Annotated in this window: 55 protein-coding genes and 4 pseudogenes (1 of these 59 running past the window's edge); 40 read left to right on the top strand and 19 right to left on the bottom strand. The window is 70.0% G+C overall.

Annotated elements, in window-relative coordinates; all coding sequences use genetic code 11:
* Positions 1 to 524 (top strand): annotated as a pseudogene (locus tag IH68_RS0137940) (adenosine deaminase) (its annotated part extends 633 nt beyond the left edge of the window); the annotation flags it as partial.
* 34 nt (positions 525 to 558) lie between these two features.
* The gene (locus tag IH68_RS0137935) at positions 559 to 1,245 is read left to right on the top strand and encodes a glycerophosphodiester phosphodiesterase (protein ID WP_030944828.1); all 687 of its coding nucleotides are present in this window, start codon (positions 559 to 561) and stop codon (positions 1,243 to 1,245) included.
* Positions 1,246 to 1,249: 4 nt separating this feature from the next.
* Here IH68_RS0137935 and IH68_RS0137930 read toward each other — a convergent pair whose 3' ends face one another.
* On the bottom strand, positions 1,250 to 2,944 hold the full coding sequence (locus tag IH68_RS0137930; protein WP_030944823.1) for an RNA polymerase sigma factor: 1,695 nt from the start codon (positions 2,942 to 2,944) through the stop codon (positions 1,250 to 1,252).
* 354 nt (positions 2,945 to 3,298) lie between these two features.
* On the opposite strand from IH68_RS0137930, the gene IH68_RS0137920 reads away from it, so the two are divergent.
* Positions 3,299 to 4,435: a serine hydrolase domain-containing protein gene (locus IH68_RS0137920; protein WP_030944817.1), complete on the top strand. Its 1,137-nt coding sequence runs from the start codon at positions 3,299 to 3,301 to the stop codon at positions 4,433 to 4,435.
* Here IH68_RS0137920 and IH68_RS0137915 read toward each other — a convergent pair.
* The 5 genes from IH68_RS0137915 to IH68_RS0137895 form a co-directional block, all read right to left on the bottom strand.
* Entirely contained in the window at positions 4,414 to 4,938 is a 525-nt protein-coding gene (locus tag IH68_RS0137915; protein WP_037885916.1) for a hypothetical protein, read from the bottom strand. The two genes, IH68_RS0137920 and IH68_RS0137915, sit on opposite strands and share 22 nt — an antisense overlap.
* A gap of 47 nt (positions 4,939 to 4,985) precedes the next feature.
* Positions 4,986 to 5,423, bottom strand: a complete 438-nt coding sequence (locus IH68_RS0137910; protein ID WP_030944811.1) for a hypothetical protein — start codon at positions 5,421 to 5,423, stop codon at positions 4,986 to 4,988.
* Positions 5,407 to 5,898, bottom strand: a complete 492-nt coding sequence (locus IH68_RS0137905; RefSeq protein WP_030944810.1) for an RNA polymerase sigma factor — start codon at positions 5,896 to 5,898, stop codon at positions 5,407 to 5,409. The genes IH68_RS0137910 and IH68_RS0137905 overlap by 17 nt, the downstream gene beginning before the upstream one ends.
* Before the next feature lie 99 nt (positions 5,899 to 5,997).
* The gene (locus IH68_RS0137900) at positions 5,998 to 6,612 is read right to left on the bottom strand and encodes a class F sortase (protein WP_030944807.1); all 615 of its coding nucleotides are present in this window, start codon (positions 6,610 to 6,612) and stop codon (positions 5,998 to 6,000) included.
* A complete protein-coding gene (locus IH68_RS0137895; RefSeq protein ID WP_030944804.1) occupies positions 6,609 to 6,986 on the bottom strand; it encodes an LPXTG cell wall anchor domain-containing protein in 378 nt (125 codons plus the stop codon). The genes IH68_RS0137900 and IH68_RS0137895 overlap by 4 nt, the downstream gene beginning before the upstream one ends.
* A gap of 220 nt (positions 6,987 to 7,206) precedes the next feature.
* Here IH68_RS0137895 and IH68_RS0137890 point away from each other — a divergent pair, with 220 nt between their 5' ends.
* The 3 genes from IH68_RS0137890 to IH68_RS0137880 all read left to right on the top strand — a co-directional run bounded on the left by IH68_RS0137890 (position 7,207) and on the right by IH68_RS0137880 (position 9,172).
* Positions 7,207 to 7,866: a YceI family protein gene (locus tag IH68_RS0137890; RefSeq protein WP_030944801.1), complete on the top strand. Its 660-nt coding sequence runs from the start codon at positions 7,207 to 7,209 to the stop codon at positions 7,864 to 7,866.
* Positions 7,867 to 8,177: 311 nt separating this feature from the next.
* The gene (locus tag IH68_RS0137885) at positions 8,178 to 8,762 is read left to right on the top strand and encodes a dihydrofolate reductase family protein (protein WP_030944797.1); all 585 of its coding nucleotides are present in this window, start codon (positions 8,178 to 8,180) and stop codon (positions 8,760 to 8,762) included.
* Positions 8,759 to 9,172, top strand: coding sequence for a VOC family protein (locus IH68_RS0137880; protein ID WP_030944794.1), 414 nt, complete (start codon positions 8,759 to 8,761; stop codon positions 9,170 to 9,172). Before IH68_RS0137885 ends, IH68_RS0137880 begins: the two co-directional genes overlap by 4 nt.
* 138 nt (positions 9,173 to 9,310) lie before the next feature.
* Here IH68_RS0137880 and IH68_RS54110 read toward each other — a convergent pair whose 3' ends face one another.
* Together IH68_RS54110 and IH68_RS0137875 are read right to left on the bottom strand one after the other, a co-directional pair.
* On the bottom strand, positions 9,311 to 9,403 hold the full coding sequence (locus IH68_RS54110; protein WP_234341738.1) for a twin-arginine translocation signal domain-containing protein: 93 nt from the start codon (positions 9,401 to 9,403) through the stop codon (positions 9,311 to 9,313).
* Between the two features lie 490 nt (positions 9,404 to 9,893).
* On the bottom strand, positions 9,894 to 10,580 hold the full coding sequence (locus IH68_RS0137875; protein ID WP_037885915.1) for a TetR/AcrR family transcriptional regulator: 687 nt from the start codon (positions 10,578 to 10,580) through the stop codon (positions 9,894 to 9,896).
* A gap of 169 nt (positions 10,581 to 10,749) precedes the next feature.
* Here IH68_RS0137875 and IH68_RS0137870 point away from each other — a divergent pair, with 169 nt between their 5' ends.
* The 8 genes from IH68_RS0137870 to IH68_RS56670 all read left to right on the top strand — a co-directional run bounded on the left by IH68_RS0137870 (position 10,750) and on the right by IH68_RS56670 (position 16,557).
* On the top strand, positions 10,750 to 11,955 hold the full coding sequence (locus IH68_RS0137870) for a cytochrome P450 (RefSeq protein ID WP_030944788.1): 1,206 nt from the start codon (positions 10,750 to 10,752) through the stop codon (positions 11,953 to 11,955).
* 47 nt (positions 11,956 to 12,002) lie between these two features.
* Positions 12,003 to 12,200 (top strand): ferredoxin, encoded by a 198-nt coding sequence (locus IH68_RS0137865; RefSeq protein WP_030944786.1) that lies wholly within the window; start codon positions 12,003 to 12,005, stop codon positions 12,198 to 12,200.
* A complete protein-coding gene (locus tag IH68_RS0137860; protein WP_051833943.1) occupies positions 12,197 to 13,420 on the top strand; it encodes an NAD(P)/FAD-dependent oxidoreductase in 1,224 nt (407 codons plus the stop codon). Before IH68_RS0137865 ends, IH68_RS0137860 begins: the two co-directional genes overlap by 4 nt.
* A complete protein-coding gene (locus IH68_RS0137855; protein ID WP_324607697.1) occupies positions 13,417 to 14,322 on the top strand; it encodes an SDR family NAD(P)-dependent oxidoreductase in 906 nt (301 codons plus the stop codon). The genes IH68_RS0137860 and IH68_RS0137855 overlap by 4 nt, the downstream gene beginning before the upstream one ends.
* A gap of 70 nt (positions 14,323 to 14,392) precedes the next feature.
* Complete coding sequence (locus IH68_RS0137850) at positions 14,393 to 15,370, top strand: quinone oxidoreductase family protein (protein WP_030944778.1); 978 nt, start codon at positions 14,393 to 14,395, stop codon at positions 15,368 to 15,370.
* 87 nt (positions 15,371 to 15,457) lie between these two features.
* Positions 15,458 to 15,904: an SRPBCC family protein gene (locus IH68_RS52050; RefSeq protein ID WP_051833942.1), complete on the top strand. Its 447-nt coding sequence runs from the start codon at positions 15,458 to 15,460 to the stop codon at positions 15,902 to 15,904.
* Entirely contained in the window at positions 15,901 to 16,104 is a 204-nt protein-coding gene (locus tag IH68_RS52045; protein ID WP_051833941.1) for a hypothetical protein, read from the top strand. Before IH68_RS52050 ends, IH68_RS52045 begins: the two co-directional genes overlap by 4 nt.
* Before the next feature lie 78 nt (positions 16,105 to 16,182).
* Positions 16,183 to 16,557: a hypothetical protein gene (locus IH68_RS56670; protein ID WP_143687659.1), complete on the top strand. Its 375-nt coding sequence runs from the start codon at positions 16,183 to 16,185 to the stop codon at positions 16,555 to 16,557.
* On the opposite strand, the gene IH68_RS59960 is transcribed toward IH68_RS56670, so the two are convergent.
* The 4 genes and pseudogenes from IH68_RS59960 to IH68_RS50615 all read right to left on the bottom strand — a co-directional run bounded on the left by IH68_RS59960 (position 16,497) and on the right by IH68_RS50615 (position 20,871).
* The gene (locus IH68_RS59960; RefSeq protein ID WP_159403791.1) at positions 16,497 to 16,904 is read right to left on the bottom strand and encodes an integrase core domain-containing protein; all 408 of its coding nucleotides are present in this window, start codon (positions 16,902 to 16,904) and stop codon (positions 16,497 to 16,499) included. The genes IH68_RS56670 and IH68_RS59960 overlap by 61 nt on opposite strands.
* A 410-nt stretch (positions 16,905 to 17,314) precedes the next feature.
* Positions 17,315 to 17,458 carry a hypothetical protein gene (locus tag IH68_RS56665; protein ID WP_159403790.1) on the bottom strand — a complete coding sequence of 48 codons (144 nt, stop codon included), beginning with the start codon at positions 17,456 to 17,458 and terminating at the stop codon, positions 17,315 to 17,317.
* Between the two features lie 5 nt (positions 17,459 to 17,463).
* Positions 17,464 to 17,559: pseudogene (locus IH68_RS58585) on the bottom strand (hypothetical protein); the annotation flags it as partial.
* A 144-nt stretch (positions 17,560 to 17,703) separates the two neighbouring features.
* Positions 17,704 to 20,871 (bottom strand): DUF1349 domain-containing protein, encoded by a 3,168-nt coding sequence (locus tag IH68_RS50615; protein WP_051833939.1) that lies wholly within the window; start codon positions 20,869 to 20,871, stop codon positions 17,704 to 17,706.
* A 169-nt stretch (positions 20,872 to 21,040) separates the two neighbouring features.
* Here IH68_RS50615 and IH68_RS0137820 point away from each other — a divergent pair, with 169 nt between their 5' ends.
* Positions 21,041 to 21,814, top strand: a complete 774-nt coding sequence (locus tag IH68_RS0137820) for a FadR/GntR family transcriptional regulator (protein ID WP_159403789.1) — start codon at positions 21,041 to 21,043, stop codon at positions 21,812 to 21,814.
* A 490-nt stretch (positions 21,815 to 22,304) separates the two neighbouring features.
* Here the strand turns inward: IH68_RS0137820 and IH68_RS0137815 are convergent, their stop codons facing one another.
* Positions 22,305 to 23,063, bottom strand: a complete 759-nt coding sequence (locus IH68_RS0137815; RefSeq protein ID WP_030944761.1) for a FadR/GntR family transcriptional regulator — start codon at positions 23,061 to 23,063, stop codon at positions 22,305 to 22,307.
* Positions 23,064 to 23,371: 308 nt separating this feature from the next.
* Here IH68_RS0137815 and IH68_RS50610 point away from each other — a divergent pair.
* From IH68_RS50610 to IH68_RS50605, 12 genes and pseudogenes are all read left to right on the top strand, one after another.
* A pseudogene (locus IH68_RS50610) lies at positions 23,372 to 24,456 on the top strand (ABC transporter substrate-binding protein).
* Positions 24,453 to 25,367 (top strand): carbohydrate ABC transporter permease, encoded by a 915-nt coding sequence (locus IH68_RS0137805; protein ID WP_030944758.1) that lies wholly within the window; start codon positions 24,453 to 24,455, stop codon positions 25,365 to 25,367. Before IH68_RS50610 ends, IH68_RS0137805 begins: the two are co-directional and overlap by 4 nt.
* 55 nt (positions 25,368 to 25,422) lie before the next feature.
* A complete protein-coding gene (locus IH68_RS0137800) occupies positions 25,423 to 26,331 on the top strand; it encodes a carbohydrate ABC transporter permease (protein WP_231976292.1) in 909 nt (302 codons plus the stop codon).
* Positions 26,332 to 26,412: 81 nt separating this feature from the next.
* Complete coding sequence (locus IH68_RS0137795; protein ID WP_078912789.1) at positions 26,413 to 28,179, top strand: hypothetical protein; 1,767 nt, start codon at positions 26,413 to 26,415, stop codon at positions 28,177 to 28,179.
* Positions 28,176 to 28,523 carry an L-rhamnose mutarotase gene (locus IH68_RS0137790; protein ID WP_030944749.1) on the top strand — a complete coding sequence of 116 codons (348 nt, stop codon included), beginning with the start codon at positions 28,176 to 28,178 and terminating at the stop codon, positions 28,521 to 28,523. Before IH68_RS0137795 ends, IH68_RS0137790 begins: the two co-directional genes overlap by 4 nt.
* A 58-nt stretch (positions 28,524 to 28,581) precedes the next feature.
* Positions 28,582 to 29,487: an amidohydrolase family protein gene (locus IH68_RS0137785; RefSeq protein ID WP_030944746.1), complete on the top strand. Its 906-nt coding sequence runs from the start codon at positions 28,582 to 28,584 to the stop codon at positions 29,485 to 29,487.
* 159 nt (positions 29,488 to 29,646) lie between these two features.
* On the top strand, positions 29,647 to 30,690 hold the full coding sequence (locus tag IH68_RS0137780; protein ID WP_030944743.1) for a (R,R)-butanediol dehydrogenase: 1,044 nt from the start codon (positions 29,647 to 29,649) through the stop codon (positions 30,688 to 30,690).
* Entirely contained in the window at positions 30,687 to 31,448 is a 762-nt protein-coding gene (locus tag IH68_RS0137775; protein ID WP_030944741.1) for an SDR family NAD(P)-dependent oxidoreductase, read from the top strand. Before IH68_RS0137780 ends, IH68_RS0137775 begins: the two co-directional genes overlap by 4 nt.
* On the top strand, positions 31,445 to 32,077 hold the full coding sequence (gene eda / locus IH68_RS0137770) for a bifunctional 4-hydroxy-2-oxoglutarate aldolase/2-dehydro-3-deoxy-phosphogluconate aldolase (RefSeq protein WP_030944738.1): 633 nt from the start codon (positions 31,445 to 31,447) through the stop codon (positions 32,075 to 32,077). The genes IH68_RS0137775 and eda overlap by 4 nt, the downstream gene beginning before the upstream one ends.
* Entirely contained in the window at positions 32,074 to 33,168 is a 1,095-nt protein-coding gene (locus IH68_RS0137765) for a sugar kinase (protein ID WP_030944734.1), read from the top strand. The genes eda and IH68_RS0137765 overlap by 4 nt, the downstream gene beginning before the upstream one ends.
* A 61-nt stretch (positions 33,169 to 33,229) precedes the next feature.
* Positions 33,230 to 34,243 carry an aldo/keto reductase gene (locus IH68_RS0137760; RefSeq protein ID WP_037885911.1) on the top strand — a complete coding sequence of 338 codons (1,014 nt, stop codon included), beginning with the start codon at positions 33,230 to 33,232 and terminating at the stop codon, positions 34,241 to 34,243.
* Positions 34,234 to 34,932, top strand: a pseudogene (locus tag IH68_RS50605) (FadR/GntR family transcriptional regulator). The gene IH68_RS0137760 and the pseudogene IH68_RS50605 overlap by 10 nt, the downstream one beginning before the upstream one ends.
* 302 nt (positions 34,933 to 35,234) lie before the next feature.
* On the opposite strand, the gene IH68_RS52035 reads toward IH68_RS50605, so the two are convergent.
* The gene (locus IH68_RS52035; RefSeq protein ID WP_234341743.1) at positions 35,235 to 35,567 is read right to left on the bottom strand and encodes a hypothetical protein; all 333 of its coding nucleotides are present in this window, start codon (positions 35,565 to 35,567) and stop codon (positions 35,235 to 35,237) included.
* 669 nt (positions 35,568 to 36,236) lie between these two features.
* Here IH68_RS52035 and IH68_RS52030 point away from each other — a divergent pair.
* Together IH68_RS52030 and IH68_RS0137735 are read left to right on the top strand one after the other, a co-directional pair.
* Positions 36,237 to 36,866, top strand: a complete 630-nt coding sequence (locus tag IH68_RS52030) for a TetR/AcrR family transcriptional regulator (protein ID WP_051833938.1) — start codon at positions 36,237 to 36,239, stop codon at positions 36,864 to 36,866.
* A 278-nt stretch (positions 36,867 to 37,144) separates the two neighbouring features.
* On the top strand, positions 37,145 to 38,305 hold the full coding sequence (locus IH68_RS0137735) for an EstA family serine hydrolase (protein ID WP_030944725.1): 1,161 nt from the start codon (positions 37,145 to 37,147) through the stop codon (positions 38,303 to 38,305).
* A 481-nt stretch (positions 38,306 to 38,786) separates the two neighbouring features.
* On the opposite strand, the gene IH68_RS0137730 is transcribed toward IH68_RS0137735, so the two are convergent.
* Positions 38,787 to 40,007: a PucR family transcriptional regulator gene (locus IH68_RS0137730; protein ID WP_030944722.1), complete on the bottom strand. Its 1,221-nt coding sequence runs from the start codon at positions 40,005 to 40,007 to the stop codon at positions 38,787 to 38,789.
* Positions 40,008 to 40,248: 241 nt separating this feature from the next.
* On the opposite strand from IH68_RS0137730, the gene IH68_RS0137725 reads away from it, so the two are divergent.
* The 3 genes from IH68_RS0137725 to IH68_RS0137715 are packed head-to-tail and all read left to right on the top strand — an operon-like array spanning position 40,249 to position 42,985.
* Positions 40,249 to 40,506, top strand: a complete 258-nt coding sequence (locus IH68_RS0137725) for a hypothetical protein (RefSeq protein WP_030944718.1) — start codon at positions 40,249 to 40,251, stop codon at positions 40,504 to 40,506.
* Positions 40,503 to 41,975 (top strand): aldehyde dehydrogenase family protein, encoded by a 1,473-nt coding sequence (locus IH68_RS0137720; RefSeq protein ID WP_234341736.1) that lies wholly within the window; start codon positions 40,503 to 40,505, stop codon positions 41,973 to 41,975. Before IH68_RS0137725 ends, IH68_RS0137720 begins: the two co-directional genes overlap by 4 nt.
* Positions 41,976 to 42,022: 47 nt before the next feature.
* Positions 42,023 to 42,985 (top strand): oxygenase MpaB family protein, encoded by a 963-nt coding sequence (locus tag IH68_RS0137715; protein WP_030944712.1) that lies wholly within the window; start codon positions 42,023 to 42,025, stop codon positions 42,983 to 42,985.
* A gap of 239 nt (positions 42,986 to 43,224) precedes the next feature.
* On the opposite strand, the gene IH68_RS0137710 is transcribed toward IH68_RS0137715, so the two are convergent.
* Positions 43,225 to 43,794 (bottom strand): MarR family winged helix-turn-helix transcriptional regulator, encoded by a 570-nt coding sequence (locus IH68_RS0137710; protein WP_007379938.1) that lies wholly within the window; start codon positions 43,792 to 43,794, stop codon positions 43,225 to 43,227.
* Between the two features lie 80 nt (positions 43,795 to 43,874).
* The gene (locus IH68_RS0137705) at positions 43,875 to 44,630 is read right to left on the bottom strand and encodes an SDR family oxidoreductase (protein WP_007379939.1); all 756 of its coding nucleotides are present in this window, start codon (positions 44,628 to 44,630) and stop codon (positions 43,875 to 43,877) included.
* A 108-nt stretch (positions 44,631 to 44,738) separates the two neighbouring features.
* Between IH68_RS0137705 and IH68_RS0137700 the strand changes: the two genes are divergently transcribed.
* From IH68_RS0137700 to IH68_RS0137665, 8 genes are all read left to right on the top strand, one after another.
* Positions 44,739 to 45,362: a hypothetical protein gene (locus tag IH68_RS0137700; protein ID WP_030944704.1), complete on the top strand. Its 624-nt coding sequence runs from the start codon at positions 44,739 to 44,741 to the stop codon at positions 45,360 to 45,362.
* Between the two features lie 81 nt (positions 45,363 to 45,443).
* Complete coding sequence (locus IH68_RS0137695; RefSeq protein ID WP_051833937.1) at positions 45,444 to 47,054, top strand: FAD-binding oxidoreductase; 1,611 nt, start codon at positions 45,444 to 45,446, stop codon at positions 47,052 to 47,054.
* 73 nt (positions 47,055 to 47,127) lie between these two features.
* Entirely contained in the window at positions 47,128 to 48,459 is a 1,332-nt protein-coding gene (locus IH68_RS52025) for an ABC transporter substrate-binding protein (protein WP_030944699.1), read from the top strand.
* Between the two features lie 33 nt (positions 48,460 to 48,492).
* The gene (locus IH68_RS0137685) at positions 48,493 to 49,362 is read left to right on the top strand and encodes a branched-chain amino acid ABC transporter permease (RefSeq protein ID WP_030944695.1); all 870 of its coding nucleotides are present in this window, start codon (positions 48,493 to 48,495) and stop codon (positions 49,360 to 49,362) included.
* A 3-nt stretch (positions 49,363 to 49,365) separates the two neighbouring features.
* A complete protein-coding gene (locus IH68_RS0137680) occupies positions 49,366 to 50,436 on the top strand; it encodes a branched-chain amino acid ABC transporter permease (RefSeq protein WP_051833936.1) in 1,071 nt (356 codons plus the stop codon).
* A complete protein-coding gene (locus IH68_RS0137675) occupies positions 50,433 to 51,149 on the top strand; it encodes an ABC transporter ATP-binding protein (RefSeq protein WP_030944689.1) in 717 nt (238 codons plus the stop codon). Before IH68_RS0137680 ends, IH68_RS0137675 begins: the two co-directional genes overlap by 4 nt.
* Positions 51,146 to 51,895: an ABC transporter ATP-binding protein gene (locus tag IH68_RS0137670; protein WP_030944686.1), complete on the top strand. Its 750-nt coding sequence runs from the start codon at positions 51,146 to 51,148 to the stop codon at positions 51,893 to 51,895. Before IH68_RS0137675 ends, IH68_RS0137670 begins: the two co-directional genes overlap by 4 nt.
* Positions 51,892 to 53,502 carry an FAD-binding oxidoreductase gene (locus IH68_RS0137665; RefSeq protein WP_030944683.1) on the top strand — a complete coding sequence of 537 codons (1,611 nt, stop codon included), beginning with the start codon at positions 51,892 to 51,894 and terminating at the stop codon, positions 53,500 to 53,502. Before IH68_RS0137670 ends, IH68_RS0137665 begins: the two co-directional genes overlap by 4 nt.
* Positions 53,503 to 53,994: 492 nt before the next feature.
* On the opposite strand, the gene IH68_RS59555 is transcribed toward IH68_RS0137665, so the two are convergent.
* Complete coding sequence (locus IH68_RS59555) at positions 53,995 to 54,597, bottom strand: transposase (RefSeq protein ID WP_324607696.1); 603 nt, start codon at positions 54,595 to 54,597, stop codon at positions 53,995 to 53,997.
* 250 nt (positions 54,598 to 54,847) lie between these two features.
* Positions 54,848 to 55,696: an SDR family NAD(P)-dependent oxidoreductase gene (locus IH68_RS0137655; RefSeq protein ID WP_030944676.1), complete on the bottom strand. Its 849-nt coding sequence runs from the start codon at positions 55,694 to 55,696 to the stop codon at positions 54,848 to 54,850.
* Between the last annotated feature and the right edge of the window lie 262 nt (positions 55,697 to 55,958).

Below are 55,958 nucleotides of genomic sequence, written 5' to 3'. Positions count from 1 at the left end.
GGCTCGGCGGGCCCGAGATCGGGGTGCCGCGGCCGCAGTTCAAGCCGTATTTCGACCGGGCGATCGCGGCGGGGCTGCGCTCCGTGCCGCACGCGGGCGAGACCACCGGCCCGGAGACGGTGTGGGACGCGCTCACCCATCTGCGGGCCGAGCGCATCGGCCACGGCACCCACTCCTTCCAGGACCCGAAGCTCCTTGCGCACCTCGCCGAGCACCGGATCCCGCTGGAGGTCTGCCCGACCTCCAACATCGCCACGCGCGCGGTCCGCAGCCTCGACGAGCACCCGATCAGGGAGTTCGTGAAGGCCGGGATCGTCGTCACGATCAACTCCGACGATCCGCCGATGTTCGGTACCGATCTCAACAACGAGTACGCCGTCGCCGCGCGCCTGTTGAACCTCGACGCGCAGGGGCTCGCCGCGCTCGCCAAGAGCGCCGTCGACGCCTCCTTCCTCGACGAGCCCGGCAAGGCCGGGATCCGGGACGAGATCGACTCCTACACCTCGGCGTGGCTCGCCCCCTGACGCCACGCAGCAGGACGCCCTTCACAATGGGGCCATGCAGAACGTGACCGCCGTGGCCCATCGCGGCGACCCCTACCGCGTCCGCGAGAACACGATCGACTCGCTGCGTTCCGCGCTCCGACGGGGCGCGGACGCGGTCGAGATCGACGTACGGCTCACCAAGGACGGCGTCCCCGTGCTGCTGCACGACGAGACGCTGAAACGGATGTGGGAGCACGAGCGGCCGATCCGCTCGCTGTCCGCGGCCGAGGTGCGCGGTCTCACGGACGGCGGGGTGCCGACGCTCGCTCAGGCGCTGGCCGCCACCGACGGCACCCGGCTGATGCTGGACCTGCCGGGGATGCGGGACGTGCGGGCGGCGCGCCGCGTCGTGGACACGGTACGGGAGGCGGGGGCGGCCGACCGTGTCTACTACACCGCCGACGCCACCGCCATGCTCGCCGTCCGCGCCGCCGACACGTCCGCCGAGATCGCCCTGACCTGCACCAGCCTCGCGCCGCCGCGCCCCGCGCTGCTCGCGGCGGTGAAGCCGCGCTGGCTCAACTACCGCTTCTCGCTGGTGGACCGCGACCTGGCCGCCCGCGTCCACCACGACGGGTACCTGTTGTCCGTCTGGACCCCGGACACCCGGCGTTCCATGCGCCGCCTCATCGGACTCGGCGTCGACTCGATCACGACCAACCGCGTCGACGTCCTCTGCGCCCTCCGGGGCGGCGGCTGACCGGCTACACCCGTGAGCGCTGGGCCACCGTCGCCGGATCGGACAGGGTCGCGCGGGTGACGTACTGCGGGACCGGGGTGTCGTCCCTGCCGGTGTCGCGGACCAGGCCGTAGCGGGTCACGCCCTGGGCGGGGCCGGTCGTGATGTCCTGCTCCGCCGCGTCCCAGGTGGTCGGGGAGACGTACAGGTTGTAGTCGGCGCCGCTCTCGTTCACGGTGAGGGTGACGCTGCCGTCCACGTAGAAGTACTCGTTCTGCCACATCTGCTGGGTGCCGGGCGGCAGGACGTCGAAGCCGGTCGCCTTGCTGCCCATGCCGGTGGCCGTGGGGTCGGTGCTGCTGACGCGGTCGTCCATGCGGCGGCCGCCGCCCGAGGCCACGTGGAAGAGCTTGCCCTTGAGGCCGGTCCAGCTCGGCGGGACCAGGCCGCCGGGCCGGTACTGCGGCGCGATCTGCCAGCGGACCTGGACATAGCCCTGGCCGGTGAGTGTCACGTTGTCGCCGCGGTGGTTCAGCTGGGCGTGCGCGCCGCCGGTGCTGGTGATGCCGGACGCGGGCCGGTGCGGAAGGGCGGCGGGCCGGGTGTCCGGGGCGGGCGCCTTGTCGACGGCGTCGACGACATTGCCGTAGAGCTCGGTCTTCTGCTTTTTCGGCTTCTGCTGCTTCTTCGTCGCCGAGGGGGACGGGGAGGGTGTGGGCGGGGCGGACGGGGGCGGCGGGCGGTGGGTGCTCGACGCCGTGGGGGTGCTGGAGGCGCGCGGCGGCGGGCTGGGCGGGGTCTGTGTGACGACGTAGGCGCCGCCCGCGACGATGGTCGCGCTCGCCGTGACGGCGACGGCGGGCTTGGTCAGGACGCCGAGCACCTTGGCGGACCAGCCGACGGAGGTGGCGGCCGCGGCCGTCTTGCCGCCGAGGGCCAGGGAGAGCGTGAAGCCGACTGGGAGCGGGACCAGCGCGATGCCGACCAGGAGTCTTTCCGCCGGTACGACCGACTCGCGCGCGTCACCGCAGTAGCCGCAGCCCCTGATGTGCCGGGCCAGCCGCTTGCGCCAGACCGAGTCGGGGCGCCCGTCCCAGCGGCCGGTCACTTCACGCAGTTCGGGGCAGGCCCCGTCCAGTGCGCGCACGATCCCACGCGAGGTCTCCAGGCGCTCCTTCATCCGCTGGACGCGTACGGCGGCGTGCTGCCGGCTGATGCCGACGGCGGCGGCCAGTTCGCGCCGGGTCAGCTCGCCCGCGACCTCCAGCCACCACAGCGACAGCAGCTGCCGGTCCTCGTCGTCCAGCCAGCGCACCGCCTCCGCGACCTCGCGCCGCTGACCCTCCAACTGCAGCCGCAGCACGGTGAGTTCGGCGAAGTCGGTGGCCTCCCGGGCGGCACTCTCGTCCAGTTGCTGCGGGGACTTCCGGCGCGCCCGGTCCCGTATCTGCCGCATGGCGATCGCCATCAGCCAGGACCGGAAGCTGTCCGGGTCGCGGAGCGAGCCGAGGTTGCCGACGGCGCGCAGCATGGTCTCCTGGACGACGTCGTCGACGTCGGCGTGGCCGTTGAGGGCACGGCCGACGACGTTGTAGACCAGCGGCAGCCAGCCCGCGACGAGGTCGTCCAGCGCCTGCCGGTCACCGGCCTGTGCTGCCGCGATGGTGGAGCGCCACTGATGCCCGGCCCTCTCGTCCACGTGCGTCCTCTCCCGGGTCATATGCCGTTCGACCGCACCTTCTCAGCCGAACCGGGGGTGGTGGCTATGTCGGGGATCACGGTGGGCGCCGGGTGCGGGCGGGGCATGTGGGGGCTCCCGGGTGTGAGGGGAATGGGGGACGCGAGGGGAGACGTGGTGGAGACGGGCGGGATAACACTTTTTCGGCGAGCCGCGGCCGACGGCCGGTGACGGTCCGTGCCCGTAGGGGCGATCCCCCACAACGCCCGCACACCGTAAGGGACTTGCTCCGGGACCGGTCAGGGATCCATGCCCTCCCCACCGACGATCCGCACCACCTCCCGCGCCCCGAGGATGATCCACGACCCCCTGCCACCGAGCCCTCAGGAGCAGCCCATGCGCGCCCGCACCTCGACGATCCTCGCCGCCTCCCTCGTCCTCGCCCTGACCGCCGGTCCGCTGACCGCGCCCGCGTTCGCGTTCGCCGCGACCGCCGCAGTGTCCGCCCCCGCCGCCACCGGCCCCGACACCGACGCCCTGCGTGCCGCCATCGCGGGTCTCCCCGACACGGACGCGACTTCCGCAGCCATCCGTGTCGGCGGCAACGGGACGTGGCACGGGACGGCCGGAGTGCGGGACGTCCGGACCGGGGCGCCGGCGCTGGAGAACGGACGCTTCCGGGCCGGTTCGGTGACGAAGGTGGTCACCGCGGCGGTCGTGCTGCAGCTGGCGGCCGAGGGCCGTATCGACCTGGACGGCACCGTGCAGCAGTATCTGCCCGGCCTGCTCACCAAGGAGTTCGAGCCCGTCACCGTACGGGAGTTGCTGAACTACACCAGCGGTCTGCAGTCGGGCGCGTCCCTCGGGGACACGGTCGAGGACGGGTATCCGCACCGTTTCGAGACGCTGACCCCGCGGCAGGTCGTGGCGGCCTCCGTCGCCAAGGGCCCGGCGTACGCGCCCGGCACACGGCAGGACTACGACAACATCCACTACACGGTCCTCGGCATGCTGATCGAGAAGGTGACCGGCGACTCGTACGCACACCAGGCCGAGGTACGGATCTTCCGGCCGCTCGGCATGCGGGACAGCTCGTTCCCCATGGGCGCCGACCCCCGCCTCCACGGTCCGCACAACCGCGGATACGACTGGATCGACGGCAGGCTGGTGGACGTTACCGACTGGAACATGTCCGACCGCCGGGCGGCAGGCGACCTGATCTCCACCACCGCCGACCTGCAGCGACTGCTGGTGGGGCTGTTCCGCGGCCGGGTCGTGCCCGAGCCGCAGCTGAGGGAGATGTTCACGCTTCCCGACGTGCCCGGCGCACGGTACGCGGCGGCGCTGGAGCGGTTCGAGCTGAACGGCAAGGTGATCTGGGGCAAGACCGGCTCGCGGCCCGGCTACGCCACGGTGATCGCCGCCACCCCCGACCTGTCCCGCACCCTGGTCTACTCGGTCACCTCGACCGACGCCAAGGGTGACGGCCAGGCGACCGCCGAGCGTTTCGCCTACCCCGCCTTCAACCGCTGACCCGCCCCCTGGCCCCACCCCTCCAGCCGCTTGATCTTCTTCCGTACGACGTACAGCGGGATCACCCCGAAGACCCCGAACGACATGTCGATCACCGACCACCAGAAGGGGATCCCCCGGAGCGGCCCGCAGATCAGGGCGAGCGGGATGATCCCGGCACAGGCGATCATGGCGAACTCGACGACCCAGATGTTGCGTACGGGATCGCGGTAGGGCCCGTAGAAGGCGACCGCGATGACGAGGTGGGCGAAGGCGAGCCAGTCCGTGCCGTAGAGCAGGAAGGGGTGGTCGGCGTCGGCGGTGTCGAGTCCGCGCCGGACGCGCTCGATCCAGTCCATGAGGGCGGGGACGTGGTCCGGCACGGACAGGGACCTGAGCAGGTCCTCGGTCCAGCGCAGTTCGTGGACCAGGGGGAAGGCCGTGGCGCCGCTGAGCACGAGGCAGACGACGAAGAAGGCCAGCCAGGCGCGGATGCCCTTCAGCAGGGCGGCTCTGTCGCTCATGGCAGCAGCGTACGCCCCTTGTTGAACGTGTTCAAAACTGCTGTCGATCACCTGCTGGAGGGGATGGCACCTCCGATACGGGCCGACTGGGCGACCGTCGGCACGGAGCTCGCCGACGGTTCGGCGGTCCGGGGGGCCGACGGGCGGTTGGGGATGGTGCTGGGAGCGGGAGTGACCGGGGCGGGTGCCGTCGTCGACGGCGGCAGCGTCGAAGGGCTGCTCGCGGGCGGCGGGGCGAGGGGGACCGCCGGGGAGGCCGGGCCGTTGGAGGCGGTCAGGTGCAGTGGCAGCACTACGAGTGCGGCGACACCGCAGGTCAGGGCCGCTCCGGCGGCAGCGCGCAGGAGACGGCGGCGGGATGCGCCGCGGCGGATCTCCTCGTAGCGGCCGGGTGGCGCGCCGAGGTACTCGGCGGGGGGTCGCAGGAGGACGGTGAGCGGGTCGTCGGGGTCGAAGTCCGGGCCCTCGTCAGAGTGTGTGATCAAGGCTTCTCCTCAGCTGGGCGCGGAGCAGTTCGCGGGCCGTGTGGAGGTCGGCCTTGACGGTTCCTTCCTTGCGTCCGGTCAGCACGGACACCTCCCGGATCGGCATGTCAGCGTAGTAGTGCAGCAGGATCGGGACGCGCAGTCGTTCCGGGAGGGACTGCACGAGCAGGCGTACCGAGGGGTCCGTCTGTTCGGGATGAGGGGCCACGGCGGCCTCCGTGGTCGCCCGGCGCACGGCTCTGCGTTCGCGCTCCAGCTTGCGCCAGTGGTCCCGGACGAGGTTGGCCGCGGTGACGTAGAGGAAGCCGCGCGGCTCCGCGACGGACGTCCAGCGGGCCCAGAGCCGGGTGAACGCCTCCGAGGCGATCTCGTGGGCCGTCTCGTCGTCGTCGACCAGCCGACGGCACCAGCCGGCGAGACGCGGATAGAGGGCGGCGAACAGCTCGGACGCGGCCTTCTCACGGGACCGTTTCAACGTTCTCCCGGGTCGTGGGGGCACTCGTAGGGGCGCTTGTGGAGGAAGAGCCCGGGCCGACGGCGTACGTTCCGCCGGCCCGGATTCCGGGTGGCCGGGTCAGGGACCTGCGGAGCTCAGCACCGCGAAGACGATCACGTTGTCGAGGTAGCCGTCACCGGTCCGCTTGCCGCCGCAGGTGATGAGCCGCAACTCCGGCCGGTTCACGTTCCCGTAGACCTCGTCCGACGGGAAGTGGGCCTTGGAAACCGTGCGGACGTCGGTCACGGCGAACACCGCAGCCGTGCCGTTCTCCAGGCGCGTCACGATCTTCTCGCCCCGGTGCAGCTCCCCCAGGCGCCGGAAGACTCCGTCCCCGTATGCGCCGACCGTGACATGTCCGAGGATCACCGACGGTCCGGTCCGGCCCGGTGTCGGGGAGTGCTCGTACCAGCCCGCCCGGTCGTGCGCCGCGATCGGCGGCACCTGCACGCTGCCGTCCGCGGCCAGGCCCAGCTTCATCACCGGCGTGTCGACCCCGATGGCCGGTATCCGGAGCTCGACCGGGGTCGATCGCCCCACCGCGGACACCGGCTTGCCGGACTTGGCCGGGGGCCGTGCGGAGGCGGACGGCGTGCTTACGGAGCTCCCGGTCGTGACGCCGGGGCCGCCGCAGGCGACGAGCAATGCGGCCAGCGCCGCGGCGGCGAGGGCACGCCCGGAGAGCCGGCTCACGCCCCGTTCGCCTGCCGGCGGCGTACGAGGAAGACGGCGCCGCCACCGAGGACGACGGCCGCGGCGGCACCCCCGCCGACCAGCGCACCCGTGCTGGAGGAGTCCGAAGTGGGCGGCACCGCACCGGTGTTCGGCGCACCGCTCGGCACGACGGAGACCTGGCCCGGGGACGGCGCCCGGGTCGGAGCCGCGCTCGGCACGGCGCTCGGGGCGGTGGAGGCGCTGGGCCTGGTGCTGGGGGCCGGGGTGGGCGCCTGGGTGGCGGTGCGGACGGGGCTGGGGGCCGCCTTCGCCCCGTCGGCGAACGCGGGCAGCGCGCCCGCCAGCACGGCGGTGCACGCAAGTGCCATGGCACTGAGGCCGGTTCGGCGCATGAATCGCTCTCCTTCGTCGGTCCGCCCTGTGGTCGACGGGCGGGCTGTGTGACTGATCGAGCGGAGAGACGAGGCAGCGGTGGGCCGGGTTGTAAAGAACCGGCAAAGTCGCGCGGGATGGCGGGATCCGGCCCATTGATCGGGGAATTGGTGACGACCGTGTGCGCGGGTCTTGAAGGTGGCTTGCGGCCGTTCCTGTCATGACGTAGGTACGTGAATCATGAACCTGTTCACCCGTGCTGCGTCCCTGCGCCGCCCGGCTCCCCCCACCGCCCCGCAACGCCCCCTCGAACCACCGGCGTTCGCCCCCACAGCGAGCCGTCAGGACCCCGCTCTCGCGGCGCTGACCGGAGAGTGGCTGATCGACCCGGCACACAGCCGCATCGGTTTCTCCGTCCGCCATGCCCTGGTGACGACCGTCCGCGGGGCGTTCACCGAGTACCAGAGCCGGCTCTACTTCGACGGCCGTGATCCCTCTCGCTCCCGCGCCGAGATCGTCCTGTCCACCGCGTCCGTCGACACCGGCGTGGAACAGCGCGACGCGCACCTGGTCGGCCGTGACTTCCTGGACGCGGCGAACCACCCGCGTATGCGCTTCGTCAGTACGACGGTGCAGCTGGTGGGCAGCGACGTCTACCGCATGTCCGGCGAGCTCACCATCAAGAACACCACCCGCCCCGTCGACCTGGAGCTCACCTACATCGGGCACGTCGTCGACGCGTTCGGGGACGAGCGGGTCGGTTTCGACGGCACGACCACGATCAACCGTTCCGACTGGGGTCTGACGTACAGCCAGAAGCTGGCGGAGGGCGGCGCCATGGTGAGCGAGAAGGTGCGCCTCCAGTTCGACATCGCCGCCATCCGGACACTGCCCGCCTGACCGGGGTACGGCCTCAGAGAGCTAGTTGACACTTTGGTACATCGCAGGTCAGGGGATGTTTCGCCGGAAGGAGAGGGCCGGCGGCCCTTTGCCGGCCCTGGTATTGCTCAAGCTCGTCGAGTCCGCTGTGCTGCGGTGGCGGGGATCCACAGGGCATGACTCCTGCCCCCTCGGCCCGGCGGCAGGCCGGCGCGTCGGGCCGATGAGTTTGCCGGTTGCCTGAAGTCTTCCGTAAGACGAGCCCGCCCCGCCCCGTCGGCGGATCGGGAAACGTCGGATCCCAGTGTGATGGCGGAGAGAGGCAGGCCAGGATGAACAATCCGATTCGGCTGTACATGTCGATGTCGCTCGACGGCTATATCGCCGGCCCGGACGACCGGCCGGGGCAGGAGCTCGGACGCAACGGCGGACGGCTCTTCAACTGGCTCGACGACCGGGAGTCCGACGGTCCGAGCGGCCAGGTCTACCGCGAGGCGCTGGCGACCGGCGCGGTGATCTCCGGCCGTCGGACCTTCGAACTCGCCGGGCGCTGGCAGGGCGACCACCACGACGGCGTGCCGATCTTCGTACTCACCCACCAGGTGGACGACGGGGACGTGCCACCCGGCCATGCGCGTTTCGTCACTGATGTCGAGGACTGCGCCCATCAGGCTCGCGCAGCCGCAGGGGACCGGCCGGTCATGGTCCACGGGGCGGGGGCGGCCCAAGCACTTCTCCGAGCCGGGCAGGTGGACGAGATGGAGATCCACCTGGTTCCGGTCCTCCTCGGGGACGGCCGACGGCTGTTCGACCACCTGGGTGGCGATCACATCGAACTCGACCTCGTCCGACGGCTCGAGGCCCGAGACGTCACGCATCTGCGCTACCGCGTGCTTCGACCCGAGGAGGCCGCGTGAAGACGCTCTTCGTCTCCTACCGCGTCACCGACCTGGACCGCTCGCTCGGTTTCTACACCGCCTTGGGCTACGCCGAACTGGGCAGGGTCGAGGTCGACGACGGGGCTCGCCTCGTGATCCTCAAGTTCCCCGACGAACCGGCGGCCTCGCTCGAACTGGTCCACCGCCCCGGCGACGGACCGGTCGACGTGGGCAACGGTGTCGACCACCTGGCGATCCAGGTGGAGCAGCTCGCCACCACCCTGGAGACCCTCACCGAAGCCGGCCTGGAGCCGGGACCTGTCCAGTACCCGGGCGGCCCTCACGGCCCGAGGACATCGTGGCTCACGGACCCGGATGGTTACCGGTTCGAGCTGGTGGAGTGGCCGCCCGGACATCCCGACGGCATCACCGCAGCAGACTTCGCCTGAGGCGGCCACGGTCTCTCCGCCGGGCCCTGGGAACGCCGTCCCCGGAGTACTGGGCGTCCACGATCCAGCTGCCGTGGAACCCCGGCGGAACCCGGCCGGGCAGGTGTATCCGGGCCGGCGGGCGGCCGCCGAAGTCTCTCAAGAGCCGGGCCCGAGGCCGCTCCCGACCACACTGCCCGCTGCCGCGACCGCGGCACCCTTGAGAAGTCCCCGCCGCGTGTGACTGGCCATCAGCAGTTGGCCCGGGCCCCGATTACGAACCGCTGACTTATGCGGCAGGAGCAGCACGCGGCCGGAGCGGTCGAGCCTCCATCAGCCCCGGAGCGGTTCAACCAGGGGCTTCGCTGCGCTGTCAGCCGAGGTCCCGAAGTGCACACTTCGGTGGCATCTCTCCGTCTGCGTACGTGATGGGCAACGAGAGGCGGCTGAACGAGGCCTCGTACGGCTCCACCGGGCGCATGGGCGATGCCGGGTAAGCGCACCTGATCAGCCTCGGCGGCGAGGATAGCCCGGGTTACCGACAGGGTCGCAGTTCCCGCGTGCGGTCGAGGTGCGCGGTGGTCAGGACGACCTTGGAGCTGGTGCCGTACGCGGGCTGTCCGTTGAGGTTGGGGCAGCGGCCGGTGTGGGTGCCGGATCGGTGAACGAACCCCCTGCTCGTGGTGCAGCGCCGGCCGATTCGAGCGGTAGCCGCGCTTCAGCGGCGTCCGGTGCGACGTTCTCAACTGCCTCGCTGGCTGTGTGCGGCGTCGAGCGTCGGGGTTGATGGCTGAGGGGCCGGTATGGGCAGCAGCCGGTGCAGCAATGACTGTTCAAGTTCGATCAGGATGTCTTCGCTGCTGGTGTGGTGACCTGGCAGGGTGTGCCAGAGGACCAGTTGGCCGTGCAGGGCGGTCCACAGGTGGATGCCGACGGTCTCCGCTTCCGGTCGACGGGCGGGCGCGATCGCCGCGAGATAGGTGTCCACGGCGTGGGTCCATGCCTGGAGCACGGTGCCGAGGGGGGTCTCGGCGGAGGGCTGACGCTCGGGTTCGTATTCCAGGCTGAACATCAGCCGGTACCGGCGGGGCTTGTCGATGGCGAATCTGCGGTAGGCGGCGGTGGTGGCCCCTATCCGCTCCCACGGGGCGGCGCCGGCTGCGGCGGCCGCTTCGCCGGCCTCGCCCATCGCTGCGGCCAGCGCCCGGTAGGCGGCGTCGAGCACGGTGGCGACCAGTTCGGTCTTGTCCTTGAAGTGCAGATAGACGCTGGGCGCGGAGATGCCGACCTCGCGGGCCACTCCTCGCAGGGAGAGCGCGTCCTCGCGTCCCGTCTCCTCCAGGATGCGGGTCGCCGCGTCGAGGATCTCCTGCCGTAGCCGTTCCCCCTCGCCCCGCACATTGGGCACCCGTCTGACCTGCTGCTTCATGGCCACCTCCTCACTGTGTGCACCCTATCTGCCCGCCCGCGCCCCCTACCCGTACGGCCGACGCCGCAGAGGCGGAAACAGAGGGAGCGGCTCCACACCTTCGACTAACGGTGTTAGTCTATCAAGCAGAACACCTAACGCTGTTAGTTGATGGTGGAGAGGAACAGCTATGCCCTCGTCTGCGTCCGTCCCCGCGTTCGAACTCGCCCGTCCGAAGGACGCGCCTCTTGATCCTCCGCCCCTGTATGCCGAACTGCGGACGGAGCGCCCGGTCACCCGGGTCTCCCTGTGGGAGGGGCAACTCAGCGCGTGGCTCGTGACCCGCTGGGAGGACGCGCGGGCGGTGCTCGGCAGCCCGGCGTTCAGCTCCGACCCGTCTCGGCCCGGTGCGCCCAACTTCAAGCCAGGCACCCCGCAGCCCCGGCGCGGCTTCTTCCAGGGCCATGACGACCCCGTGCACGCCCTGATGCGGCGCACCCTGACCCGGGAGTTCATGGTCAAACGTATCGACGCGCTGCGTCCGGCCATCGCCCGTCTGACCGACGAGCTCCTCGGTGACCTCACGGGGCGGCCGGGCCCGGCCGATTTCGTGGAGCGCTTCGCGCTGCCGTTGCCCTCCCTGGTGATCTGCGAACTGCTGGGCGTGCCGTACGAGGACCACCCCTTTTTCCAGCGGCACTCGAAGGTCTTCGTCGACCTGACCGCCACGGCGGAGGAGACCACCCGTGCGCAGCAGGCACTGGCCACGTATCTGCTGGAACTCGTGCGGACCAAGCGCACGACGCCTGGCGACGACCTGGTCACCCGGCTCGCCGAGCAGGTCGACGCCGGTGTCATCACCGAGCAGGACGCGGCCGACCTGAGCTCCTTCCTGCTGTTCGCCGGGCACGAGACGACGGCGAACATGATCGCGCTGAGCACCATCACCCTGCTGCACCATCCCGAGCAGATCCCGTACGTGCTCGGCGATCAGGACCAGGTGGCAGGCGCGGTCGAGGAGTTGCTGCGCCACATCTCGATCGTGCACGGCGGGCTGCGCCGTACGGCCGTGGAGGACGTCACCATCGGCGGCGTCACCATCCGCGCCGGCGAGGGTGTGATCATCCCGGTCGGAGTCGCCAACCGCGACCCGGAGATCTTCGCCGCCCCCGACGACCTCGACCTGGAACGCGCCGACGCCCGCCGGCACCTGGCCTTCGGCTACGGCATCCACCAGTGCCTCGGCCAGCCGCTGGCCCGCGCCGAACTCCAGATAGTCCTGCCGGAACTCTTCCGCCGGCTCCCCGGCCTGAAGGTCGCCGTGCCGATGGAGGGCATCGCTTTCAAGCGGGATTCCATCGTCTACGGCGTCCACGAACTGCCCGTCACCTGGTGACCCGCACCCGCTTACCCCCCCACCGCCCCCCACAGGGAAGAACCGCCATGCGTGTAGAAGTCGACGTTCCCAAGTGCGTCGCCTCGGGCCAGTGCGTCATGCTCGCCCCCGACGTCTTCGACCAGCGGGACGAGGACGGGATGGTCGTCCTCCTCGACGCCGCCCCGCCCGCCGAACTCCACGACGCCGTCCGTGAATCGGCCACCGTGTGCCCCGCGGCCGCCATCCGCCTGGGAGAGTCATGACCACGGGCACGGCCGGTGAGCCGGCCGGCGCACCGGGCCGCGTCGTCATCGTCGGCGCCTCCGCGGCCGGTCTCGCCGCCGCCGAAACCCTGCGCCGGTCGGGTCACACCGGCACCATCACGCTCATCGGCGACGAGGCCACCGCTCCTTACGACCGGCCGCCGCTGTCGAAGGAAATCCTCCGCGGCGCCTGGACACCGGACCGGCTGCCCCTGCGTACCGAGGCCGAACTCAACGCCCTCGGCCTGGAGGCCCGTTACGGCCGCGAGGCCATCGGAGTGGACCTCGCCGCCCGGACGGTGCTGCTGTCCGACGGCAGCGAGGTGGCGTACGACGGACTGGTCGTGGCCACCGGAGTCCGCCCCCGGCTGATGCCCGGCACCCCGGCCCACACCCTGCGCACCCTGGACGACGCCCTCGCCCTCAAGGACCGCCTCGGCCCGGGCCGGAGCCTGGCGGTGGTCGGCGCCGGGTTCCTGGGCGCCGAGGCCGCGGCGGTGGCGGCCGCTTCGGGCACCCGTGTGACCCTCATCGAACCCGCGCCCGTCCCACTGGCTCACGCGGTCGGCGAGGACATCGGCCGCATCCTCGCCCAGGCCCACCTCGAGCACGGCGTGGACCTGCGCACCGGGACAGGGGTCACCGAGGTCGTCTCCGGCGGCGTACGGCTGGCCGACGGCAGCACGGTCGAGGCCGAGACGGTACTGGTGGCCGTCGGCTCCCGGCCCAACACCGAGTGGCTGACCGGCAGCGGCCTCACCCTCGACGACGGACTGGTCTGCGACGAGTTCTGTGCCGCCGCACCCGGCGTGTACGGCGCGGGCGACGTGGCCCGCTGGCACAACCCGCTCTTCGACACCTCGATGCGCGTCGAGCACCGCACCAACGCCACCGAACAGGGCATGGCCGCCGCCCGCAACCTCCTGGGCGCCCGGCGGCCCTTCGCGCCCGTCCCTTATTTCTGGTCCGACCAGTACGACATGAAGATCCGTGCCTACGGCTACCTGCGCGGTCACGACGAGGTACGGATAGTCGAAGGCAGCCTGGCGGAAAGCAAGTTCACCGCGGTCTACCGCTTTGGCGACCGGCTCACCGGTGTCCTGGCCGTCGGCATGCCACCCAGGCGCATCCGTGGCTGGCAGCAGGCCATAGCTGCCCGCACCCCGTGGCGCGACGCCCTCTCGAAACCCCCGTCCGTCCCGGAAGGAGCGGCGGCATGAGCGGCACCACCGGTCCGGAAGGGGTCGACGCGGCCGGCGCCGACGGGATCCCGAAACAAGAACAGGAGACACACATGACCGAGAAGGTCTGGTTCATGACCGGTTGCTCACGCGGCTTCGGCCGACTGTGGGCGGAGGCCGCGCTGCAGCGGGGCGACAAGGTCGCCGCGACCGCGCGCGACGAGAGCAGGCTCAAGTCGCTGGCCGCGGCGTACCCCGACTCCTTGCTGGTCCTGCCGCTGGACGTCACCCGGCGCGGCGCCGTGTTCGACGCCGTGACCGCCGCCCACGACCACTTCGGGCGGCTCGACGTGATCGTCAACAACGCCGGTCACGGCCTGCGCGGTGCCGTCGAGGAGGTCCAGGAGGCCGATGTCCGGGAGCTGCTCGACACCAACCTGCTCGGGGCGCTCTGGGTGACGCAGGCGGCGCTTCCCTTCCTGCGCGCGCAGGGAGGCGGCCACGTCCTGGCGGTGTCCAGCCAGGGCGGACTGATGGGTGAGGCGACCCTCGGTCTGTACAACGCCTCCAAGTGGGCGCTGGAAGGGATGATGGAGGCACTGTCGAAGGAAGTCGCCCACCTCGGCATCAAGGTCACCATCATCGAACCCGGGCCCTACGCCACCGAGTTCTCGTCCCCCGCCTCCCTCAAGGCGTCACCCGAGAACCCCGCCTACGACGAGGCCCGCCAGGCCCTGTACGCGGACTTCGACCCCGCGGCCGTCGGCGACCCCGCCGCCACGCCGCCGGCCGTGCTGGCGGCGGTCGACGCCGCCGAGCCCCCGCTCCGGCTGATTCTGGGCAAGTCGGCCCTGCCCAAGGTCCGCAGCCACTACGACGCGCGCCTGTCCACCTGGGACGCATGGGCCCCCGTCTCCGAGCGCGCCCACGGCCACCCGTAGTTGACCGACACGGCATTCGCCGCAGGGCGTTGCCCCCTGCCGTCCCACCCCCCAAGAAAGGCCCTGAAGAGTGAAGGCAGCTGTCTACCGCCGCAACGGCGGCCCCGAAGTGCTCAGTTACGAGGATGTGCCGGACCCCGTCCCCGGCACCGACGAGGTTCTGATCAGGACGGAGGCCATCAGCATCGAGGGCGGCGACCTGATGTGCCGTCTCCTCGTCCCCCCTCCGGCGGACGGGTTCGTCCTCGGTTACAGCAGTGCCGGTGAGGTCGTGGCGGTGGGCTCCGCGGTCACGGGCTTGGAGGTCGGTCAGAAGGTCTGCGCTTTCGGGCAGGCCCATGGACTGCCGGCCGGTTCCCATGCCGAACTGCGCGTCGTACGCCCGGAGCACTGCTGGGTGCTGCCGGACGGTTTCGATCCGAAGGCGGCGGCCTTGGTGCCGGTCACCTTCTCGACCGCCTACGAGGCGCTGTTCGAGCGCGGCCGTCTCACGAGCGGCGACACCGTGCTGGTACAAGGGGCGGCCAGCGGGGTCGGGCTGGCGGCGATGCAGCTCGCCAAGAAGGCGGGTGCCCGCGTGATCGGGAGCGCGTCGAACCCGGCGCGGTTCGAGGAGCTGCGTCGTTACGGCCTCGACGAGGGAATCGACTACCGAAGCGAGAACGTCCGTGACCGTGTCCTGGCCCTGACCGGCGGGCGTGGTGTCGACCTGGCCGTCGACTGCGTGGGCGGTTCGCTGCTCCAGCAGCTGATCGAGGCCACCCGTCACGGCGGGCACATCGTCCCGCTGGGCACGGCTTCCCGCGAAGAGAGCACGGTCGACGTCGTGAGCCTGATCCGCAGCAACACGACGCTCCACGGCGTAGGGCTCGCCTCCCTGCTCCATGAGCCCCGGGTCCACGCGTACATGGCGGACCTCATCCGCCGCATCGCGGACGGCGAACTGGAAGCCGTGATCGACCGCGTCTTCCCCTTGGCCGACGCTGCGGCCGCGCACCACTACGCCGAGCAGCGCGGCCGGATCGGCCGGGTCGTGATGGTGCCCTGACGTTCCCGGCGAGCACCAGCCGCACCAACCCGGGCCGGCGACGGCCCGCACCGCAGCAGACGATCAGAAGACAGAAGGAGAAACATCATGACCTTGCTCATGGAAGTTCGCTACGAAGAAGCCGGCGTGAGCTCGGTGACGGTCGATGTCGTCGTCGATGCCAGCGCGGAGTTCGCGTGGGATGCCGTGCGCGATGTCTATGCGGTGGACACCCGGCTCATCCCGGGATTCGCGCTCCACGTGGAAAAGGGACCGGACAGCAGGACGGTGACGTTCGCCGATGACATGAAGATCACCGAGCGCATCGTCGGAGTCGACGATGGCGCCCGAAAGCTCACCTACCATGCGACCGAGGGCGGGCCGCTGACACACCACCTGGGGTCACAGACCGTGCGGGAGGACGAGGAGGGAGTCCATCTCGTCTGGAGGACCGAGTTCGCGCCCGCGTCGGTCGTCGACTACGCCACCAGCACCATGCGGACCACCGTGGCACTCATGAAGAAGACGATCGAAACGGCGTTCGCCGATCGGTGAGACCCCTCCTGACCACCTCCGGGCAGGCCGCCCGGCCGATGATGTGCGCCGTGGAGTACGGCGGGTACGGCGGTCCCCAGGGGCTGGAGATTCGCGTAGTCGCGCGGCCGCAGCCGGGCGCCGGCGAGTTGCTCGTCCGCGTCCACGGCACGAGCGTCAACCCGGTCGATGTGTCGATCCGGTCCGGTCCGGTGGCATGAGGATCATGTAGGGCCGCAGCTTCCCCAAACGGCCCTGCCGGGATCTTCACCGGGGAGGTGGTCCCCCTCGGCGGCGGCGTGACCGACCTGACGCACGGACAACGGGTGTGGAGGTTCTTCCTCACCGACGTGTCCAGCCGTGTCGGGGCCGCCGCCGAGTTCATCACCGTGAAGGTATCGACCGTCAGCTTGGCCCTGGGCAAAGCGGACCTGGCCGAGGCGGCGGCGCTGACGAGTGTCGGTGTCGCCGCGCTGCACGCCTTGCGTGACGTGTTGCGGCTCGCCCCGGGCGACAATCTGCTGATTGTCGGGCGCGTGGTGGTGCGGGCGGCCCCGCCATTCAGTTGGGTGTCGCCATGGGTGCCGGTCACCGCCGCGGCCGGCACCGCCAATCACACCTTCTGTCGTGATCTTGGGGCTTCCCGTACGGTGTGGCCGCTCGTGGTTGTGTAGTTCACAAACTCGGCGAACGTGACGCGGCGTTCGTGTTCGGACGTGTAGTCGCGCACGTACGCCCACTCGCGGGCGAGTGTCCCGTTAGAGCGCTCTGCCTTCCCGTTCGTGCGCGGGGTGTAGGGCCGGGTCCGCTTGTGCGTCGTACCGGTCGCGGCGAGCGCGTTGGCCCAGGTCGTGGACCGGTGGCACGACCCGTTGTCGGTGAGGTAACGGCGGATCGAGGTGATGCCGTGGGCGGCGACGAAGGCAGCGGCGCGGTACCAGAAGGCGACCGCGGTGACGGCCTCTCGTCGTCCAGGGCCTCGGTGCAGGCGAGCCGGTCCCCCTGGCCGTGCATCCGCCACCCACCGCCGACGGGGATGCGACCGAGCTTCTTGATGTCTACGTGGATCAGGTCGCCAATGCGTTCGTGTTCGTAGCGGATGACTTTGCGCAGTTGCTCGCCAGTGGGCGGGGATCGATGTCGCGCAGCCGGCTGAGTCCCCGCAGACCGAGGACACGGTGCACGGTGGCCGCTACGACAAAAAGCCTGAAAGCTACCAGGCCGGCCTCGAAATATGCGCCGGCCTCCTCTGTGATCCGACACCTCGGATCACAGCCTTGATCACAACTCCATACAGGCCCTGGTCGAGGAACTTCTGGGTACCGCCGGCGAAGTCGGTGCGGATCAGGGTGCGCCGGCCGCGCCGGAACTTCCTCGGCAGCTGCTCCAGGGTCCTCGCCGACAAGGTCGCCGCCGGCCAGACCGCCGTGGTCACTGCTGCGTGTCGCTGCCGTCCCAGGCCTTCTGCCGGGCAGGGTCGCTGTTGGTGGTGGAGCCCCAGCCGTCGGCGACCATGCCGTTGATGGGTCCGAGTTGCAGATGAGGTACCCGCCGGTGGTCGGCTGGAAGGACCACAGCTGGTTGTTGCCGCCGGCGAAGGAGTGCCGCTGTATCGAAGTCCCCCTCCGGTGACTGAAGCCGTTGATGTCGAGGACCTTGCCGCTGTTCCTGTTCACGATCTTGTAGAGCTGCCCGCCGGCCGGGACGATGCCAGTCCCGGTCAGCGCGACGTCTGCGTCACATCCTCGGCGTGGCCAGGACCGCCAGGCGACGCTGAGCCTGGCGGTCCTGCCGCAGTCCCCGGTGCCCCTTCCGCTTCGTCAGCTGATGGAGAACTGGCTGAAGCTCGCGGTGCCGGGTGCCGGGGCGTGGGCCGTGAAGAACGTGCCCGCGTCCAGGCTGCTGTTCGCTCCGGTCAGTGTGGCGGTGCCGACGGTGGTCCAGGCGGTGCCGTCGACGGAGTAGGAACCGGTGACCGAGGTGCCGCTCCTGACCAGCCGGAGCCAGACGGGGGCGGAGCGGCCGGTCTTGGTGGTGCTCTTGTCGACGTAGCCGTCGCTGTCGGAGTCCCACTCCAGGGTGACGCCGTTGCTGGGAGTGACGGAGAGGGAGGCGTAGCCGGTGGACGAGCCGGCTGCGGCGATGTTGTTGCGCAGCATCAGGCCGGCCTTGCCCCAGCCGTTGGTGTTGTCCTGGCTGTCGACGTGGACGGTGACCGTGGAGGATGTTCCCGCGGCGGCCGGCTGGTAGGCCGCGGAGTACTCGTCGTCGTGCAGCGCGGTCGTTTCCCAGGTGTCGATGCCCGCGCTGGTCAGGGAGGTCACTCCCTGGCTCTGGCTCACCGCGGCGGGGATGGAGCCGTAGGCCCGCCAGGGCGAGGTGACGATCTGGAGCTTGCTGAAGGCCGCACTGCCGGCTGTGGTGCTGTGGGCGGTGTGGATGACACCGGCGTCCTGGGTGGCGGCCATGGACGGCAGGGTCACCGCCGAGCCGATCTGGGTGAAGGTGGATCCGTCGGTGGAGTAGTAGCCGGACACTTGGGTGGCGGTGCGGGTGAGCCGCAACCAGACCGGTGCCTTGACCGAGGTGGCCGTGGAGGTCAGCTGGTCGAGGTAGCCGTCGCCGTTGGAGTCCCACTGGAAGCTGACGCCGTTGGCCGGGGTTACCACCACGGTCGCGTAACCGGGTGAGGAGCCGCTGCCGGTGAGGTTGTTGCGCAGCACGACTCCGGCCTTGGCCCAGGCGTTGGTGTTGTCGATGTTGTCGACCCGGGCTGTCACCGAGGTGCCGTTGACGGCGGCGCCTGCCTGGTAGACGGTGCCGTAGGTGTCGTCGTGCTGGCCGCCGGCACCCCAGATGTCGGTGCCCGCGTCGGTGACGGTGAAGAAGCCGCCGGTCTGTCCGGTGGCGGCGGGGGTGGAGGAGTAGGCGCTGTAGGGGCCGGTGACGGCGCCGGTGGTCAGCGGCCGGTACTGCGGCTCGATGCCGGCGTTGTTCATGACGGTCTGCGCGCCGGACGGCCAGTTGCCGTTGGTGACGACGACGGTGCCGCTGACGGTGTCACCGTGGCCGTCGGTGCTACTGATGTTGGCGTTGTCGTTGTCTGTCCAGTTGTCGGTGACGGTCAGGGCGCCGGTGTTGTGGGTTGAGCTGATGTGGGCGAAGAGCCACTTGCCGGCGTAGCGCACGACGTTGTTGGTGTCGGTGAAGTTCCGGGAGCCCTCGTCGTGGTAAAGGCCGTAGTAGTTGTTGCTGTTGTGGCAGTAGTTCCCCGTGACCGTGCTGCCGGGCGAGGCCGACAGGGTGTACACGCAGCCGCCGTCGGCCATCTGCTGCATGATGTCGTGGATGTGGTTGCCCGTGACGGTGTTGTTCTGGGCCGTGGTGGGCGTCGAGTAGACGGGCTGGTAGTCGTACAGGCCCCGGTTCGCGTAGTCCGGGCTGCCGCCCGGGTCGTTGACGCCCCAGCCGTAGCCGATGGCGAGGCCGGAGTACGGCAGGTTGTACACCTCGTTGTGCGAGACGCTCGCGCCGTTGACGTAGGTGACCAGGAGGCCCGTCATGTCGCGGTAGTCGATCGCCACGTCGTGGATGACGTTGTCGTTCAGGGTGATGTTCTTGTTGGTCATCCGGCTGTCACTGGGGTGGTGCGCGTCCGCCTGGAGCCCGCCGACGACGATGCCGCCGCCCGCGTCCTGGGTGAAGACGTTCCCGATGGCGGTGATGGTGTCGGCACCGAGTCCGACACCGGTGGCGTGCGCGTTGGCGTCCTGGCCGATGCCGAGGGCGAGCTGCCCGAGGTTGGTGAACTGGTTGCCGGTGAAGGCGATGTGGTCGGCGGCCGAGACCTGGACGGCGGCCGGCATCTGGTTCCAGTGCGGGCGGGTCGCCTCGAACAACTTGCAGCCGTGACCATTGCAGGAGGTCAGCCAGTCCGACGGGACGGACCAGGTGCCGGCCAGGTAGGTCCCGGTCTGCTGGGCGGCGTACCCGTTGCTGCCGCTCGGGCCCATCCAGCTGGTGCCCGAGAACTGCAGCCCTGAGAACGTGATGTGGGTGGCGGGAGAGGCATAGCTTCCCCCGACGTCGACGAGCGAGTCGAGCTTCGGCACCTCGACGTCCGCGGTGCTCATGCTCTGCCCCGGCAGCGGCTTGTAGTACAGGGTGCCGGTGTTGGTGTCGAGGTACCACTCACCGGCGGTGTCGAGGAACTCGTAGGCGTTCTCGATGTAGAGCGGGCCGATCCGGAGCGGGTTGGACAGGGTGTCCCAGCCGAACGTGTTGTTGGTCCATGAGGGCTCGGTCATGGTGATGGTGCCGTTGCTGATGCCGGACACCGGGGCGTAGCGGTCGGTCCAGGACCCTATGCCGTGGATCTCGGTCCGGCCGGGGTTCGCAAGGCTGTTGAGGTAGCTCAGCGAGCTGCTGGTGAACGTGTAGCCGCTCGTGGTCACGGTCAGGTCCGAGCGGTTGACCGTGGAGCGGGCCCGCTGCGCCAGGACACCGTCGACGTACAGCTGCCGGGTGTCGAACCCGGTGCCGACGTTAGCCTTCCAGATGTTCTTCGCCGAGTCCTGCAGCGTCCAGCCCGTCGCCCGCTGCGCGCCGGTGATGACGGGATGCGCGCCCAGCGCGGCCTTCCAGATCACCGTGTGGCCGCCGGTGCCGGAGTCGGCGGCGGTGAAGGTGAGCGGAGCGGAGAGGCGGTAGGTACCGTCCGCCAACTGCACGACGATGTCGCCGGTCATGCCGGCGTTGACCGCGCGCACCGAGGTCTGCGCCTGGGTGATCGAACACGGCTGGCTCACGGAGCAAGCGGTGCCCGTGCCGTTCGGCGCCGCGTAGAGCGTCGTCATGGTCGCGGCCTGCGCCGCTCCGGCGGATGCGACTGCGGAAAGCAGGGCGCCGACGAGCGCCGTCGCCGCGGCCGCGGCACGTATCCGCAGCCCGGGGCGGTGTGAGGGAATCGTTCTTCGGAGTGACAGCACGAGGGCTCCTTCGGTGATGCGACACCGTGCCTGGTCCCATCCCGGTCGCGACCCGGCGGACTTCGGCCATGTTTCACCGGCGTTTCGCCGGGCGGACGAACTTCATCATACGAATGACATAATCCACAAGGTGTATGCTGTGGCATTTACTGATCACGAGGAGCCGCACGTGGCCCGTACCCCGGCGAATCGTCAACGACTGGCGTCTGCACCCTCGGAGGGGTCGCTGGGAGCCGTTCCCCGACGGCAGACCGGCCGGCTCAGCGACACCGTGGTCACCTATCTCGTCGACCGGATCGTGGGCGGGGCCTATCCGCCGGACTCCGCGCTGCCCATCGAGGCGGTGCTGTGCGAGGAGTTCGGCGTCAGTCGGACCGTCGTGCGCGAGTCGGTGAAGGTACTCGAAGAAAAGGGGCTGATCAGGGCGGCGCCCGGGCGCGGTACACGGGTGCGCGAGCCACAGGAGTGGAATCTTCTGGACCCTGTCGTCCTGGAGGCTCAGGTCCGTCACGACCGGACGCTGACGATCCTCGACCAGCTGGTCAGTGTGCGGATCGCCCTGGAGGCCGAGATGGCCGCCGACGCGGCCGGCCGCATCACCGACCTCGAACTCGCCCAACTCGAGGAGCAGGTCACCGCGCTGCGGGAGGCACTGGACGACCCGGTGCGCTACGCCGAGGAAGACGCCGCCTTCCACGAGATGATCATGAGGGCTTCCGGGAATCTCCTGGGTCAGGCGATCATCCGCAGCGTTCACGGCAAGGCCCGCCTGTCACGCCTCTACACCGGTCACTCGACCCGCGACGGCTTGACCATGTCACTGGGCGAGCACGTGGCCATACTCGAACTGCTCCGCCATCGTGACGCCGACGGAGCCGCCCGCGCGATGCGCGAGCACATCGCCCGGGCATGGGCGAGCCGCCGACCGACCCCGCAGCCCTGACGGCACCGACGGGCCCCACGCCCGCCCGCACCAGCACGTTGGATACATCCGGTCACGCCGCCGACCGACCCCTACACGGCGGCGTCAGCCCGCGCGAGTACCGCAAAGACCACTGCACTCCTCCACAGGCCCGCCTCACAAACCTCACGGTGGCAGGTGCAGACGGGAAGACGGCGTGCCGCGTTCTCGTCGTCCTCAAGGTTTCGTCCCCGTAGGGCCCAAATCGTCGCAGGCGGGCCACCGAAGCCCCCTCTCCCAGAGGGTGCGTCGCGGCCCGCAGGCCCCCACTCTCATTTTGTACGACGGCAGCAGCGGGCACTGACTCAAGATCGGCCTCGGTTCGACCCGCTCGCTGACCACTGCTGGATGCCTGCGACGCCTCGACCGCCGAAGCGCCATGCTCATCGAGTGGCCGGTCGCCGGTGGCGCCGGTCAGGACCGGCGACTCCTCACCCTGTGACAGCCCCTCCGGCATGTGCCGGCACAACGGTCAGCCGAACAGGCGGCGCTGGATCTCCCGTCGGTAGTCTTCCAGCGTCCGGTCGAGGTGTACGGCCGTGGCCGCGGCGGCCTCGTCGGGTCGGCCGTCGCGAATGGCGCGGTAGATCGTCTCGTGCTCCTCGACCGCGGCCGCGGTGCCCTCGCCGATGGTGTCGTGGACGATCGCGCTGGACTGGCGCTGCAGCTGGCGGGCCTCACGCACCGCGCTGCCGAGGAACGGGTTGTGCGAAGCCGCGGCCACGGCGGCGTGGAAGTCGTCGTCCGCCTGGTTGAAGACGTCGACCTCACCGTGGACGTACCCGTGCCGGCACTGCTGCATGGCGACCTCGATGGTGCGCAGTTCGGCGGGCGTGGCCCGGGTGGCCGCGAGCTTGGCGGCAACCGTTTCCTGAACCCCGCGGAACTCGAACAGCATGAGCACGTGATCGAGGTCCACGGGCCGGAAGAAGCCGGCCCAGCGGCTGGTGATCAGCATGCCGTCCTCGTCCGCGACGAACAGTCCGCGCCCCTTGTGCACCCGGACCCGGCCGAGGGCCGAGAGGATCTTCACGGCATCTCGGACAACCCCCCGGCTGGTGCCCAGCTGCAGGGCCAGGTCCTTCTCCGTGGGGATCCGGTCGCCGGGAAGCAGGCGCGACTCGGCGATGAACTCGAGGATCCGCTCCGCCACGACCTCGTAACCGGGCCGGTAGTCGCGCCGCTCGTCCGCGCCGTTCACCTCTGCCGCCACGACGGGCGTGTCCTTCATGTGTCCTGCCTCCGGGTGGCTGCGACGACGGTGACTGATCAACCTTAAACCGCGTTCATCCTACCCCAGACACTCTAATAAGTCGGACTCATTTGGCGCTCCTGATCATCAGTCTGCATGCAAATTATGGCCTTTAGTGCCGTTTTAGCTGCGTATATGACTCGCAGTAGTCACCTTGACATGCACGCCGAATCTCAAGAAAAGACCTACTCACCCCTTGACTCGCCCGTCGATATCGCGGCTAATTTCTTTCCTCGGCGGTACGACAGAGCCGTCAGCAGCCGCAAGCAAACCCAGTGGAGTCGCTCATGTCCGTCTACAAGCCTTCGGCCGCCCAGGAGACAGGGACCAGCAGGAGACGTATCTCGCTGCTGGCCGGCTGTGCCGCCACCGTGCTGCTCACCGTGGCCGCCTGCGGCAGTGGTGGCGGCGCCGGTACGACCACCAAGGACGGCTTCGCCCAGGCGCCGCAGAAGGACGGGGCGTTGACCGTCTGGGTGGACGCGACCCGGATGGACGCCGCGAAGCAGTACCAGGCGTCGCACCCGGACGTGAAGATGAACATCGTCAGCTACGACGGCGACGCCAACGGCTCGAACTACCTCCAGACCAAGGTCCAGCTCTTCAACCGCACCGGCAAGGGGTGGCCCGACGTCGTCTTCAGCTCCCAGAACAACGAGGTGACCTGGGCGGTCGACGCCGGCTTCGCCGCCCCGCTGAACAAGGGCCTGATCCCGGACGCGACCCTCGGCGGGTTCGCCAAGGGTGCCAACGACGTCTGCACGGTCGACGGCACCATGTACTGCCTGCGCAACGACCTCTCCCAGGCCGTGCTCTGGTACAACGCCCCGCTGATGAAGAAGTTCGGCTACACGGTGCCGACGACCTGGGAGGAGTACCAGGCGCTCGGTGAGAAGGTCGCCAAGGAGCACCCCGGCTACCTCGTGGGAAGCAGATCGCGGTGGCGCCCATGCCGCAGTGGCAGGGTGAGACCTCGCCGTCCACCGGCAACGTCGGCGGCGGCACCTGGCTGCTGTCCAAGCACTCCACCCACCTCAAGGCGGCCACCGACTTCCTGAAGTGGGTCACCACCGACAACGCCTACCAGGGCGAGAAGGCTCCCGGCTTCCCGGCGTACGCGCCCGCCGCCGAGAACTGGCTGAAGGCGCAGGCCGCCTCCGGCTACTTCGTCGGCGACCTCACGCCTCTCAAGGACGCCTCCTCGCAGGTGTGGTCGGACTGGGGGTCGGGCCAGTTCAGCCAGGAGGCGGTCTGGGCCGCCACCGTCAAGCCCGGCCTGACGCAGGGCAAGAGCATCGAATCGCTGCTGCCCGCCTGGCAGGACTCGATCGTCAAGTACGCCAAGGCCGACGGATACAAGGTCTCCCAGTGACGGTCACCCACTCCTCGGCCGGCTCCGTCCGGGGGCGCCCTCGCGGCACCTCCCGGCAAAGCCGGGCCGGCGTGGCATTCGTCGCCGGCTACGTACTGCTGCTGATCGCCTTCGGCGTCCTTCCCACCTGCTACGCGATCTACTTCGCGTTCACGGACGCCGGAGGCGCCTTCACCGGCATCTCCAACTTCGTCACCACGGCACAGGACTTCCGATTCGTCGACTCCCTGAGCCACGTGGCCCTTTACCTGGTCTTCTGGCTGGTCTCACTCGTGGTGTTCGTGGTGGTCCTGGCGCTGCTCCTGCACAAGCTGTCCTTGGGGCCGCTCAGTCAGGCACTGCGCTTCCTCTACTACATCCCCGGCGCCCTCGCCGGCGCCGCGAGCGTCCTGGTGTGGCTGTTCATGCTCGACCCGACGGTCAGCCCGGTCAGCTCCCTGCTGGAGACGCTGGGCTTCCACACCTTCGGCGAGGTCATCGCCCCCGGCAATCTGGCGCTGTTGTTCACGATCATCGCCTTCTGGACCGGCGCGGGGGGCTGGATCGTCGTCATGTACGGCGCGCTCAACAACATCCCCAAGGACGTCATGGAAGCCGCCCGCATCGACGGCGCCAACGGCTGGCAGACCGCCTGGCGGGTGCAGATCCCCATGCTCCGCAAGTGGATCGTCTACATGGTGATCCTGGCCTTCGCGGGCGGCGCTCAGCTCTTCGTGGAGCCGCAGCTGCTGTCCCTGGCCAGTACGGGCGTGGCCGGCCGCGACTACTCGCTCAACCAGCTCACCTACGACTTCGCCTTCCAGATGAACAACATCAACGGCGCCGCCGCGGTCTCGGTGGAGCTCCTGGTCGTCAGCGTGTCGGTCGCCGGTGTCTTCGTCGCACGATCGGGGTTCTTCGATGCCGACTGAGACCCGACCCACTCCCCTTGCCACCGCCCCACGCACGGAACGGGACACGAACGCCATGAGCCGAACCCGGCACGGGGAACCGCGGCGGCGCCGCCGGTCCCCGCAGCACGTGGCCTCCCGGCTGCTGGCGGGCTCCGTGCTCACCGTCTTCGTGGTGTTCTTCGTCCTGCCGGTGCTGTGGCTGCTGCTCGCGGCGACCAAGACCGACCAGCAACTCGTCCACGACAACCCCCTGACCTTCGGCTCCTGGCACGCCTTCAAGGCCAACTGGCACGCGCTCACCGCCTTCCAGGACAACGCCATCCTGCTGTGGCTGCGCAACTCCGCCGTCTACGCCGCGATCTCACTGGTCATCACGCTCTGCCTGGCCATTCCCGCGGGGTACGCGCTGGCGATGACCGAGTTCCGCGGCCGACGCACGCTGCTGATCGCGACCCTGGTCGTGATGCTGATGCCGAACGCCACCCTGGTGGTGCCGCTGTTCCTGGAGCTCAACGCGGTGCACCTGATCGGCACGATGTGGTCGATCATCCTGCCCTACTCGTTCTACCCGTTCGGCGTGTACCTCACCTACATCTACTTCACGACCGCCGTCCCCAAGGACCTCCTGGCCGCGGCACGCATGGACGGCTGCTCCGAGTTCGGCGTCTTCCGGCACATCGCGCTGCCGCTGGCCACGCCCGTCATCGCGCTGGTCGGCTTCTTCAGCTTCGTCGCCAACTGGACCAACTACTTCCTGCCCTACGTCATGCTCCCCGACAGCGACCAGATGCCCATCCAGGTGGGCGTCGGCAGTCTTCTCAGCAACGTGCCGTCGTTCAACCCGACCGTCGGCACCCTCGCCATCCAACGCCCGCAACTGGCACTGGCCACGCTGGTCGCCATCACACCGGTACTCGTCGTGTTCCTGTTCGCCCAGCGCTTCCTGGTCAGCGGAATGCTCGCCGGCGCCACCAAGGAGTAACAGCTCTCATGCCATACAGCCCTGACTCCCACCTCTCCGGCGACCCCGGCGACGACATCCCGGCCGCCGACCTTCTACGAGGTGTTCTTCAACTGGCCCCAGCTCTACCTCCTCGGCGGCGCCGACGATCTGCTGCCCGCCAGTGAGAAGCACTGGGAGGGCGTGACCCGGCAGCTCACCGAACTGAACATGCTGCGCGACGAGTTCGAGCGCGGCTACGACTGGTTCCACCAGGGCGAGAGCCTGCTCCTGCTCTACTTCCTGTGCATGGCCGCACCCGACCGCTGGCATGAGCGCGCCCTGCGCTTCGCCGAGCTGTACGTCGACCCGGCCAAGGGCAACTACGACCCCGAGCACCGCATCATCGCCCGCCCGCACAACGGCAGCGACCCCGACCGCACGGGCCTGTTCGACGGTGACGTCTACCCCTGGCTCCAGAAGGAGGCCGACACCTACGGGTACCCGCTCGAGTGGATCCCCGAGGCCGCGAACGGCCCCTTCCCCCTCTCGGCGGACCCGCGCCTCGGCGACCAGATGCGGGACCGGATGGGCGTCGGCGACACCGCGGTCAACCTCGCCGCGGCCGGGCTGGTCCTCAACGCGTGGATCCTGTCCGGCGAGGAGCGCTACCGCGACTGGATCGTCGAGTACGTGGGCGCCTGGCGCGAGCGCACCCGCGAACAGGGCGGCCTGATCCCGGACAACGTGGGCCCGGACGGCGAGGTCGGCACCATGCTGGAAGGGCGCTGGTACGGCGGCCACTACGGCTGGTCGTGGCCCCACGGCTGGCACAGCCTCGGTCACGCGGCCTGCGTGGCGGCGCTCGCGGCGGCCACGGTCACCGGCGACGACGACTACCTCTCCATGGTCGCGACCTCTCTCGACACCCTCATAGGCCACGCCAAGGTCATGCCCCACACGGAGGCCGACTCCAGCCTGCCCTCCAAGTGGGCGGTCGAACTCGGTCCGGACCGGCACACGCCCACCCTCCACCTGCCGTTCCGGCACAACGACTCCGGCTGGTTCGACTACAACCCGGCCACACCCCCCGTGCCGGTGGCCCTGTGGCACCACACGGCCTCCGACGCCGACCGCACCCGGCTGGAGGGGCTGCGCGAGGCGGACGGCATCGACTGGCGCACCGTGCGGCCGTTCCGGTCCAAGGAGGACTCCGGACACGAGAAGGCGTGGTTCGCCTTCCTCGCCGGCGACGACCCCGACTACCCCGAGCGCATCCTCGCCATGGCGCAGGCCCAGGTCCGCCACCGGCTGCGGCGCATCGACCGCTACCGCGACCTGGACGTGCCCGAGGCCGACATCCATGTGTGGCAGCTGTGCAACCCGGTGGTCACCGAGGCCCTGGTACAACTGACCTGGGGCGGCCCGCAGGTGCTGTATCAGGGCGGTCTGCAGCAGGCGCGGCTGCGCTACCACGACGCCGACGCCCGCCGGGCCGGCCTGCCCGCCGACGTCGCCGCCCTGGTCACCTCCATCGACCCCGAGGCGACCACCGTCGAACTGGTCAACCTGGCCCCCGAAACCGACCGCACGGTGATCGTCCAGGCGGGCGCGTTCGCCGAGCACACCATCACCAGCGTCCGGTACACCACCTGCCAGGACGACGGCTGGATCGGCGACATGTACGACTACGGGCACACCGAGCCAGTTGTCTCCGAGGCCGAGGTCCCATGCGACGGCCCGTACCTGACGGTCCGTCTGCCCGCCTCCACCCGCATCCGGCTCACCCTGCGGCTCGGGCTGCGCACCCGTACTCCCAGTTACCGGACCCCGTTCGACACCGAGGCCGAGCAGGCCGACTCCACCGAGACGACAGGGGAACCGGCGTGAAGCGCATCGCCCAGACCATCAGGCTCCGTCCCGAACACCGCGAGGAGTACCTCCGGCTCCACTCCGCCGTGTGGCCCGGCGTAGAAGCCGCCCTGCTCCGGGCGAACATCCGCAACTACAGCATCTTCCTCCACGGTGACGTGCTCTTCGCCTACATGGAGTACATCGGCGACGACTTCGAGGTGGACATGGCCTCCATCGAGGCCGACCCCGAGACCCAGCGCTGGTGGAAGCTCACCGATCCGTGCCAGGAGCCCTTCCCCGACCGGGGGGAGGGACGCCAGTGGACCGAGCTCCCCGAGATCTGGCATCTGAGCCCGCCCGACGGCGACGCCACCGTCTGATCCGGCCCGCACCGGCCAGAGCCGGCCCGCACCCGCCCGACCCGACTTGGACCACCCCATGAACGCACCCGTGCTCGTCGACGCCCACCACCACCTGTGGGACCTCGCCCACCGTCCGCAGCCCTGGCTGGACGACCCCGGCGTGGCATCGATCCGCCGCACCTTCACCCCCGATGACCTGCGCACCACCGCCACCCACCCCATCGCGGGCCGACGGCTGCACAGCACAGTGGTCGTCCAGTGCATCGCGGAGATCGCCGAGACCGAGGACCTGCTCGCGCTCGCCGAGCGGGAGCCCCTGATCCAGGCCGTGGTCGGCTGGGCCGACCTGACGTCACCGGCCATCGGTGACGTACTCGACCAGCTGCAAGCCGGACCGGGCGGCGGATACCTGCGCTCCCTGCGGCACCTCGTCCAGAGCGAGACCGACCCCGACTGGCTCCAACACCCCGATGTGGAACGCGGGTTGAGGGCGACCCGGGATCGCGGACTCCGCTACGACGTGCTCGTGCGCGACCACCAGCTCGATCAGGCGATCCGGCTCGCGGAACGCTTCCCGGACCTGCCCCAGGTGCTCAACCACGCGGGCAAGCCGGACATCGCCCGTGGGGACATCGCCGAGTGGGAACGCCGGATGCGGCAGCTCGCCGGGCACCCGCAGGTGGTGTGCAAGGTCTCGGGGCTGATCACCGAGGCCGACCACACCCGCTGGACCACCGCCGACATCCGCCCGGTCTGGGAGGTGCTGCTCTCGGCCTTCGGCCCCGAGCGGCTGATGTTCGGCTCGGACTGGCCGGTCGCCAACCTGGCGGGTGGCTGGAACCGGTGGGCCGCCACCGTGGACGAGCTGCTCACCGGCTGGAGCGAGAGCGATGTCGACGCGCTCCTCGCCGGCACCGCGACCGCGTTCTACGGCCTGGCCTCCGTTTTCACGAAGGGCGACGCGACCGCCCGGAGGGCCTGACCCGCTCCGGCTCCGCGACGAGACCTACTGCCGCGGAGCCACATCCCATGACACGGACTCACACGAACTCGCGCGAAACCAGCGCCGGACACATAGCCACGGACGCCGAGCCACTCGGCATCCGTAGGCACCGGTCCGCGCCGAAGGGACCCTGCCCCCATGACACTAGCCGCCCGATACCTCTGCGCCCGCACCCTGGACACGGCCCCCGCCCACAGCGCGCCGCCGGGACCCGGCGAGGTGGAACTGGCCCCCGCCTACGTCGGCATCTGCGGGACCGACCTGCACATCTTCCACGGCGACATGGACGCCCGGGTCAGCGCACCGGCCGTCCTGGGGCACGAGATGGCCGGGCGCGTGGTCCGCTGCGGGCCGGACGTGACGGACTGGCGGCCAGGCGACGCGGTCACCGTGATGCCGCTGCGCTGGGACGACACCTGCCCGGCCTGCCGCAACGGCCACCAGCACATCTGCCAGCACCTGGACTTCATCGGCATCGACTCTCCCGGCGCGATGCAGCAGCGCTGGACGGTACCCGCCGCCACCCTGATACGGCTGCCCGACTCCCTCCCGCTGGACCGGGCCGCGCTCGTCGAGCCCACTGCGGTCGCGGTGCACGACGTCGGCCGGGCCGGGGTGCGCGAGGGCGAGCGGGTCGTCGTGGTGGGCGGCGGCCCGGTCGGCGTCCTGATCGCGCTGGTGGCCCAGGCCGCGGGGGCGGACGTCCGGGTGGTGGAGCTCAGCGCCCACCGCCGGCTGCTCGCCGAGGAGTTGGGGCTGACCGTGTGGGATCCTGCCGCCGAGGACCTGGCCGAGCTGGTCCGGCGGTGGACCGGGGACGCGGGGGCGGACGTCGCCTTCGAGGTGTCCGGCGCGGCGGGCGGGGTGGACACCGCGGTCGACGTGCTCGGCGTGCGCGGCCGGCTGTGTCTGGTCGCGATCCACTCCCGCCCGCGTGAGGTGAACCTGCACCGCTTCTTCTGGCGCGAACTCACCCTCGTCGGGGCCCGGTTGTACGACCGCTCCGACTTCGAGAAGGCGGTGACACTGGTGGCCGACGGCACCATTCCCGCCGACCGGCTGATCAGCAAGGTCGTGCCGCTCACCCAGGCACCCGCCGCCTTCGAGGCGCTGGAGGGTGGCGGCGACGTGATGAAGATCCTCGTGGACTGCACCGACGACGCCCAGGGAGCCTCCGTATGACCGCCTTCGACCTCACCGGACGGCTCGCCGTCGTCACCGGCGCCCGGCGCGGCATCGGCCGGGCCATGGCCCGCGCGCTCGCCGAGGCCGGCGCGGACGTCATCGGCGTCAGCGCCTCCCTGGAGGAGTCCGGCAGCGCGGTGGAAAAGGACGTCGTCGCCGCAGGCCGCACATTCGAGGCCATCCGCACCGACTTCGCGGACCCCGAGGCGGTACGGGCCCTGGGCGCGGACCTCGCCGGGCGCGAACGCCCGGTGGACGTCCTGGTCAACAACGCGGGCACGATCCGCCGCGCCCCGGCCGCCGAACACACCGACGCCGACTGGGAGTTGGTGCTCCAGGTCAACCTCAACGCGCAGTTCGCGCTAACCCGCGCGGTCGGCGCGGCGATGGTCGCCCGCGGCCAGGGGAAGGTCATCTTCACCGCATCGCTGCTCAGCTTCCAGGGCGGCATCACCGTGCCCGGCTACACCGCCGCCAAACACGGGATCGCGGGCCTGACCAAAGCGCTGGCCAACGAGTGGGCCCCGCACGGTGTGAACGTCAACGCCATCGCCCCCGGCTACATCGCCACCGACAACACCCAGGCCCTCCAGGACGACCCGGTGCGCAGCAAGGCGATCCTGGACCGCATCCCGGCCGCGCGCTGGGGCAGCGCCGACGACCTCGCGGGCGCCACCGTGTTCCTGGCCTCCGACGCGGCCGCCTACGTCCACGGCGTAGTCCTGCCCGTCGACGGCGGATGGCTCGGCCGATGAGTGACGTAGACCTGGCCTGCGTGCTGGACGGCGCCCGTGTCATGCCGGTGCTGACTGTGCGCGACGCCGCCACGGCCGGCCCGTTGGCCGACGCGCTCGCCGCGGGCGGCGCCCGGTGCGCAGAGGTCACCTTCCGCACCCCCGACGCCGAACAGGTCCTCAAGACCATGGCCTCCCACGGGGGACTGGCCGTCGGCGCCGGCACGGTCCTCACGCCCGAGCAGGCCGAGCGGGCCGTGGCGGCCGGGGCCCGCTTCGTAGTTTCGCCCGGCTTCGACGAGGAGGTTGTCGCGAAGTGCGGTGAGCTGGGGGTCCCGGTCGTGCCGGGCATCGCCACCGCCACCGAGCTGATGTGCGCCCTGAAGGCCGGCCTCGACACCGTCAAGCTCTTCCCGGCCGAGCCGCTCGGCGGCGTCCCGATGCTGCGCGCGCTCGCAGCGCCCTTCCCCCAGGTACGGTTCGTGCCGACGGGCGGCATCGACGCCCGTCGTCTGCCCGCCTATCTCACCGACCCGGCGGTCCTCGCCGTCGGCGGCAGCTGGATGGCCACCGTTGCCCATCTGGAGCGGGGCGAGTACGGGGAGATCCGCCGGCTGACCGCCGAGGCCGTGCACGGGAGCGCGACGTGACCGACGTGGTGGCACTCGGTGAGGTGATGCTCCGCTTCGATCCGGGCGAGGGCAGGATCCGCACCGCCCGCACTCTCCAGGTCTGGGAAGGCGGCGGGGAGTACAACGTCGTGCGCGGACTGCGCCGCTGCTTCGGCCTGCGCACCGCCGTCGTCACCGCCCTCGCCGACAACGAGGTCGGCCGGCTGGTCGAGGACCTGATCCTGCAGGGCGGCGTCGACACGTCACTGATCCGCTGGGTGCCAGCGGACGGCATCGGCCGCGGGGTGCGCAACGGACTGAACTTCGTCGAGCGGGGCTACGGCATCCGGGGCGCACTGGGCGTCAGCGACCGCGCGCACACGGCCGTCTCTCAGCTGCGCAAGGGGGACATCGACTGGGACGCCATCTTCTCGGCCGGAGTGCGGTGGTTCCACACCGGCGGCATCTTCGCCGGCCTGTCCGACACCACCGTGGACGTCGCCGACGAAGCCATGGCGTCCGCCCGCCGCCACGGCGTCACCGTCTCCTACGACCCCAACTACCGCCCCAGCCTCTGGGCCGGCCGCGGCGGCGCCGACCGGGCCCGCGAGGTCGACGTACAGCTCACCCGCCACGCCGATGTCGTCGTGGGCGCCTTGGGCCTGGCCGGGCCGTACCCGGGTGCGGTACGCATCGGGGCGGACGAGGTGCAAGACGCCCTCGTCGAAGTGGCCGGGCTCCTGCCTCAGGCCGAGGTCCTCGCTACAACGCTGCGTCACGTGCCCTCCGCCGGGGTCAACGACTGGTCCTCCGCCGCCTGGTCGGCCCGTACCGGATTCGTCCGTGGCCCGCAGATGTCCGGCTTGCACGTCCTCGACCGCATCGGCTCGGGTGACGGCTTCGCAGCCGGCCTGATCTACGGACTGCTGACCGCCTGCGGGGAAGAGGACGGACCGGCGGCCGCTGCCACACCCTTGGCGCACCTCGACGTCGCCGCGCTGAGCCGCGCCCTCGCCTACGGGACCGCGCACGGGGCCCTCACCATGACCACCCCCGGCGACGTGTCCATGGCCTCGCTCGCCGAGGTGGAGGCGCTGATGGCAGGCGGCTCGGCCGCCGTCAGAAGGTGACAGGCCCATGGGCGCTCACACCGTCCGCGTCATCCAAGGAGAACAGTTGACACACAGGAGCATGGGGCGCCGGAAGATCGGGAGCACCCCTGTCGAGCTCACCGAGCTCGGCTTCGGGGCCTCCGTCATCGGCAACCTCTACAAGGCCACCCCGGCGCAGGACGCGCAGGCCGCGATCGAGGCGGCCTGGGAGGCGGGCATCCGCTACTTCGACACCGCACCGCACTACGGCCTCGGCCTCTCCGAGCGGCGCCTGGGCGCCGCACTGCGGGACCGGTCGCGTGACACCTACGTCGTCTCCTCCAAGGTCGGTCGTCTGCTCGTCCCCAACGAGCACCCGCGTGGCACCGACGACGAGGGCTTCGTCGTACGCGATGACCTGCGCCGACAGTGGGACTTCAGCCGGGACGGGGTCCTGCGGTCCATCGAGGACACGCTGGAACGAACGGGACTGGAACGCCTGGACGTCGTCTACCTGCACGATCCCGACGCCCACTGGCGGCAGGCAGCCGAGGAGGCCATGCCGGCTCTGGCGGAACTGCGCGACCAGGGGGTGATCGGCGCGATCGGCGCCGGCATGAACCAGTCGGCCATGCTCGCCCGCTTCCTGCGTGAGACCGCCGCCGACGTGGTCATGCTGGCCGGTCGCTACACCCTCCTCGACCAGTCGGCACTGGACGACGTCCTTCCCGCCGCACGGGAACTCGGCAAGAGCGTGGTGGCCGTCGGCGTGTTCAACTCGGGCCTGCTTTCCCGCGACCGGCCCGCCGAGGGCATGAAGTACGACTACCAAGAGGCTCCTTCAGCCCTGGTGACCCGCGCCAGAGCGATCGCCGAGGTCTGCGCGAAGCACGGTACGACATTGCCCGCGGCAGCGGTCGCGTTCCCGTACAGCCATCCCAGCGTCATCAACGTCACCCTCGGCATGCGCACCGCGCAGCAGGTCGCACGGAACGTGGAACTCCACCGTCAGCACATCCCCGAGGGTCTCTGGGACGATCTCCGCGACCGGGGGCTGATCAGGTCGGACGTGCCCCGGGCGAACGAGTCCGGAAGGGGTGTGCGGTGTCTCTGACGGACAGGGCCATAGTGCAGATCCGGGAGCTGCTTCGGACCGGAGCTCTGCCGCCGAGCTCGAAGCTCCCGCCGGAACAGGAGCCGGCCGGTCAGTTGGGTCTGTCCTCGCCCGGGAGGCTGTGAAGTCGCTGGCCGTCGCCCGGGTCCTGGAGGTCCCAGGGGGGCGACGGCACGTATGTGACCAGCCTGCAGCCCAGCGTGCTTCTGGAGGGGCTCGGTGGTGCGGTGGAACTGCTGCAGGGTGACTCGACCGCGCTGCAGGACCTCATGGAGGTACGGCAACTGCTGGAGCCGGCCGCCACCGCGCTGGCCGCCACCCGGATCTCCGCGGAACAACTGGCCGAGCTCGAACTGCACCTCAACGCCATGCGCGAGGCCCGTGACAATGTGGAACAACTCAACGCCCACGACGCCGCCTTCCACCGCGCGGTCATCCGCGCCACAGGCAACGAGACCCTCCTCACGCTCCTGGAAGGCATCTCCGGACGCACCCTGCGCGCCCGCATCTGGCGCGGTCTGGTCGACAGCCAGGCCTCCGATCGCACCCTCGCCGAACACGAGGCGATCTTCCGGGCCCTGTCCATCCGGGACGCGCCCCTCAGCCAGGCCGCAGCACTGCTGCACGTCAGCAGCACGGAGCGCTGGCTGAAGGAGCACCTGCGGACGGACCTCGGCCGCGTTCCGTAGCCAGGTTTGGCGGGTGCCGCAGCACCCTGGAAGCCGTGCCGAAGAGCGGTCCCACATCGCCACCACCCACCCGCACATCACCAAGGCCTGCGTCGACGCCGGCTATCGCACCACCGCCATCGACCACGGCGCCCGCCTCTGCATTGACGTCCACCCCGTCCACCGCCCGCCCGGCGCCCGCGGTTCACCATCATCCCAAGACGGTGGACCATCGACCGCCTGGTTGATGAACTCCCGCCGTCTGGCCCGGGACTACGAGACGTTGCCGGCCAGCAGCGAGGCGGTGATCCGGTGGTCGATGGTCACGCGGATGAGCCGGCGTCTGGCACGGCCACGGGCCGTGGGCCGGGGCTGAACATCCCCGATGCCTCCAGGAGGAGCCACCCGCGCTCCGCCAGGCGCCTGGCCTTCGAACGCACCCCCTCGACCTTCGCCGGCGTCGTCCCAACGCCCAGCTCCACCGCGATCTCCTTGGCCTTCACCGCCCCCTTGCCCGCAGACCGCCGCTCCTCCAACACGCCCAGAATCCGCTGGTAGTCGGGCGCGAGCACGGTCACCGGCAGCCCGTCCAGCCAGGGCGGCACCACCGATCCCGGCACCGGTAGGGGCACAGTTTCCTGCTCCGTCTCGGTCACGCCAGTCGTCCCGGCGGCAACCAGGCCAGGGCCTCGACCAGTTCCTCCCGCGCGATCACCCGCCGATCCAGCCGCTGAGGCGTCACGTTACCCAGGACTTGGCAAGCGCCACTGCCTCGCAGGTCCAGCGCATGACTCGTGGTCAGCCCGATGTCTCATGAGACATGCCGAGCGCGAAGAATAGTTCCACCCCGACCGCGTGGCCGGGCTGCCCGGCAGCAGGGGCGGCCAGGCAACCGTATTGTGCGGCCGTACGGACAGCCCGGCGCGGCGGTCAGGCCGGACAGCCCTACGTCGGCCCAGGTGCATCAGCCTCGGTGGTTCAGGGCGCGAGTGAGGTCGCGGTTCGCGGCCCGGGCGGCATCGAGTTCTGCCTGCCGCTCCTCCAGAACCTGAGCCGGTTCAATGTTGCGCTGTTCCAGCTGGAGCGGTGAGCCGACGAGAAGAGTGGGTCATCACGGGACTCCTTGGTGCACGTTCGGTCCGGCTGGTTGCCCGGCACGCGAACTCGATGCAAAATGTACTCAATACGTTTTGTATCGCAGGAGAGTGGAGCAGCGCGCGAGTCCGAGGTAGCAGCCCGGTCAGCTCCGTGCACGACTACCTGCACAGCGGCTCGCCTCTCAGTCAGGAGGCAGCCTCGCAGCTGCCGACGGAGAGGATGGCCCGATGAACCACCCGACCACCCCCGCGCCCGCCCGTCCACCCCGCCAGCGCAAGGCGACCCGCGCACAGCTGATCGCCGCGGCCGCCGACCTGTTCGCCGAGCATGGCACCACCAACGTCAGCATCGGCGCGATCTGTGAGCGCGCCGGGTTCACCCGCGGCGCGTTCTACTCCAACTTCAAGACCGTCGACGACGTCTTCTTCGCCCTGTACGAACAGCGCAACGCCGAGGCTCAGCAGCGGCTGGAGGCGCTGACCGCCGACGCGCCGTTTTCTGAGCAGGCTCGCTGTTCCCTGGAGTCCGTCGTGGCCACGATCTTGCGGGCGCTGCCGATGGATCCGCAGTGGGTGGCGATCCGCACCAGTTTCGCGGGGCAGGCCCAGCACCGGCCAGAGGTCGCGGCCGCACTGCGCGAGCATGCCGAGCAGCTCCGTCGGCATCTCCAGCCGCTGCTGTTGCATGTCCTGGAGCTCACCGGCCGTCGACCGCTGGACTCCGTAGAGGATTTCACCCGGGCCGTCATCACCGCGCACGTCGGCGCGATCACTCAGTCAGCACTCCACGACGACCCCGAAGCCGTCCGCGAAGCCGTCGTCTGCGGCATCATTCTCGGCCTGACCACCGAGCAGTGAGCAACAGCACCTCCGCTCAGCTCAGCAGTCCTGGCTGTGGACGTGATGGCGGGCCACGCCGCGCGGGTCGCGGACGACGCACGCGACAGCCTCTCGATCCGATCGTTCACACGGGCCGGGTGTGCTTCAAAACCCGTTCCGATCCAGCGGCTCAGCCGCCAAGGCGACCGCGCCCGCACCGCGCGGGGCCCGTTCAGCCCTTTAGTCCATATTGGTCGTTTCGTTCTTCTGGACTCAGCGCTGCTGAGACATTCAAAACACGAAGGGAAAAGCTGAGGATGAAAGAGATCTCGGGTCAGTGCGACGACCGGTTCGCCGCAGTGAGGAAAGCCTTCGAGCAGGCCCTGGACGAGAGCCAGGGCGGGGCATCGACGGCGGTGTTCCTGGACGGCGAGCCGGTGGTCGATTTGTGGGGCGGCTACGCCGACCGTGCGCAGACCCAGCCCTGGACCCGCGACACCCTGGTCAACGTCTGGTCGGTCACCAAGACCATGACCAACCTCTGCGCGCTTGTGCTTGCCGACCGCGGGGAGCTGGACCTGTACGCACCCGTGGCGCGGTACTGGCCGGAGTTCGCCGCCGAGGGAAAGGACGCGGTCGAGGTCAGGCATCTGCTGTCCCACACCGCCGGGCTGGCGGGCTGGGACGTGCCGCTGGCGGCTCCCGACGAGCTGTATGACTGGGACAGGTGCACCGACCTGCTCGCCGCGCAGAAGCCCTGGTGGCAACCGGGCACCGCCTCCGGCTACCACGCCGTGACCCAGGGCTATCTCGTCGGTGAGGTGGTTCGCCGGATCACCGGGCAGAGCGTGGGGCAGTTCTTCGCCGAGCAGGTGGCCACCCCGCTGGCCGCCGACTTCCACATCGGCCTGCCCGCCGAGGCCGACCATCGTGTCTCGAATGTCTTCAACATCGACGGCCTCCCCCTCCCGCCCGAGCTGGAGGAAACGGCTGCCAAGGTGTTCGGGCGCCCCAATGTGCTGGCCGACCCGGAGCCGTTCGCGGCCACGCGCGCCTGGCGGGCTGCGGAGATTCCTGCCGCCAACGGCCAGGGCAATGCGCGCTCGGTGGCCGCCGTGCACTCGGTGATCGCCTGCGGCGGCGAGGCACGCGGTGTACGAGTGCTGTCCGAAAAGGGCGTCCAGACCCTCTTCGATCAGCAGTCGGACGGCGCCGACCTGATCCTGGGAAAGCACGTGAAGTTCGGTATGGGCTGGGGGCTGGGCAACGACGATCTGCCCATGGCCGGGCCTCGTACCTGCTACTGGGGCGGCGCTGGGGGCCAGATGGTCATCGCGGACTGCGACAACCGCCTGACCGTGGCGTTCACCATGAACCACATGAAGCTGGGCGGCAGTAACGGCAGCATCAACACCGGCGGCGACGAGCGGTTCCACCGCATCGCAGAAGCCGTCTATCAGGGCCTCGGCCGCCCGTAATGCCCGCACCGACCACAGCAAGCGTGCTCGACGGATCCGTCGAGCACGCTCCAGACCTAGGACCAACGCACGGCCTGATCTTGAGCTGTGCGCCTCGAACGGGAGCCTCGATCGGGAGATCGCCGCAGGCCGTGAGCATGAAGCAAAGCCGCTCCTCGATGTCCAGCATCGCGGATGGCGCTCTCCCTGTCTCGCGACCGACACTGCGGAGTACTTACGGCCAGGCCGAGGCCTCACCTCTGGCCTGGCCCGCTGAACTGCGAGCGGACGGCGGAGGGATGGACGGGCCAACGGCACGAGCGCGCCGTTCCGCCCGGGATTCCCTTCGGTACGCCGGGCGAGGTCGTCGGCCAACGTTCCGGCTTCCGCGTCGACGAAGCCCGGGCTGCTGGGGCGTTGGCGCTTGTGCCCTTTGACCATCTCCCGCAGCGGGCGGACCGCTGGAGAGTGTGGCGTCCCCGGCCCGGATGATGGGCTGCACCTACTCGTCCTGGAGGTTCAGCCAGTGCATCGCGTCCAGGGCGATGCCGACATTGGTGCCGTGCCGGTCCAGAGTGACGGGCAGGCGTTCTTCGGCGCGGCGAATGCGTTGCAGGATGGTGTTTCGGTGGGTGAACAGCAGCTCTGCCGTCCGGGATGCGTTGTACCGCTGGTGGATAAACATTCGCAGCGTGTCACGTAGGTCCTGTGGGCCTGTGGCCAACGGGCCGAGAGTCGCGTAGATGAATTCGCGTAGCCGGGCTTCATCTCGGGCCAGCAATATGACGGCGGCGACGTCGTCATAGAAGGCAACCCGGTGCGCGTTGTTGCTCTGCACCAGCCGTTGGGTCTCCACCGCGCGGTCGTGGGTGCGTCGGAACCCGTCCACTCCCTCGTCCAATGAACCGATCGCAAGCCTGACGTCGCGGTGCGGGGCTAGAGCGGTCTCGAGCGCCTCGGCCGAAACTGGGATTCCGGGCGTCAGCCACAGCCACAGCGACGAAGCGCTGGCATGAACGAGCAGCCGGCTTCTGGACTCCGCGATCCGGCCGAGCGCGCTCGCCACCTGCACAAGTGCCGCGCGATCGGCGAACTGTGGTGGCGCCCAGAGGATTACCCCCAGATGTCTGGCTGAGAGCGGGTATCCGAGACTCTGATCAACACCGGTCACAGGAACCGGTGTTCCACCCAGGATGAGATTGACCAGCTCGAGGCGTCTTACGTGCTCGTCGCCCGACAGAGCTGCGCGCTCCTGCTCCAGAATGTCGATCACGGCAGTGACTGTGCGGTCGACCCAGAGCGACAGTGAGCGCGAGGCCCGGTCAAGCGCGGGCTGCAGGACGGCGGTTTCATCGCACAGTGAAAATGCGATCCGCATCAAGATGGACCACATCGCCTGTTGAGCGGCGTAGTTGGAAGCGCGGAAGGTGTCCTCCTCACCCCAGCGATACCCGTCGCGCGAGATGTTGACGATCTGGCTTGTCAGGAGGGGCTCCACGTCCCGCCACGGGTCCTCGTACATCGAGCGTGCCCAATGATGGGAGTAGGCCCGGGTCGCCTCACCGATCGCCTCAGAAATGGAGGGGTCCGATCCGAAGCGGGCATCGATTGCGTTGACAAGTGCGTCCTGGATCGGACCCAAGACGGAGGGATCGGCCAGGAATTCCTTGCACATGGTGCGTAGCAACTTTTCGGAGTCGCCCCGCAAACCGGCGCCATGCATAGCGCCCACACTATCCCTCCTTCCTGTGCCCTGTGCTGTGCACTGTGCACTTTTCTCTCGGTTGATGCTGTGCACCACAACATTGAGTGGCGCCTGTCACAGGTCGACCATGAGTGCGTCGGTGCACTCGCCGACCCCGCGATCGGACAAAGGCGAACGACGATGGGAGAGTCAGGTGACTCGTGTGTCAGGGCCCCGGACTGAAGCGCGATTCAGGTCCGGTGATGGCGAGTGTGAAGCAATGATCTTCCGTCCCGCCGTTTCCGACGATCGAGGGGCCCTACCGATCATCGTGCTCGCGCACGGAATCTCCGGGGTCAAGAGCCACCCGCGAGTCGAGACCCCCGCGCTGCTCTCGCTCTACCAGGCCGGCCGGTTGAACCTCGACGAGCTGATCACCACCAAGTACCGGTTCGAAGTCATCAATCAGAGGTGCCAGGACATGAAAAAAGGCAAGAACATTCGCGGCATGGTGATCTACACGGACGGCGACCGTTGAGCGCCCCGGCCTACACCGGCACCCCCGCAGGCGGCCAGGTGCTGGACCGGACGTCCCTGTACATCGACGGTGAGTGGGTGGCCTCGGCCGGGACCGACCGGATCGAGGTGCTGAACCCGGCCACCGAGGAAGTGATCGCCCAGGTCGCGGCCGGGACACCGGCGGACGTGGATCGCGCGGTGGCCGCTGCGCGCCGGGCGCTGCCGGCCTGGTCGGCCCGGCCGCCGGGCGAGCGGGCGGACTACCTGGAGAAGGCCCACGAGGCGCTGGTGGCCCGGACCGACGAGATCGCGGCGCTGATCTCCCGGGACATGGGGATGCCGCTGCAGGCCGCCGCGTCCATACAGGTCGGTCTGCCTGCCTTCAACCTGGCGAACTTCGCCCGGCTGGCCCGGAGCTTCACGTTCGACGGCCCCGAGGTCGGCAACTCCCTGATCGTGCGGGAACCGATCGGTGTGGTCGGCTGCATCACCCCCTGGAACTTCCCGCTGCACCAGATCGTGCTGAAGGTGGCGGCTGCGCTCGCGGCCGGCTGCACGGTGGTGGTCAAGCCGACCGAGGTGGCTCCGCTGGCGGGTCATGCGATGGCCTCGATCTTCGACGACGTCGGCCTGCCAGCCGGGGTTTTCAACCTGCTCAGCGGGTTCGGCGCGGTGGTCGGCGAGGCGCTGGCGGCGCATCCCGGGGTCGACATGGTGTCGTTCACCGGCTCCACCCGGGCCGGGAAGCGGGTCGCGGTGGTGGCGGCCGAGACGGTCAAGCGGGTCGCTCTGGAGCTCGGCGGGAAGTCGGCCAACGTGCTGCTCGACGATGCCGACTTCGAGCGGGCGGTGGCCGACGGCCTGGCCAAGTGTTACGTCAATTCCGGTCAGACCTGCTCGGCGCTGACCCGGATGCTGGTGCCGGCCGACCGGCTGGCCGAGGCGGAGCAGATCGCCGCCCGGGTGGCCGGCGAGTACCAGCACGGCGATCCGTCCGACCCGGAGACCCGGCTGGGGCCGCTGGTCAGCTCGGTCCAGCTGGAGCGAGTCCAGTCGTACATCCAGAAGGGTATTGACGAGGGCGCAACCCTGGTCGCCGGCGGGGTGGAGAGCGAACGCGACCTTGCCGACCTGGGCCGGGGGTACTACGTGCCGGCCACCGTGTTCTCCGGCGTCACCCCGGAGATGACGATCGCCCGCGAGGAGATCTTCGGCCCGGTCCTGTCGATCATGCCGTACCAGGATGAGGACGACGCCGTCCGGATCGCCAACGACACCGAGTACGGCCTGGCCGGCGGGGTCTGGTCGGCCGATCCGGAACGAGCGCTGCGGGTGGCCCGGCGCCTGCGGGCCGGTCAGATCGAGGTGAACGGGGGCGCGTTCAACCCGGGCGCGCCGTTCGGCGGGTACAAGCAGTCCGGCGTCGGCCGCGAGGGCGGCGCCCAAGGACTGGAGGAGTTTCTGGAGACCAAGGCGATCCAGCGCTGATGCTTCGACGAAATCGCCAGGCCCGATCAGTAACTCGAGGAGGACACGTGGCCACCAGGGAAAAGCCGCGCAAGTGGATAAACGCCGAGATCGAGGCGCTCGACCCGGACGTCGACCATGCCCGGATCTGGCAGCTCGGCAACGCCTACCGGACCAGCCCGATGATCCTCAACATGGCGGTGTGCCAGGGCTTCCTGCGGCTCGTCGGGCCGGGCAGCGGCGCACGCACACTCGTCCGCGGCGGCAAGGGCAAGGTCGTCCTGCACCAGCAGCGTCGTATAGAGGGCACCATGCACGCGGTGTGGACCTGGTACCTCGGCGAGGGTGCGCACGACCCGAGCGTGCGTGAGTCCGTCGAACGGGTCAACCGGCAGCACGACGCCTGGGCGGGGAAGTACCCCGACGCGATCCTGGACGTACGCCAGTACACGTACACGATGTGCATCCTCGCCGCCGAGCCGCACCGGGTGATGCAGCGGCTCGGTCTGCCCGGTTTCAGCGCCAACGAGCAGCGGGCCGCCTACCGGCACTGGTCGCAGATCGCCGGGCTCTTCCGTATCGGTTCGGACCAGGGCGTCCCGTTGCCAGCGGACTTCGACGGGATGCTCGCCTTCCTCGCCGACTTCGAGCGCAACGACTACTCGACCGCTCCGGAGAGCAACGTCGTCGCCGAGGCGATGCTGCAGCAGTTCTGCGACCGCTGGTTCCCCCGCCCGTTGCACGGGCTCGGTCGTGCCCTCGTGCTGTCCCTTGCCACGCCGGACCTGCTCGCCGTCCACGGGCTCAAGGGCCCGCGGCCGCTCGTGGTCCGGACCCTGCGGCGGACACTGCGCACGCTCATCACCGTCCAGGTCCGGTGGGCGCCCGACCCGGTCGAGGTGGCGCCGATCCGCGCCGCGTTCGCCGAGCCCCGCCCGGAGACCCCGATGGGCGGCCGGCTGAAGGCCGCTCTGTCCGGCATGAGGGGACAACGGCCCGTGCCGGACGGGTCGACGAGTACGGACGTCTGACGTGACGGCCGGGACCGGTGCACGGTCGTCGGGATCCTCGCCCCGTCCGCACCGGCTCCCGAACTCGACCCCGCGGCGGTCGTCGGCCGGCTATCGTCCCCGGCCGGGCGATCGCTGGCCGCCTCGCCTCGATCCCTGCGAAGGGCCGCCTGCCCGGATCGCTCCGACCGAGGCGCTGGCGACGCCGTCAGCCGACACCGCGCGGCCCGCCGCCTCACCCACCGGTTCGTTGCGAAGGCTCACGCCGTGCTGACGTCACCGTTCACCACTCGGGTGGCGTCCGTGATCGTGCTGACCTCATGCCGACGGATCTTCCGCAGCAGTCGGATCAGAGTGCTGCGCTCGCGGGCGGTCAGGGCTCGGGCCCATTCGGCCTCGCGGGCGTTATTGCGTGCGAAGAGCTCACCGACCACGTCGTGTCCGTAGTCGGTGAGCTGGATGGTGACGGACCGGCCGTCCTTGTCCGACCTGCTGCGCTGGATGAGTCCCTTGCGTTCCAGGGTGTTGAGCACCGCCGAAACGCTGGCCTGGGAGACGTTGGTCAGCCGGGCGAGCTGCAGCGGGGTCAGTTCGCCGACCGTCTTGACCGCGAACAGGGCACGAAAGCCCGCCCAGGTGAGGCCGGCCGGGCGCTGGACGCTGACCTCGAAGTCCTGCTGGAGTCGTTCAGCCGCTCTTACCAGTCCGAAGATCATGAGCATGGCGTCGATGTCCGCGTCCGGCGCGAAGGATCGTGCGGCCTCGGCGGCCTGGGCGTCGGCCTCGGCGGGATCGCCGGGGATCGGGAGCTGGGACTGGCTCGGCTGCATGAAGGGACTCTGTCCTCACCATTAGGAGAAGTTACTGAGAGGTCTCAGCGTATAGCCGGCTTGCCGCACATCCTGCCCGGTTACGACGCGGTGGCCCCCGCGTCCACAGGCAGAGCGGTCCCCGTCACGAAGGAGGACGCGTCGGAGCAGAGCCAGAGCACGGCATCGGCGATCTCCTCCGGTTCGGCGAACCGCTTGATCACCTGGGGGGCTACGGCCTGCGCCTGGAGTTCGGGCGGCAGAGCGGCGGTCATGTCGGTGCGGACCGCCGCCGGGCAGACCGCGTTGACCCGGATGTTCCGGTCCGCGCACTCGATGGCGGCGGTCTTGGTCAGACCGATTACGGCATGCTTGCTCGCGGAGTAGGCGGCGCCCTGCGGAAGGCCGATGAGCCCGGCGAGCGACGCGGTGTTGACGATCGCACCGCCACCCGACGCGGCCATGAGGGGGATCTGCGCCCGCAGACCGTGCCAGACCCCTTTCAGGTTCACGGCGAGGCAACGGTCGAAGGCCGCCTCGTCAGTGTCGGTGACGCTGCCCTGCACGGCGATACCCGCGTTGTTGTGCGCGAAGTCCAGCCGCCCGTACGTCTCTGCCACGGTCGCCGCGAGTGCGGTGCACTCGTCGGCCTGGGTGACGTCGCACGCGACGAACAGTGCCCGTCCGCCGGCCTGCTCGACCAGCCGCACGGTCTCCAGTCCGGCGGCGCGTCGGCTGCCCAGATCGGCGACGACGACCGCTGCCCCGGCGCGCCCGAAGGCCACGGCGGCGGCTCGTCCGATGCCGCCTGCCGCGCCGGTGACCAGCCCGGCCTTGCCCTTCATAGTGATCTCCATACCTCCGAGACTAGCTCGATGTCTCAGTAATTCACACCCGCGCAGTACCTAGACCTCTAATTAATTGGTTGCTACGTTGAGGCCGCTTCAGAGTGAGAGGAGCGCACCGTGCGCCTCATTCCGGCCGTCGTGCCGCGACTGGACGTCCTGAACGTCCCGCGCGAGGCAGAGCGCCAGCTCGGCCTCGCGACCGATCCCCGTCAACGGGCGATCCTGACCAACTTCCGCCGCCACGCCATGCTGGAGGTGTCCGGCCGGTGGCCGGAGATCCTCGACCCGGATCTGACCGTGCCCCACCCCGTCTACCGCATCGCCGAAGGCGACAACACCGCCGTCTTCGACGGCCATGACGCCGTCGCCGACTTCTACCGCACGATGACCGAAGCCGGACTGAACGTGCTCGTCCCGCTCACCGAGCGCATCGCGGTCGCGGACTGGGGACTGGCCATCGAGTCACTACTGGGGCAGATCGTCCCGGGTGCACTGATGAAGCCCGCGATGGGCGAGGACGTCGACGACCTCGACGCCCACTACCTCGTCACCCACAAAGTGGCCAACATCTGGCCCTATGACGAGGCCGTCAAGCTGCTCGGCGAACACGTCTACATCGACCGCGCCTCACGCGAGGTCCACCGCATGGATCCAGCGGACGTCGTCACGCCGCAGCAGGCCGCTGACCTGCTGGCACCGTTGCTCGACCCACCTATTGACGTGGGTGTGACCCCGGCGTAGCTTCCAGAAATCGGTTAGATCTCTCAGTATTTTTCTGCACCTCGCGGGTCCGAGCCGGCCCGCATGTCCGGGAGGCCCGACGTGCCTTTCCAGCCACCTTCCAACACCGCCGTCCGCCCGCTCCCCGACGCCGCCGCCGAGGCCTTTGTCGAGGCGCTCGGCACGGACGCGGTCCTCACCGCCCCCGGAACCGTCGACGACTTCCGGGACCCCTTCTCCCACCCGGGCTGGAGCGACCACACCGCGGCCGCCGTCGTCATGCCGGCCACCGTCGAAGAGGTCCAGGCGGTCGTCCGCATCGCCGGCGAGCACCGCGTCCCGCTGTGGACCTTCTCCCAGGGCCGCAACAACGCCTACGGCGGACCCGCCCCCCGCGTCCCCGGATCGGTGCAGGTCAGCCTGCGCCGCATGAACCGTGTCCTCGAAGTGAACGAGGAACTGGCCTACGCGGTCGTCGAGCCCGGTGTGCGCTTCTTCGACCTGTACGACCACCTGCGTGCCGGCGGTCACAAGGTCTGGTCCTCCGCCCCCGACCTCGGCTGGGGCAGCGTCATCGGCAACGCCCTCGACCACGGGATCGGCTACACCGTCGACGGCGACCACGCCGCCCGGCTGTGCGGCCTGGAGGTCGTCCTGCCCGACGGGAGTCTGCTGCGCACCGGTATGGGCGCGATGTCCGGCAACCGTGCCTGGCACGCCTACCCCCGTGGCTTCGGTCCCACGGCCGACGGTCTGTTCAAGCAGTCCGGACTCTCCATCGTCACCCGGGCGGGAGTGTGGTTGATGCCCGAGCCGGAGTGCTATCTCTCCGGCGGCGTCCAGGTGCCCCGCAAGGAGGACCTGCCCGTCCTCATCGACGCACTTCGCCCCCTCCTGCTGGACCGCACCCTCCAGAACCACCCCGCCATCGGCCATCCGCTCTTCATCGCCTCCGTCATGGACGGCGCACCCACCCGTGCCGAGGTGTACGACGGTCCCGGCCCCGTACCCGAGGAGGCGGTTCTCCGGCTCGCCCGGCAAATGGGCCTCGGCCGCTGGAACATGCGCTTCGCGCTGTACGGCACCGAGGGCATCGTCGACGCCCGCCTCGCCCGGATCAGGAAGGCACTGTCGGTCATCCCCGGCGTCCACGTCGTCGGCGAGAAGTTCGCCGGACACGCTGTACACGACACCGCCCGAGATCAGAACGCCCAGGTCCAGGCGGGCATCCCCAGCCTGGACCTGATGCGGGCACTGTCCTGGTACAGCGGCGAGGGAGGCGGCCATCTCGACTTCTCCACCGTCTCACCCCTGCGCGGGCAGGACGTCGTACGGGTGCATGCCCTGCTGGACGACCAGCTGAGCGGCAGCGGGCTGGACTACGACCCCGCCATGATCCTGGGCCAGCGGCACGTCACCAACGTCGCCCAGCTCTACTTCAACCCCTGCGACGAGAAGCAGACCGGCGACGCCTACCGGCTCTACCCCGAACTGGTCCGCGCCCTCGCCGGGGCCGGCTACGGCGTCTACCGCACGCACGTCGACTTCATGGACGCCGTCGCCGACACCTTCGACTTCGGCGATCACGCGCTGCGCCGCTTCAACGAGCGGCTCAAGGACGCGCTCGACCCGCACGGCATTCTCTCCCCCGGCAAGCAGGGCGTCTGGCCTTCCGGACTGCGCCACCTGCGCGACGTGTCGCCCAGCCGCTGACCCGCTTCCGCCTGCGCGCCCTCTCTCCCTTCCCCTTTGCCCCAGTCGACCACCGTGAGCAACGGAGCCCATTGTGAAGACCAACGGCCATCGCCCGCACAGATCCACGAGCACCCGCGTGCTCACCGTCGCCGCCTGCGCACCCCTCCTGGCCCTGCTGGCCACCGGCTGCGCCTCCACCGGCACCGGCGCCGCCGCGGCCTCCTCCGCGAAGCCGTCCAAGGCCTCCAAGTGCGGCCTCGGCAACGGCAAGACGGCCACCGGGCCGGCCATCAAGCTCGGTGCCATCGTCTCTGACACCCCCGGGCTGAGCTTCACCGACGTCACCGACATGGCGAACGCGTACTTCTCCTGCGTCAACGCCAACGGCGGCATCAACGGCCGCCCCGTGAAACTCGTCGTGGAAAAGGACGCGCTCGACCCGCAGTTGACCGCGTCCCTGGCGACCAAGCTGATCGACACCGAGAAGATCGTCGGCTTCACCGCCAGCAGCAGCGTCCTGGACTGCTCGGTCAACGCCAAGACCTACGAGAAGAAGGCCGTCTACGGCATCGACGCGGGCCTCGCCCTCGACTGCTTCAACTCCCCCGCCATCGCGCCGGTCAACGTCGGCGCAAGTTACAGCGCGCTGGCCACCGCCCAGTACCTGCTCGACAAGGGCGCCAAGAAGCTGGTCGTCTTCACCAGCAACACACCCGGCTCCAACGCCATCAACGCCAGCATCAAGGAGCTCGGCAAGAAGGCCGGCGTCCCGGTCACCGCCTGGGTGGAGAACGTCCCGGTCGCCGACGCCAACGGGCTCGCGCTCAAGGCCGCCCAGGCCGCGGGCGCCGGCGGCGGTGTCGTGGCGAACCTCAACGCGGGTGAGGCGCTGAAGGTGTTCAAGGCCATCGAGCAGCAGGGCCTGATCGACCAGGCCATATGGGGCTGCCCGGCGGGCTGCAACGACCAGTCCATGCTCCAGCAGCTGGGCAGCGCCTGGGACGGCAAGCTCGGTGTCAACGCCGAGATGAACCTGGCCGGCTCGCCCGGTCCGGACAACCAGCTCTATCTCCAGCTGCGCCGGAAGTACGCCCCGAAGACCCAGCTCGGAAACTTCGGCCAGCTCGGCTTCACCGCCGCACGGATCGCCGTCCAGGCGCTGCTGAGCATCAAGTCCGGCGACTACACCACCGCCACCGTGGGCGCGGCGTTCAAGGGTGTCAAGGACTACCGGTCCGACCTGTACTGCAAGCCCTGGTACTTCGGCACCCAGGCGTTCCACACCGCCAACAACACCACCCGGACCATCACTCCGAAGAGCGGTCAGTGGGTGCAGACGCAGGACTGCTCGGAGATGCCCGCCCTGCCCAACAACAACTTCGCCGAGATCCGCGCATACGAGAAGCAGATCGGTCTCGGCTGACCGCCGGCGGCTGATCGGAACGGGACGTCTCCCATGCCAAGCCTTCTGCCCTTCCTCGTTCTCGGACTGGCTCTCGGTGGTGTGTTCTCGCTCTCCGGCGTCGGCATCGTGGTCCTGTACCGCACCACCGGAGTGCTCTATCTGGCGGGCGGAGCGGTCGGCGCCGTCGGTGCCTTCACCGCCTGCTCCTTGGCCACGACCGCGGGCCTCTCCGTCTGGCCCGCGGCCGCACTCGGTGTAACGCTGTCGGCGGCGATCACCCTGCTGTACGGCCTGCTCCTCGGTCCCCGGCTCGCCCAGCGCGAACCGCTGGTCAAGGCCGCGGCCACGCTCGGTCTGACGCTCGTCCTGCTGGGCACCATGTCCTGGATCTGGGGCGCGCAGACCTACTCCCTCTCCCTGCCCACGACCGCCTGGGGCATCGTCCTCGGCACCGTCCACGTCAACGGCACCCAGCTGATCAGCCTGGCGCTCGGCCTGCTGCTCACCGCCGTCACCGCGCAGTTCCTGGACCGCACGGCGCTGGGCACGGCGATGCGCGCGCTGGCCGACGACCGGGAGAGCAGCGCGCTGCTGGGCGTACCGGTACGCCGGGTGGAGGCGGCCGCCTGGCTGGGTTCCGGCGTCGTGTTCGGCGTGGCGGGGATCGTGCTGTCCAACCTGGTCGGCCTCGACATCACCGGGCTGACGTTCCTGATCATCTCCGGGCTGGCCGCCGCCCTAGTCGGACGGCTGGAGTCGCTGTGGACCACGCTGGCTGCCGGCCTCGTCATCGGGGTCGCCCAGTCCCTGCTCACTTCTGTGGCGAGCCTGTCCTCCTACCGGTCCATGACGCCGTTCCTGGTGGCGATAGCGGTCGTGCTGGTCATGGCCGTCCGCCGCCCGTCACAGACAAGGGTCTGAAGAATGAACGTCCTCGAAGACGCGCACCGCGCCACCGCACCGGACCATGCGCGGCACCCGACGGCGGCCATCGGGCACAGGCTGCGGCAGCCCCTGTCGGCGGCGGTCTGGCCGGCCGGTGTGGCGGCAGCCGCGCTCCTGCTGCCGCTGTTCACCAGCGCGTACTGGATCCAGGTCCTCACCGCCGCGGCGGTGTTCTCGGTCGCGGCCTTGGGTCTGAGCGTGCTGTACGGGCGGGTCGGGCTGATCTCACTGGGCCAGATCGCGATGCTCGCGGTCGGCGGCTGGACCGCGCAGCGGCTGGGCCAGACCGGCGCGTTGCCGTTCTGGCTGGTAGTGCTGGCCACCGGTGTGGTGACCGGCCTGATCGGAATCGTCATCGGGCTTCCCGCCCTGCGGCTGTCCGGCCTGTATCTGGCCCTGATCACCCTCATGCTGGCCGCTGCGGTCACCATCGTGCTGACCAACACCAACTTTCCCAACGGCGGACCCGGCTTCCTCGGCTACGACCCCGTGAAATCCGGCACTGTGCCGCTGGCCCGGCCCGCCGTCGCCGTCGGCGACACCGCGTACTTCCGCTACACGGTCGTGGTCTGTGCCCTGATGTTCCTGCTGGCCATCGCCCATACCCGGGGCAGGCCGGGCAGGGCCTGGGCGGCGATCCGGCAGAGCGAGCACGCGGCGGTGGCCGCCGGGATCAACGTCACCCTGTACAAGCTGTGGGCCTTCGCCCTGGCGTGCTTCATGACCGGTGTGGCCGGGGCCCTGCTGGCGGCCAGCGCGGGCGGGCTGACGGTCTACCAGTTCCCCCCGCAGGAGTCGATCACTCTGCTGGCCGCCCTGCTGATGGCGGGCATGTACCACTTCGCCGGAGCCGTCGTGGCAGGGCTGATGCTGAAGGCGATGCCCGCCCTGCTCGACACCTGGGGGGTCAGCGGCAACGTCCTGCTGATCGTCTTCGGGGTGGGCCTCGTGCAGACACTGGTCACCTCGCCGGAGGGCATCGCCGGCCAGCTGAGCCGGGACCTGGCCCGGCTGGGTGCCCGGGTCCGGATGCGGAGGACCACGTCATGATCGAGATCACGGAGCTGACCGTACGCTTCGGCGGCGTCACCCCCATCCAGGCCGTGGATCTGACGCTGCCCGGCGGCGCCTGCGGCCTGATCGGCCCCAACGGCGCCGGCAAGACCACCTTCTTCAACGTACTCAGCGGCTTCGTCACCCCGGCGACCGGCCGCGTCCTGGCATTCGGTGACGACCTGCTGGCCCTGCCGGGCCACCGCCGGGCCCGCTGGGGGCTGCGCCGCACCTTCCAGACCGAGCAGGCGATCGAGCAGCTGTCGGTGTACGACAACGTGGCCATGGTCCACGAGCACACCGGTGGCCACCGCCGCGACCGCCACCGCGACGTGCTCACCGCCCTGGACTTCGTCGGCCTTTCCGTCAGCCCCACGGCCCCGGTCGGCGCCCTGGGCGCGGGGGAACGACGGCTGGTCGAGCTCGCCCGTGCGGTCGTCGGCCGCCCCCGCGTGGTCCTGCTGGACGAGCCCGCCGCGGGGCTGCCGGACGAGGAGACGGGCCGGATCGGTGCCGTGATCCGCCGCATCCCGGCGGAGCTGGACGCCATGACCGTACTGGTCGACCACGACATGAGCCTGGTGTCTGCCTGCTGCGACGTCACCGCCGTGCTCGACTTCGGCCGGATCGTCGCCGCCGGTCCCACCCAGGAGGTCCTGCGCGACGAGCATGTCGTGCGGGCCTACCTCGGTACCGAGGAGGTCGCATGACCGTCACCACCGCGCCCGCGCTGCACGTCGAAGAGCTCCGTGTCGTGCGCGGAAGCCGGACCGTGCTGCACGACGTACGTCTCGACATCCCCGCCGGAGAGGTCACCGCTCTCCTCGGTCCCAACGGCGCGGGCAAGTCCACCCTGGTCCTCGCGCTCGGCGGCATCCTGCGCCCCACCGGCGGGCGCCTCCTGCTCGGCGAGCGCGAGCTGACGGGACGCCGGCCCGAGAAGGTGCGGGCGGCCGGGGTGGCAGTCGTACCCGAAGGGCGGCGGCTGCTGCCCAGCCTGACCGTCCGTGACAACCTGCACGCCGCGGTCTACTCCCTCGGCCGAGAGGCCCGCCGGACCGGAGTCGAGTACGCGCTGGAGCTCTTCCCCGAGCTGAGGCAACGCTGGCACACCCCCGCCCGTGCCCTGTCCGGCGGGCAGCAGCAGATGGTCGTCCTGGCCCAGGCACTCGCCTCCCGGCCGTCCGTGCTGGTCGTGGACGAGCTGTCGCTGGGCCTGGCGCCGGTCGTGGTGAAGCGTCTGATGCCGGTCCTGGCCGACGTCGCCGCCGCCGGCACGGCCGTCCTGCTCATCGAGCAGTTCGCACACGTCGCCCTCGCCCTGGCCACCACCGCCCACATCCTGGAAGGCGGCCGCATCCGCTTCAGCGGCACGGCACAGGAGCTCAAGGACAACCCCGAGAAGCTGAGCGCCGCGTACCTGCTGCGCACGAATGCCGAGGACTCCCCGTCATGACCCGACCGCCCCTCTCCGCCGACGCTCTGGCCGCTCTCTCCGCCGCCCTCGGCCCGGAGCATGTCCTGCACCGCCCCGAGGACCTGCTGCCGTACCGCGATCCCTACGCCCACGCCTCCTGGCAGGAGCACATCCCCTCCGCTGTCGTCTCGCCCGCCACCGTCGAGGAGGTCCAGGCCGTCGTCCGGATCGCCGGCGAACACAGCCTGCCGCTGTGGACGTTCTCCCAGGGCCGCAACAACGGATACGGCGGTCCGGCCCCGGCCACCACCGGCTCGGTCTCGGTCAGCCTGCGTCGCATGAACCGCATCCTGGAACTGGACGAAGACCTCGCGTACTGCGTGGTCGAGCCCGGTGTGCGCTTCTTCGACCTCTTCGAGGAGATCCGGCGGCGCGGCCTCGCCCTGTGGCCCTCCATCCCCGACCTCGGCTGGGGCAGCGTCATCGGCAACTGCCTCGATCACGGCGTCGGCTTCACGCCGCTCGGCGACCACCCCGGCCGCCAGAGCGGCATGGAGGTCGTCCTCGCTGACGGCTCCCTGCTGCGTACCGGCATGGGCGCCATGAAGGGCAACCCGTCCTGGCCCGTCCGCAAGCCCGGCTTCGGTCCGTCGGCCGACGGGATGTTCATGCAGTCCAACTACGGCATCGTCACCAAGATGGGCTGCTGGCTCGTACCGCAGCCCGAGGTGTACATGTCCTGCGACGTGCGGGTCGATCGCGAGGAGGACATCGTCGCCCTCGTCGACACCGTCCGCCCGCTGCTCCTGGACCGCACCATCCCCAACTACCCCATCGCGTACAACACGATGCTCGTCGGCGGCGCGCTCAGCGGTGTCCCCCGCGAGTACTGGTACCGGGGAGAGGGCGCGCTTCCGGAGGAGGCCATCGACCGTATAGCCCGCGAGACGGACACGGGCCGCTGGTACATGCGCTTCGCCCTGTACGGCCACGCGGAAATCGTGGAGCAGCAGTACGAGATCTGCCGCCGCGCCTTCGAGGCCATCCCCGGCGCCCGCCTCACCGCTCGCGCATACGACGGCGCCACCGCCGTCGACCGGCTCACGGCGCCCGCCGAACCCATCCCGGACGGCCCGGCCGCCGCCCTGCCGCGCATCCGGCACCAGTCCGACACCACCCAGGCCGGCGTCCCCACGCTCGACCTGCTGGACAACCTCAGCTGGGACGAACACGGCGTGGGCGGCCACCTCGACTATTCCCCCGTCGCCCCGCTCACCGGCGAGGAGGCGCTGGAGCAGAACCGCTGGCTGCGCTCCGCCCTCGCGGCCGAAGGCCTGGACTACGCCACCTCCCTGATGCTCACCCCGCGCGCCTTCGTCAACATCACCTCGTTGTGGTTCAACACGGCCGACGCGGCGCAGACCCGGCACGCGTACGACGTGATCGGCCGGCTCATCCCGGAAGGCGCCCGCCGCGGCTACGGCGTCTACCGCACACACCTGCGCCACATGGACGCTGTCGCCGACACCTTCGACTTCGGCGGCCACGCCCAGCGCCGCTTCAACGAAGCCGTCAAGGACTGCCTCGACCCGCAGGGCATCTTCTCGCCCGGCAAGCAGGGGATCAGGGCGCGGGCGCTGCGCTGAGAAGCCGTTGTCGTACCGAACTTAATGGGTGCGTTTCCGCAGCTCAGGCATGATGTCGGTGTTGGCGAGGCAGGCTCGGCGGGTCGGGTTGCCTCGTGGGTGAAGGCGCCAAGATGGCGTCGGTCGTGGGTCTGCTGGAGGAGCGGGAGCTGGCCGCGCGTGAGCGGGTGGGGGGCTGCGGGAGGAAGCAGACCGGGTGCTCGCCGCACTCGCCGAGGCGGAGACGGACTGGCAGGGATGGCTGATCACGCGTCAGCGGGTCGGTGAGGTCCTGTCCGCGCCGAGGCCCGTGGAAGCCGGACTCGAGGGCCCGGCACCGGCCGAGGAACCTTGCGTGTCGGAGTCGGTGTCCGTCCCGGACGCGCCCGCCGCCGTGCCGTCGCGGGTGGCTCGTGCGGGTTCGGTCGTCCCCGTGTGGCGGCCCGCGTTGTCGGCGGAAACGTACTGGCCCTGGACTACCGGCGCATCCTGTCCGTGCTGGCCGAACGCCGGTCAGACAGGGATAGGGTGATGACGTGTCAGGAGATCGTCGCCGCACTGGGGCTGGCGCCGGTCCCGGCCAGTGTGGAGGGCGTGCGCTCGAAGATGAAGCGGCTGGCGGATCGGGGCTGGGCCGTCGAGCCGACCCCGGGCCGGTTCACGCTCGCCGCCGGGCGCGGCGGTGACCAGCACGGCCAGCAGCAGGCCGAGGCAGTCGACCACGATGTGGCGCTTGCGACCGGGGACCTTCTTCGCGCCGTCGTATCCGCGTGAGGACGCCGGCACCGTGGCCGCCGCGCGCAGGGACTGCGCGTCGATCACCGCGGCGGTCGGCTCCGGGTCGCGGCCGGCGTCCTCGCGGACCATGCCCCGCAGCCGGTCGTGGAACTCAGCCGGCAGGCCCCGCGCGCGCCACCGCCGCGCGAAGGCGTAGACCCGGTCCCAGGCGGGGAAGTCCGCCGGCATCGCCCTCCACTTGATGCCGTTGTCGACCAGGGAGCGCACGGCGTCCGACATCTGCCGGTGGCAGTAGCCCTCCGGCTGCCCGCCCCGTCCCTGCAGCCACGGCGGCACGGGCATCGCGTCCCGCACGATGACCCACTCGGTGTCCGTCATGTCCAAGTCGTAGCCGCGCGCACGGTCCGGACGGTCGCCCGCATTCCCGAACCGGTGAGCGAGGCAATCACACGACCGGGTAGCCGAGTTGGACGACACGGGCATAGGAACGCAAGACTGCGACACAGGGCCTCCTGGCCGGCTCGTTTGGACTTCGACAATCCCGAGCTGGACAGGAGGCCCTGCCTTCATGCGCGAACCGGCTGGAGATCACCCGACCGAGTCACCTCAATCGAACCGATGCCCACCACTAGGCCGCCTCGGGAAGCGGGAAGCTGCGGCGCATCAGGGCGTCGAAGGCGGCGTCGGGGAGCAGGCGCTTGGCCAGCATGGTGGCGCGGGCGAGCGCGCCGATCGCGTACCGGGCGCGGGGCTTGGCGGTGGTGGCGGCGCGGACGATCACCTTGGTGGCGGCCTCGGCGGGGACGGCGCCGCTGCGGCGGGTGAAGGCGTGGTTGGCGTACATGTCGGCGAGCTTGGCGCGGAAGCCGGCGTACGGGTCGGCGGCGTCCGTGGCGGGAGCCATGGTGCCGACCGCGGTGCCGCTGAACTCGGTGATGGTGGGCCCGGGTTGGACGACGACGACCTCGATGCCGAAAGGCGCGACCTCCAGGCGCAGCGAGTCGCTGATCGCCTCCACGGCGTGCTTGCTGGCGTGGTAGAAGGCGCCGCCGGGAGGGGAGAAGCGGCCGGCCATGGAGGAGAGGTTGATGATCCGGCCGTGCCCGGCGCGGCGCATGCCCGGCAGCACCAGCTGGGCCATCCGGACCAGGCCGAAGACGTTGGTGTCGAACTGGGCGCGGACCTCGGCCGGGGTGGCGGACTCCACGGGCAGGTGCAGCCCGAATCCGGCATTGTTGATCAGGATGTCGACGCTGCCGTGCTCGGCCTCGACGGCGGCCACCGCGTCGGCCATCGACTGCTCGTCGGTGACGTCGAGCGGCAGGGTGGACATGCCGAGCGCGGCCAGGTCGGCCAGGGTCTCGGGGCGGCGAGCGGTGGCGTACACGCGGTGGCCGAGCCGGTGCAGGGCCAGCGCGGCCTGCCGGCCCATGCCGGAGGAGCAGCCGGTGATCAGGATGGTCCGGGTCGGGGTCATGGGGTGGCCTTTCGGTGCAGGAGGTCCCAGATGCGGCTTTGGCGCGGTCCAGGTCATCGGTGGGGAGGGAGTCGAGGCCGCCGGGGCGGGCGAGTTTCATCCTAAGCTAAGTTTGCAGCGGACTGCAACATTGCGATGGGCTGTAACTTGCGAGCATTCTGAGAGCAAGGTCTGCGGGAGCGCGGTAAGGCAAGGCGCAGCGAGGCGGTCATCCGTGCCGCCTTCGAGTTGTTCGCCGAGCAGGGCTACGACGCCACGACGG

This window comes from Streptomyces sp. NRRL S-646 (genome assembly GCF_000720765.1).
Lineage (GTDB): Bacteria > Actinomycetota > Actinomycetes > Streptomycetales > Streptomycetaceae > Streptomyces.
Note: the sequence above shows the minus strand (reverse complement) of the source record. Positions and strands in the feature narration are given on the sequence as shown.

Excerpts from the sequence above, each read along its gene's own strand:
- IH68_RS0137665 (WP_030944683.1), top strand. The coding sequence starts at position 51,892 with ATGACCCGACCGCCCCTCTCCGCCGACGCTCTGGCCGCTCTCTCCGCC.
- IH68_RS0137785 (WP_030944746.1), top strand. The coding sequence starts at position 28,582 with ATGAACGCACCCGTGCTCGTCGACGCCCACCACCACCTGTGGGACCTC.
- IH68_RS0137915 (WP_037885916.1), bottom strand. The coding sequence starts at position 4,938 with ATGAGCGACAGAGCCGCCCTGCTGAAGGGCATCCGCGCCTGGCTGGCC.
- IH68_RS0137855 (WP_324607697.1), top strand. The coding sequence starts at position 13,417 with ATGAGCGGCACCACCGGTCCGGAAGGGGTCGACGCGGCCGGCGCCGAC.
- IH68_RS0137780 (WP_030944743.1), top strand. The coding sequence starts at position 29,647 with ATGACACTAGCCGCCCGATACCTCTGCGCCCGCACCCTGGACACGGCC.
- IH68_RS0137655 (WP_030944676.1), bottom strand. The coding sequence starts at position 55,696 with ATGACCCCGACCCGGACCATCCTGATCACCGGCTGCTCCTCCGGCATG.
- IH68_RS0137920 (WP_030944817.1), top strand. The coding sequence starts at position 3,299 with ATGCGCGCCCGCACCTCGACGATCCTCGCCGCCTCCCTCGTCCTCGCC.
- IH68_RS0137705 (WP_007379939.1), bottom strand. The coding sequence starts at position 44,630 with ATGGAGATCACTATGAAGGGCAAGGCCGGGCTGGTCACCGGCGCGGCA.
- IH68_RS0137860 (WP_051833943.1), top strand. The coding sequence starts at position 12,197 with ATGACCACGGGCACGGCCGGTGAGCCGGCCGGCGCACCGGGCCGCGTC.
- IH68_RS0137875 (WP_037885915.1), bottom strand. The coding sequence starts at position 10,580 with ATGAAGCAGCAGGTCAGACGGGTGCCCAATGTGCGGGGCGAGGGGGAA.
- IH68_RS54110 (WP_234341738.1), bottom strand. The coding sequence starts at position 9,403 with ATGGCCAGTCACACGCGGCGGGGACTTCTCAAGGGTGCCGCGGTCGCG.
- IH68_RS0137885 (WP_030944797.1), top strand. The coding sequence starts at position 8,178 with ATGAACAATCCGATTCGGCTGTACATGTCGATGTCGCTCGACGGCTAT.
- IH68_RS0137675 (WP_030944689.1), top strand. The coding sequence starts at position 50,433 with ATGATCGAGATCACGGAGCTGACCGTACGCTTCGGCGGCGTCACCCCC.
- IH68_RS0137685 (WP_030944695.1), top strand. The coding sequence starts at position 48,493 with ATGCCAAGCCTTCTGCCCTTCCTCGTTCTCGGACTGGCTCTCGGTGGT.
- IH68_RS0137760 (WP_037885911.1), top strand. The coding sequence starts at position 33,230 with ATGGGGCGCCGGAAGATCGGGAGCACCCCTGTCGAGCTCACCGAGCTC.
- IH68_RS0137725 (WP_030944718.1), top strand. The coding sequence starts at position 40,249 with ATGATCTTCCGTCCCGCCGTTTCCGACGATCGAGGGGCCCTACCGATC.
- IH68_RS59555 (WP_324607696.1), bottom strand. The coding sequence starts at position 54,597 with ATGACGGACACCGAGTGGGTCATCGTGCGGGACGCGATGCCCGTGCCG.
- IH68_RS0137775 (WP_030944741.1), top strand. The coding sequence starts at position 30,687 with ATGACCGCCTTCGACCTCACCGGACGGCTCGCCGTCGTCACCGGCGCC.
- IH68_RS0137935 (WP_030944828.1), top strand. The coding sequence starts at position 559 with ATGCAGAACGTGACCGCCGTGGCCCATCGCGGCGACCCCTACCGCGTC.
- IH68_RS0137870 (WP_030944788.1), top strand. The coding sequence starts at position 10,750 with ATGCCCTCGTCTGCGTCCGTCCCCGCGTTCGAACTCGCCCGTCCGAAG.
- IH68_RS0137865 (WP_030944786.1), top strand. The coding sequence starts at position 12,003 with ATGCGTGTAGAAGTCGACGTTCCCAAGTGCGTCGCCTCGGGCCAGTGC.
- IH68_RS52050 (WP_051833942.1), top strand. The coding sequence starts at position 15,458 with ATGACCTTGCTCATGGAAGTTCGCTACGAAGAAGCCGGCGTGAGCTCG.
- eda (WP_030944738.1), top strand. The coding sequence starts at position 31,445 with ATGAGTGACGTAGACCTGGCCTGCGTGCTGGACGGCGCCCGTGTCATG.
- IH68_RS0137735 (WP_030944725.1), top strand. The coding sequence starts at position 37,145 with ATGAAAGAGATCTCGGGTCAGTGCGACGACCGGTTCGCCGCAGTGAGG.
- IH68_RS0137815 (WP_030944761.1), bottom strand. The coding sequence starts at position 23,063 with ATGAAGGACACGCCCGTCGTGGCGGCAGAGGTGAACGGCGCGGACGAG.
- IH68_RS0137800 (WP_231976292.1), top strand. The coding sequence starts at position 25,423 with ATGAGCCGAACCCGGCACGGGGAACCGCGGCGGCGCCGCCGGTCCCCG.
- IH68_RS0137670 (WP_030944686.1), top strand. The coding sequence starts at position 51,146 with ATGACCGTCACCACCGCGCCCGCGCTGCACGTCGAAGAGCTCCGTGTC.
- IH68_RS0137895 (WP_030944804.1), bottom strand. The coding sequence starts at position 6,986 with ATGCGCCGAACCGGCCTCAGTGCCATGGCACTTGCGTGCACCGCCGTG.
- IH68_RS0137730 (WP_030944722.1), bottom strand. The coding sequence starts at position 40,007 with ATGCATGGCGCCGGTTTGCGGGGCGACTCCGAAAAGTTGCTACGCACC.
- IH68_RS0137680 (WP_051833936.1), top strand. The coding sequence starts at position 49,366 with ATGAACGTCCTCGAAGACGCGCACCGCGCCACCGCACCGGACCATGCG.
- IH68_RS0137930 (WP_030944823.1), bottom strand. The coding sequence starts at position 2,944 with ATGACCCGGGAGAGGACGCACGTGGACGAGAGGGCCGGGCATCAGTGG.
- IH68_RS0137710 (WP_007379938.1), bottom strand. The coding sequence starts at position 43,794 with ATGCAGCCGAGCCAGTCCCAGCTCCCGATCCCCGGCGATCCCGCCGAG.
- IH68_RS52030 (WP_051833938.1), top strand. The coding sequence starts at position 36,237 with ATGAACCACCCGACCACCCCCGCGCCCGCCCGTCCACCCCGCCAGCGC.
- IH68_RS0137890 (WP_030944801.1), top strand. The coding sequence starts at position 7,207 with ATGAACCTGTTCACCCGTGCTGCGTCCCTGCGCCGCCCGGCTCCCCCC.